Source organism: Postechiella marina (genome assembly GCF_039538365.1).
In the GTDB taxonomy this organism is placed as follows: domain Bacteria; phylum Bacteroidota; class Bacteroidia; order Flavobacteriales; family Flavobacteriaceae; genus Postechiella; species Postechiella marina.
Genome location: NZ_BAABCA010000004.1, coordinates 519,042 through 560,830, shown reverse-complemented (window position 1 = coordinate 560,830; position 41,789 = coordinate 519,042). Strand labels below are relative to the sequence as shown.

General features: G+C 32.0%; 33 protein-coding genes and 1 tRNA gene (1 of these 34 only partly in view). 26 read left to right on the top strand and 8 right to left on the bottom strand.

Features of this window, described 5'->3' with window-relative positions; genetic code table 11:
- The first annotated feature begins 167 nt into the window (after window positions 1-167).
- Window positions 168-2,606, top strand: coding sequence for a helix-turn-helix domain-containing protein (locus tag ABD715_RS11710; RefSeq protein ID WP_344788419.1), 2,439 nt, complete (start codon window positions 168-170; stop codon window positions 2,604-2,606).
- A gap of 48 nt (window positions 2,607-2,654) precedes the next feature.
- Here the strand turns inward: ABD715_RS11710 and ABD715_RS11705 are convergent, their stop codons facing one another.
- Window positions 2,655-3,797 (bottom strand): acyl-CoA dehydrogenase, encoded by a 1,143-nt coding sequence (locus ABD715_RS11705; protein WP_344788418.1) that lies wholly within the window; start codon window positions 3,795-3,797, stop codon window positions 2,655-2,657.
- Window positions 3,798-3,882: 85 nt separating this feature from the next.
- Between ABD715_RS11705 and ABD715_RS11700 the strand changes: the two genes are divergently transcribed.
- The 9 genes from ABD715_RS11700 to ABD715_RS11660 all read left to right on the top strand — a co-directional run bounded on the left by ABD715_RS11700 (window position 3,883) and on the right by ABD715_RS11660 (window position 12,487).
- Window positions 3,883-4,941, top strand: a complete 1,059-nt coding sequence (locus ABD715_RS11700; protein ID WP_344788417.1) for an anhydro-N-acetylmuramic acid kinase — start codon at window positions 3,883-3,885, stop codon at window positions 4,939-4,941.
- A 189-nt stretch (window positions 4,942-5,130) separates the two neighbouring features.
- Window positions 5,131-6,357 carry a Glu/Leu/Phe/Val dehydrogenase dimerization domain-containing protein gene (locus ABD715_RS11695; RefSeq protein ID WP_344788416.1) on the top strand — a complete coding sequence of 409 codons (1,227 nt, stop codon included), beginning with the start codon at window positions 5,131-5,133 and terminating at the stop codon, window positions 6,355-6,357.
- Between the two features lie 11 nt (window positions 6,358-6,368).
- Complete coding sequence (nhaB, locus tag ABD715_RS11690) at window positions 6,369-7,841, top strand: sodium/proton antiporter NhaB (protein ID WP_344788415.1); 1,473 nt, start codon at window positions 6,369-6,371, stop codon at window positions 7,839-7,841.
- Window positions 7,842-7,886: 45 nt separating this feature from the next.
- Window positions 7,887-8,579, top strand: a complete 693-nt coding sequence (locus ABD715_RS11685; RefSeq protein WP_344788414.1) for a MotA/TolQ/ExbB proton channel family protein — start codon at window positions 7,887-7,889, stop codon at window positions 8,577-8,579.
- A gap of 1 nt (window position 8,580) precedes the next feature.
- On the top strand, window positions 8,581-8,973 hold the full coding sequence (locus tag ABD715_RS11680) for an ExbD/TolR family protein (RefSeq protein WP_344788413.1): 393 nt from the start codon (window positions 8,581-8,583) through the stop codon (window positions 8,971-8,973).
- Between the two features lie 51 nt (window positions 8,974-9,024).
- Window positions 9,025-9,918 (top strand): energy transducer TonB, encoded by an 894-nt coding sequence (locus tag ABD715_RS11675; RefSeq protein ID WP_344788412.1) that lies wholly within the window; start codon window positions 9,025-9,027, stop codon window positions 9,916-9,918.
- A gap of 4 nt (window positions 9,919-9,922) precedes the next feature.
- Complete coding sequence (locus ABD715_RS11670) at window positions 9,923-11,140, top strand: bifunctional folylpolyglutamate synthase/dihydrofolate synthase (RefSeq protein ID WP_344788411.1); 1,218 nt, start codon at window positions 9,923-9,925, stop codon at window positions 11,138-11,140.
- Window positions 11,141-11,205: 65 nt separating this feature from the next.
- A tRNA-Val gene (locus tag ABD715_RS11665) sits at window positions 11,206-11,280 on the top strand.
- A 436-nt stretch (window positions 11,281-11,716) separates the two neighbouring features.
- Window positions 11,717-12,487 carry a LuxR C-terminal-related transcriptional regulator gene (locus ABD715_RS11660; RefSeq protein WP_344788410.1) on the top strand — a complete coding sequence of 257 codons (771 nt, stop codon included), beginning with the start codon at window positions 11,717-11,719 and terminating at the stop codon, window positions 12,485-12,487.
- A 206-nt stretch (window positions 12,488-12,693) separates the two neighbouring features.
- Here ABD715_RS11660 and ABD715_RS11655 read toward each other — a convergent pair whose 3' ends face one another.
- Together ABD715_RS11655 and gldJ are read right to left on the bottom strand one after the other, a co-directional pair.
- On the bottom strand, window positions 12,694-13,971 hold the full coding sequence (locus tag ABD715_RS11655; RefSeq protein ID WP_344788409.1) for a UDP-N-acetylmuramoyl-tripeptide--D-alanyl-D-alanine ligase: 1,278 nt from the start codon (window positions 13,969-13,971) through the stop codon (window positions 12,694-12,696).
- 80 nt (window positions 13,972-14,051) lie between these two features.
- Window positions 14,052-15,737 (bottom strand): gliding motility lipoprotein GldJ, encoded by a 1,686-nt coding sequence (gene gldJ / locus ABD715_RS11650; RefSeq protein ID WP_344788408.1) that lies wholly within the window; start codon window positions 15,735-15,737, stop codon window positions 14,052-14,054.
- A gap of 265 nt (window positions 15,738-16,002) precedes the next feature.
- Here gldJ and porU point away from each other — a divergent pair, with 265 nt between their 5' ends.
- From porU to ABD715_RS11575, 16 genes are all read left to right on the top strand, one after another.
- The gene (porU, locus tag ABD715_RS11645; RefSeq protein WP_344788407.1) at window positions 16,003-19,878 is read left to right on the top strand and encodes a type IX secretion system sortase PorU; all 3,876 of its coding nucleotides are present in this window, start codon (window positions 16,003-16,005) and stop codon (window positions 19,876-19,878) included.
- A 32-nt stretch (window positions 19,879-19,910) separates the two neighbouring features.
- Window positions 19,911-21,152, top strand: a complete 1,242-nt coding sequence (porV, locus tag ABD715_RS11640; protein WP_344788406.1) for a type IX secretion system outer membrane channel protein PorV — start codon at window positions 19,911-19,913, stop codon at window positions 21,150-21,152.
- Between the two features lie 100 nt (window positions 21,153-21,252).
- Window positions 21,253-21,735 (top strand): cytidine deaminase, encoded by a 483-nt coding sequence (gene cdd, locus ABD715_RS11635; protein WP_344788405.1) that lies wholly within the window; start codon window positions 21,253-21,255, stop codon window positions 21,733-21,735.
- Window positions 21,736-21,899: 164 nt separating this feature from the next.
- Window positions 21,900-22,898, top strand: a complete 999-nt coding sequence (pdhA, locus tag ABD715_RS11630) for a pyruvate dehydrogenase (acetyl-transferring) E1 component subunit alpha (protein ID WP_344788404.1) — start codon at window positions 21,900-21,902, stop codon at window positions 22,896-22,898.
- 3 nt (window positions 22,899-22,901) lie between these two features.
- The gene (locus tag ABD715_RS11625; protein WP_344788403.1) at window positions 22,902-24,530 is read left to right on the top strand and encodes a pyruvate dehydrogenase complex dihydrolipoamide acetyltransferase; all 1,629 of its coding nucleotides are present in this window, start codon (window positions 22,902-22,904) and stop codon (window positions 24,528-24,530) included.
- Between the two features lie 96 nt (window positions 24,531-24,626).
- Window positions 24,627-25,652, top strand: coding sequence for a M28 family metallopeptidase (locus ABD715_RS11620; RefSeq protein WP_344788402.1), 1,026 nt, complete (start codon window positions 24,627-24,629; stop codon window positions 25,650-25,652).
- Between the two features lie 2 nt (window positions 25,653-25,654).
- A complete protein-coding gene (locus tag ABD715_RS11615; RefSeq protein WP_344788401.1) occupies window positions 25,655-26,338 on the top strand; it encodes an SDR family NAD(P)-dependent oxidoreductase in 684 nt (227 codons plus the stop codon).
- 151 nt (window positions 26,339-26,489) lie between these two features.
- Window positions 26,490-29,189 (top strand): T9SS type B sorting domain-containing protein, encoded by a 2,700-nt coding sequence (locus tag ABD715_RS11610; protein ID WP_344788400.1) that lies wholly within the window; start codon window positions 26,490-26,492, stop codon window positions 29,187-29,189.
- Window positions 29,190-29,197: 8 nt separating this feature from the next.
- Window positions 29,198-30,109: a PorP/SprF family type IX secretion system membrane protein gene (locus tag ABD715_RS11605; RefSeq protein ID WP_344788399.1), complete on the top strand. Its 912-nt coding sequence runs from the start codon at window positions 29,198-29,200 to the stop codon at window positions 30,107-30,109.
- Window position 30,110: 1 nt separating this feature from the next.
- Entirely contained in the window at window positions 30,111-32,135 is a 2,025-nt protein-coding gene (locus tag ABD715_RS11600; protein WP_344788398.1) for an OmpA family protein, read from the top strand.
- A gap of 45 nt (window positions 32,136-32,180) precedes the next feature.
- Window positions 32,181-32,324 (top strand): glycosyltransferase, encoded by a 144-nt coding sequence (locus tag ABD715_RS17840; protein WP_425567969.1) that lies wholly within the window; start codon window positions 32,181-32,183, stop codon window positions 32,322-32,324.
- On the top strand, window positions 32,305-32,664 hold the full coding sequence (locus tag ABD715_RS11595) for a glycosyltransferase (RefSeq protein WP_344788397.1): 360 nt from the start codon (window positions 32,305-32,307) through the stop codon (window positions 32,662-32,664). The genes ABD715_RS17840 and ABD715_RS11595 overlap by 20 nt, the downstream gene beginning before the upstream one ends.
- Window positions 32,665-32,702: 38 nt before the next feature.
- Window positions 32,703-33,338, top strand: coding sequence for an HAD family hydrolase (locus tag ABD715_RS11590; protein WP_344788396.1), 636 nt, complete (start codon window positions 32,703-32,705; stop codon window positions 33,336-33,338).
- 30 nt (window positions 33,339-33,368) lie between these two features.
- The gene (locus ABD715_RS11585; protein WP_344788395.1) at window positions 33,369-33,986 is read left to right on the top strand and encodes a SprT-like domain-containing protein; all 618 of its coding nucleotides are present in this window, start codon (window positions 33,369-33,371) and stop codon (window positions 33,984-33,986) included.
- A gap of 19 nt (window positions 33,987-34,005) precedes the next feature.
- On the top strand, window positions 34,006-35,082 hold the full coding sequence (locus ABD715_RS11580) for a mannose-1-phosphate guanylyltransferase (RefSeq protein ID WP_344788394.1): 1,077 nt from the start codon (window positions 34,006-34,008) through the stop codon (window positions 35,080-35,082).
- An 86-nt stretch (window positions 35,083-35,168) separates the two neighbouring features.
- On the top strand, window positions 35,169-36,641 hold the full coding sequence (locus tag ABD715_RS11575; RefSeq protein WP_344788393.1) for a DUF389 domain-containing protein: 1,473 nt from the start codon (window positions 35,169-35,171) through the stop codon (window positions 36,639-36,641).
- A gap of 13 nt (window positions 36,642-36,654) precedes the next feature.
- Here ABD715_RS11575 and ABD715_RS11570 read toward each other — a convergent pair whose 3' ends face one another.
- The 5 genes in view from ABD715_RS11570 to ABD715_RS11550 are tightly spaced (at most 45 nt apart) and all read right to left on the bottom strand, a layout consistent with a single transcriptional unit that may run on beyond the window.
- Window positions 36,655-37,680, bottom strand: coding sequence for a LacI family DNA-binding transcriptional regulator (locus ABD715_RS11570; protein ID WP_344788392.1), 1,026 nt, complete (start codon window positions 37,678-37,680; stop codon window positions 36,655-36,657).
- 45 nt (window positions 37,681-37,725) lie between these two features.
- Window positions 37,726-39,000: a TRAP transporter large permease gene (locus ABD715_RS11565; RefSeq protein WP_344788391.1), complete on the bottom strand. Its 1,275-nt coding sequence runs from the start codon at window positions 38,998-39,000 to the stop codon at window positions 37,726-37,728.
- Between the two features lie 2 nt (window positions 39,001-39,002).
- On the bottom strand, window positions 39,003-39,461 hold the full coding sequence (locus ABD715_RS11560) for a TRAP transporter small permease (protein ID WP_344788390.1): 459 nt from the start codon (window positions 39,459-39,461) through the stop codon (window positions 39,003-39,005).
- 4 nt (window positions 39,462-39,465) lie between these two features.
- A complete protein-coding gene (locus ABD715_RS11555) occupies window positions 39,466-40,458 on the bottom strand; it encodes a TRAP transporter substrate-binding protein (protein WP_344788389.1) in 993 nt (330 codons plus the stop codon).
- Between the two features lie 38 nt (window positions 40,459-40,496).
- On the bottom strand, window positions 40,497-41,789 hold the 3' portion of the coding sequence (locus tag ABD715_RS11550) for a HEAT repeat domain-containing protein (RefSeq protein ID WP_344788388.1). It continues 2,109 nt past the right edge of the window; the window shows 1,293 of its 3,402 coding nt (coding positions 2,110-3,402); the start codon falls outside the window, past its right edge; its stop codon occupies window positions 40,497-40,499.

Here is a 41,789-nt window from a genome sequence, read left to right as displayed (position 1 = left end):
TAAAGTAAAACTTTATACTATTTATAATACGAAGGAAATGTTAATACAAACTTATCTATGGGGGCTACTGACTAATAATATATAAGCAAGCTTGTTTTTTTATTAAAAATGCGCATTTAGTTTTATGCTATTTACTATCTTGAAACTCGATTAATCTACATCTTTTAATGGCCGAAAATATTGAACTTGATTTAGCATGGAAATTTGTGAATAACACAGATAGAAATGTTTTTTTAACAGGTAAAGCAGGAACTGGTAAAACTACTTTTTTGCACAAGCTTAAAGTGGAGAGTTTGAAGCGTATGGTTGTAGTTGCACCTACTGGTGTTGCTGCTATAAATGCCAAGGGTGTTACTATACATTCGTTTTTTCAGATGCCTTTTGGGCCCATTCTACCTGATGCTGATTTAAATGTGGCTAAGGGGTTTAATAGAAAATTTAATAAAACGAAAATTGATATTATTAAGTCAATGGACTTATTGGTTATAGATGAGATTAGTATGGTACGTGCTGATTTATTAGATGGTATTGATAAAACATTACGTCGTTTTAGAGCTAGAGATAAAGTTTTTGGAGGGGTACAGTTATTAATGATTGGAGATTTACAGCAATTATCACCTGTTATTAGAGAAGAGGAGTGGCAATTGTTAAAGCCATATTATAAAAATGTTTTTTTTTTTAGTAGTCATGCTTATGTTGAAAGTAATGCTATTACGGTAGAGTTAAAACATATATACAGGCAAGATAATCCAACGTTTATAAATATTTTAAACGAAATTAGAAATAACGCTTTAACTTCCGCATCTGCCAATGAATTAAATAAACGTTATTTACCTGATTTTGTGCCTAAAGAAGGAGATGGATACATTGCTTTAACTACACATAATAATAGGGCAGAGCAAACCAATATTAATGAACTTAATAAGTTAAAAACAAAAATTGTTACATATAAGGCGCTTGTTGAAGGTAAATTTCCAGAGTTTGCTTTTCCAAATAACGAAGTGTTGACATTAAAGGTTGGGGCTCAGGTTATGTTTATTAAGAATGATAGCTCTGCTGATAAACGTTATTTTAACGGAAAAATAGGCAAGGTTATTTTGTTAGACAAAGACGAAGTAATTGTAAAATGTCCAGATGATGATTTTAATATTGTGACGACACCCGAAATTTGGGAGAATATAAATTATACCGTTGATAAAGAAACCAAAGCGATTACAGAAAATAAAATTGGTTCTTATACTCAAATGCCCTTACGTTTGGCGTGGTCTATTACAATTCATAAAAGTCAAGGTTTAACCTTTGATAAAGCTATTATTGATGCTCAGGGGGCTTTTGCACATGGACAGACCTATGTTGCGTTGAGTAGATGTAAGTCTTTAGAAGGCTTAGTGCTTAAGAGTAAAATTGGATCTAATCAAATTATTAGCGATACTAATGTTATTTCTTTTAATAAGGCTGCGGAAGAAAACCAACCCGATGAGGATGTTTTATTAGAGTCTAAAACAGAATTTCAGCTTAATTTAATTTCAGAATTATTTAATTTTTATAAATTTTTATATCCCGTTGGACGAGTTTTAGATTTGTATTATAAAAACAGAACGATTATACAGGGTAATATAGAGATGCCTTTAAATACGATAAAAGATAGTGTTGCTAGTTTATTAAAAATAAGTAATGGTTTTAAAGCACAGTTAAAAACACTTGTTGTTAAAGGAGAAAATCCTGAGCAGAGTAAAGAAATACAAGAACGGTTTGTAAAGGCTATTAATTATTTTAGTTCACAAACAGAGGCGACAATAATAGAACCTTATAAAACATTTGGTTTTACTACAGATAACAAAACAATTAATTCAGATCTTAATAAACAATTAGATACTATTGAAGAGTTACTAGCAACCAAATTATTATATTTTAATGGTTTAAAAGAAGGCTTCAATGTAGAAGAATTTTTGAAATTGCGTGCTAAATCTGTTTTTCTTGCTAAAAACAAACCAAAGAAAACCAGAAAATCTGTAGTAGATGGCACAACAAATATAGAATTATTTGAATTATTGCGTGTACTTAGAAATGAGATTGCACAAGAGAATGACTTGATTCATTACCAGGTTTTTACTCAAAAAGCACTGTATGAAATATGTGAAACGTTACCAACGAATAAGCAAGAGTTATTGCAAGTTAATGGTATGGGGAAAACGCGTGTAGATAAATATGGTAGTGCTATACTAGAAGTTATTAAGGATTATTGTGAGGAAAACGATATTGAAGTAAGTGAAGAGACTACTATTTTTGAAGCAGAAAAATTAAAGAAGAAAAAGGGAGATACTAAAAAAGAATCATTGTCGCTATTTAAATCTGGTAAAACGGTTAAAGAAATTGCAGATACTAGGGAGTTGAATGAAAATACAATTATTGGTCATTTAGCTTCTTTTATCACCACAGGCGAAGTGAAAATTATCGATTTAATCTCTGAAGTACATTATGAAGAATTAAAGATATTGATTCCTAAAAAGAAGTTTGATAATCTATCTGATTTAAAGCATCAATTAGATGATAAATACACCTATGGAGAACTACGTCTAGTACTAGATGAAATTAGGAGTAAATAAAAAAAAGCCATCATTTAAGATGGCTTTTTTTATAAGAGCTTAAAAGGTTTAATCTCTAAGTATGCTTCTCGAAATGACAATTTTTTGAATTTCGCTAGTACCTTCGTAAATCTGTGTAATTTTAGCATCGCGCATTAAACGCTCTACATGATATTCTTTAACAAATCCATTACCACCATGAATTTGCACAGCTTCAACCGTATGTTTCATAGCTGCGTCTGATGCAAATAGTTTTGCCATCGCGCTCGATTTGTCATAATTATTACCTTGGTCTTTATCCCAAGCAGCTTTCATTACCAACATACGTGCAGCTTCAATATCTGTATACATATCAGCTAATTTAAAAGCAATAGCTTGGTGGTTGCTAATTTCTGTACCAAAGGCTTTACGTTGTTTAGAGTATTTTAAAGCTAACTCATAAGCTCCAGAAGCAATACCTAAGGCTTGTGCTGCAATACCAATACGACCACCAGATAATGTTTTCATGGCAAATCTAAAACCAGAACCGTTAGCTCCAATTCTATTTGCCTTAGGCACTTTTACATCGTTAAACTGTAGTGTATGTGTATCGCTTCCTCGGATGCCTAATTTATCTTCTTTTGGACCAACATGAAAACCATCCATGCCTTTTTCTATAATAAAAGCATTAATACCATGAGAACCTTTGTCTTTATCGGTTTGTGCAATAACAAGATATACTTCTGCGCGACCGCCATTGGTAATCCAGTTTTTAGTTCCGTTTAAAAGGTAATGGTCTCCCTTATCTATAGCTGTAGTACGTTGAGAAGTTGCATCACTACCAGCCTCTGGTTCGCTTAAGCAGAAAGCACCAATAGCTTCGCCAGATGCTAGTTTAGTTAAATATTTTTGTTTTTGCTCTTCACTACCATAAGTTTCTAATCCGTAGCAAACTAAAGAGTTGTTTACAGAAACCATAACAGAGGCCGAAGCATCTATTTTAGATAACTCTTCCATTATTAACACATAAGAGATAGCATCCATACCACTCCCACCATATTTTGGGTTTACCATAATTCCCATAAAACCTAATTCGCCCATTTTTCTAACTAGGGTTTCAGGAAATTCTTGCTTATTATCTCGTTCAATAACACCCGGTAGTAATTCTGTTTGTGCAAATTCGCGAGCAGCATCGCGTATCATTACGTGTTCTTCTGAAAGGTTAAAATCCATAGTTTAATTTAAATTATAATGTATTATGAACAAATATAGCTTTTTAGTGTCAAATTTTCATTAAATATCTATATTTTTGTTTAATATGATAAAGAGTAGTTATAACGTTGTTGGTGTTATGTCTGGAACATCTTTGGATGGAATCGATTTAGTACATGTTAATTTTGAGTATAATAAAGATTGGACTTTTAATATTATACATGCAGAAACCATTGAATATTCTCAAAAATGGTTTGATACATTAAAGGAACTAGTATCTTCTTCTTTTGAAGAATTAAAACAAATAGATAAAGATTATACGATTTATTTAGCCGATATAATTAATAATTTCATTGTTAAAAATAAAATTGAAAATCTGGATGCTGTTTGCTCGCATGGACATACAGCCCTGCATCAACCCGAAAAAAAGTTAACCTATCAAATAGGCAATTTATCCATTATTGCAGAAATATTGAAGCAAACTGTTGTCTGCGATTTTCGACCTGAAGATGTTAATTTGGGAGGACAAGGCGCTCCATTAGTACCAATAGGCGACGCTCTTTTGTTTTCAAATTACCATTACTGTTTAAATTTAGGCGGTTTTGCTAACATATCTTATAACGAAGAAGGAAAACGAATAGCTTACGATATTTGTCCTGTAAATATTGTATTAAATAAATACGCAGAGCAATTAGGATATAAATATGATGCAGGTGGTAAAATAGCAGCTACTGGTACATATATATCCTCATTAGCAAATAAGTTGGAAGCTTTACCTTTTTACAAGCAAAAAGCACCAAAATCTTTAGGATTAGAATGGGTTAACAAAAATATATTCCCGTTAATCGAAGCATCAAACTTGCCAGTAAAAGATGTGCTTAATACATTCTCTAACCATATAGCGCAAGAAATAGCTCGTGTTATTAAAAAAGACTCTAGAGTTTTAATAACGGGTGGTGGTGCCTATAACGATTATTTAATATCTAGAATTAAAAAGAGTAAATCGATGGAAATTGTTATTCCTAATAAATATTTGTTAGAATTTAAAGAGGCTCTAATTTTTGCCTTTTTAGGTATATTAAAACTAAGAAACGAAGTGAATTGTTTGCAAAGCGTTACAGGCGCGTCAAGAGATCATAGTTCTGGTAAAATTTACAAGGTTTAAGTTAAAAAAAAACATCAATTTCTTTACAATAATTTCAAACAAAAACTAATATTAGTTTTTTATATTTGTTACTTAATAATTAAAATTTTTATAAAAATGAATCAACTTTAGCTACGCTTATTCGAAAATCAATCAAAAAAAAGTTAATCGACCAAGACAAGCAAAAATTGAATTTATTAAAATATAGAAATGAAAGAATTATTAAAAAAGTACGAAGAAAAAAATCCTGAAATTATTTTTAACTGGAAAGACTCTGAAACAGAAGCCGAAGGGTGGGTTGTTATAAACTCGTTAAGAGGTGGAGCAGCAGGAGGCGGAACAAGAATGCGTAAAGGTCTTGATATGAACGAAGTTTTGTCTTTGGCAAAAACAATGGAAATTAAATTTACTGTATCTGGACCTGCTATTGGAGGTGCCAAATCTGGAATTAATTTCGATCCTAAAGACCCGCGTAAAAAAGGTGTTTTAGAGCGTTGGTATAAAGTTGTATCTCCGTTACTTAAAAGTTATTACGGTACAGGTGGCGATTTAAATGTAGATGAAATTCATGAAGTTATTCCTATAACTGAAGAAAGTGGTGTTTGGCATCCGCAAGAAGGTGTTTTTAATGGGCATTTTAAACCAACAGAAGCCGATAAAATTAATAGAATAGGGCAGTTACGACAAGGTGTTATAAAAGTTATTGAAAATGCTGACTATTCGCCAAGCATAGAAAAGAAGTATACCGTAGCCGATATGATAACTGGCTTTGGAGTAGCCGAAGCAGTAAAGCAGTATTATAAAATATATGGAGGAAATATTGAAGGAAAAAGAGCTGTAATTCAGGGGTTTGGAAATGTAGGAGCTGCAGCAGCATTTTATTTGTCTCAAATGGGTGCAAAAGTGGTAGGAATTATAGATATTGCAGGTGGATTAATAAAAGAAGACGGATTTTCTTTTGAAGAAATTAAGGAATTATTTCTTGCTAAGACAGGAAACACACTAATTGCAGAGAATTTAATTCCGTTTGAAGAGATTAATGAAAAGATATGGTCTTTAAAAACTGAAATTTTTGCTCCTTGTGCAGCCTCAAGATTAATAACTATTGAACAAATAGATCAAATGATTGAAAGTGGTTTAGAGGTTATTTCTTGTGGTGCCAATGTACCTTTTGCAGACAAGGAAATTTTCTTTGGTCCTATTATGGAGCACACAGACTATAAAGTAAGTTTAATACCAGATTTTATATCAAACTGTGGTATGGCGCGTGTTTTTGCATATTTTATGGAACGCAAAGTGCAAATGACAGATGAAGCCATTTTTAATGATACATCAAATAAAATTAAAGAAGCTTTAGAAAAAGTTTACAAGAATAATAAATCAAAAACGGAAATTAGTGCTACCGCTTTCGAAATAGCACTTAAACAACTAATTTAAAATAAATAGCTATGTTGAAATATTTTTTAGGCGATAGTCCTAAATGGTTTAAGTTAACCATGATCGGTTTTTTAATTTTTAATGTTTTTTCTTATTATACATTAGGGCCAACCATTACATCTTGGTTGTTTATTGCTGAATTTATTTTCACTTTAGCGATGGCGTTAAAATGTTACCCTTTACAATCTGGTGGTTTATTAGCTATTCAAGTTGTAGTTTTAGGTTTAACATCTGCAAAAAATGCTTATCATGAAGTTGATCAAAATCTAGAGGTTGTTTTACTTTTAGTATTTATGGTTGCTGGTATTTATTTTATGAAGCCCTTATTAATGTTTATTTTTAGTAAAGTTTTTACTAAAATAAAATCTAAGGTTGTATTATCATTATTATTTGTGTTTTTAGCAGCAGTTTTATCTGCGTTTTTAGATGCTTTAACCGTTACAGCTGTATTAATTAGTGTAGCTGTTGGTTTTTATGGTGTTTATCATAAAATTCACTCAGGAGAATCTGATTATGATGAGAGTGGAGTTAAGGATAAAAAGGAATTAAGCGGAGAAACTCTAGAGCAATTTCGTAGTTTTTTAAGAAGTTTAATTATGCACGGTGTTGTAGGTACAGCGCTTGGTGGTGTTTGTACACTTGTAGGAGAACCACAAAACTTATTAATTGGAGAACGTTTAGGATGGGATTTTATAGAATTCTTTTTACAAATGGCACCTATAACTATTCCGGTTTTAATAGCGGGTATGGTAACTACAATTATTTTAGAATTAACAGGATCTTTTGGTTTTGGAGCAAAACTTCCAGATTCTGTGGCAGAAATTATTGCTAATTACACAGAAGAGCAAGACAAAAATAGAACAGATAAAGATAAATATGCACTTATAGTACAAGGTGTTGCTGCAATATTATTAATTATTAGTTTAGCATTACACTTAGCGCCAGTTGGTTTTATTGGTTTAGCTTTAATTATTGTGCAAACTGCATTTATTGGTATTATTGACGAACATCAACTAGGTCATGCTTTCGAGGAGGCTTTACCTTTTACAGGTTTATTAGTTGTATTTTTTGTAATTGTAGCCATGATTCACGATCAACATTTATTCAGCCCAATAATTCACTGGGCATTAGAGCAAGATCCAGCATCTCAACCAGGGTTATTTTATATAGCAAATGGTGCCTTATCTGCAATTAGTGATAATGTATTTGTGGCAACTGTTTATATTGGAGAAATTCAAGCTGCTTTTCAAAGTGGAGCGATAGATAGAGAGCATTTTGAAAAATTGGCAATCGCAGTTAATACAGGAACTAACTTGCCAAGTGTGGCAACTCCAAATGGTCAAGCAGCATTTTTATTTTTATTAACATCTGCTTTAGCTCCGTTAATTAATTTATCTTATGGTAAAATGGTAAAAATGGCTTTACCATATACTATTGTTTTAGGCGGATTAGGATATATTATGGTAAAAATTGTTTTATCATAATTTAATTCAAAATTTACCGTTACTTAATTAAGTAAAAATAAACTTATGTTGTATCAAGACATTAAAAATGGTGCTGAAGCACTAGCAGAAGGTGAATCTGTAGAAAAAACACTTTCTATAATCGAGTTAATTAGTAGTGGTGGTTTTGCAGGTCAAATCATTATAGCTATTCTATTTCTTTTACTTGTAGGCGCTATTTATATTTATTTTGAACGTTTGTTTGCTATAAAAGCAGCATCAAAAGTAGATGCTAATTTTATGAATCAAATAAAAGATCATGTAAGTAATGGTAAAATTGATGCAGCTCAAATGCTTTGTGTACAACAAAATACACCAGTTTCTAGGTTAATAGGAAAAGGAATTACAAGAATAGGTAAACCTTTAGCAGATATAAATACAGCTTTGGAAAATGCTGGACGATTAGAAGTTTATGGTTTAGAAAAAAATGTAAGTATTTTAGCAACCATTTCTGGAGCAGCACCAATGATTGGTTTTCTTGGTACAGTTGTTGGTATGATATTAGCCATATTCGAATTAGCTAACGCAGGAGGATCTATACAAATGGATGTTTTGGCTAGCGGATTATATACTGCAATGACAACAACTGTTGCAGGTTTAATTGTAGGTATTGTAGCTTATATAACATACAATCATTTAGTTGTAAAAACTGATAAAGTAGTATATCAAATGGAAGCTAATTCATTGGAGTTTTTAGATCACCTAAACGAGCCAACTTAGTATGAATTTAAGAGGAAGAAATAAGGTAACACCAGAATTTAATATGTCGTCCATGACAGATATTGTATTTCTGTTACTTATCTTTTTTATGATTGCTTCAACATTGGTTACTACAAATGCTATAGATATTTTATTGCCAAAAGCTAGCGGTAAAACCGAGAATAAAAAATCGGTAGCAGTTAGTATTAAAAAAGATTTAACGTATTACATAGATCAAAAACGAGTTGGTGTGAGTGTACTGGAAAACGAGCTTATGTCAGCATTATCATCTCAAGAAAAGCCAACAATTGTTTTAAGAGCAGAAAAATCGGTTCCAGTAGAGCATGTAGTAAAAGTAATGGATATTGCTAATAGAAATAAATTTAAAGTGATATTGGCAGTTAAACCCAAATGATGACTCTTAAAACTCTTTTTTTATTAGAGCAGTATTTAGAAATTGTAAACAATGAAATACTTCGAAACCAAACATGAAAAAGATTCGGCAAAAATAACAACTTTAATTGCTATTATTATTTTATTGTTGCTGTTTGTTGTTGGTCCGCCCTATATGGATCCTCCAGAAGAATATGGTGTTGCAGTAAATTTTGGTACTACTAATTTTGGAAAAGGTACAATACAACCCAAAACACCAATAAAATCTGAACCTAGAGAGGTAGAGGAAGTTTCGCAACCGCAACCAGAACAACCTGTAGCAGCAGAACCAGAAGCAGCTAAACCTACAGAAACAAAAGAAGAGGTCTTAACAGCAGATAACGCTGAGGAGATTGCTATAAAGAAGCAAAAAGCAGCAGAAGAAGCCAAAGCAAAGGCAGACATTAAGGCCAAAGCAGAGGCAAAAGCAAAAGCTGATGCTAAAGCTAAGGCAGAAGCAGAAAAAGCAGCTAAAGAAAAGCGCGAACAAGACGAGAAGAAAAGAAAACTTGATGCTTTAATAGGAGGTGTTAGCAAATCTGAAGGAAAAGAAACAGGAGGAGAAGGTAACGATAATAAAGCTGGAGATAAAGGCCAATTGGATGGAGACCCTTATGCCCCAAGTTATTTTGGAGACAAAGGATCTGGAACTGGAGGTGTTGGTTATGGATTAGGAGGAAGAGGAAGGGCTATATTTGAAAAAAGTATTCCAGACTGTCAAGAAGAAGGTCGTGTTGTTGTCGAAATACATGTTAATCGATCAGGGAATGTGTTTAAAGCTATTCCTGGTAAAAAGGGGACTACTGGTGACTCTTGCCTGTTTGAAGCAGCAAAAAAGACAGCGCTTTCTCATAAATGGCCTGCAGATTCAAAAGCTCCAGAAAAGCAAATAGGGTTTGTGGAAGTAAATTTCAAACTAGGGCAATAAAACTATGACATATCAAGATACTGTTAATTGGATGTTTTCTCAACTGCCAATGTATCAACGACAGGGCCAAGTAGCTTATAAAGCCGATTTATCAAATACTTTAAAACTTACAGCACACTTAAATAATCCAGAATTAAATTTTAAATCAGTACATGTTGCAGGTACTAATGGTAAGGGGTCCTCTAGCCATATGTTAGCATCTATATTACAAGAAGCAGGTTATAAGGTTGGACTTTATACTTCTCCGCATTTAAAAGACTTTAGAGAGCGCATTAAAATAAATGGAAGAGAAATTTCTAAACAATTTGTTGTAGATTTTATAAGTAGCAATAAAATGTTTTTTGAATCTAATTATTTGTCGTTTTTTGAAATGACTGTAGGTATGGCCTTTAAATATTTTTCAGATAAACAAGTAGATATAGCCATTATAGAAGTGGGTTTAGGTGGGCGTTTAGATTCTACAAATGTTATAACCCCAGAAGTTTCTGTAATAACTAATATAGGTATGGACCATACCAAATTTTTAGGTAATACTCTAGAAGCAATAGCGTTTGAAAAAGGCGGAATTATTAAACCAAATATTCCTGTTGTTATTGGCGAAACTCAAAAAGAAACAGCTTTGGTTTTTAATACGCTAGCCAAAAAGTATGATTCTGAAATAATATTTGCAGATAAAAATATTACTGAGATTTATCAATCTGATTTAAAAGGAAGTTATCAATCAAAAAATATTAAAACAGTTATTCAAACCATTAAAACTCTTAAAAATAAAGGTTATAAAATATCTAATAAACATTTAAAAGATGGTTTACTAAGTGTTGTAAAAAATACGGGATTATTAGGGCGTTGGCAAGTTTTAAACTATAAACCAAAAACAGTTTGTGATACAGGACATAATAAAGAAGGTTTAATTTATGTGATGGAACAATTAAAAAGCGAAGTTTTTAATAGGTTGCATCTTGTATTTGGAGTAGTAAATGATAAAGATTTAAGTTCTATTGCAGACTTATTGCCAAAAAATGCCACTTATTATTTTTGTAAACCAGAAATTTCTAGAGGATTGGATGAAAATGTTTTGAAATCGGAATTAGCGCCTTACGGATTAATAGGAAATGTGTATAAATCTGTAAATGAAGCTTATAAAGCAGCTGAGAATGAAGCGGACTTAAACGATTTTATTTTTATTGGGGGCAGTACATTTGTTGTTGCAGAAATAATTTAAAAATTTTTTTAAAAAAGTTTTTGCAAATTGAAAAACAAGTGTATATTTGCACCTCCTAATAACAAGGGCGCGTAGCTCAGTTGGTTCAGAGCACTTGGTTTACACCCAAGGGGTCAGGGGTTCGAATCCCTTCGCGCCCACAAAAAAAACAAAAACCTGATGATTTTTCATCAGGTTTTTTTAGTTTAATTCTGTTTGTTTTCAAATTAAATTCAATCAATCTAAAAAGTTCTCTTTAAGTCGATAATTGTATCAATTTAAAAAAAATTGGTTTTATATTTTTATTTACATATAAAGAAGCATCCTGAGTTGTCATATTATTTATGAGTTAAAAAGAAAATTAATTCTGTTTTTTCTAAAACCATTCTTTACGAAAGAATATTCTTCATTAAATAAAGTTTTAAGTATAAAAATACCCAGAGCTAGGTATTGTTTAATAAAGCTTTACTGTGTATTTTTGTCTAGCTATTAATTAATTCTTAGGGAGAATTTTTGATAAAACAAGTGTTTATTTATAACTTATGTTATTTAAATAGGCACTTGTCTGTTTTGTAAAATGTTGTAAATTTGTTACTTATGGTAATAAATGATATAAAAAAGACATATAAATACATTTTTGAGTCTTACGGTAAGCCTTCATTAGAAGAGCATATCCAAAAGATAATAGAGCTTGACACCTATTTACCATATAGCTCCACATTTTTTTGTGTGACTAACACTCAAGACCTTACTTTCGAATATATTAGTAAAAACATGACAGCTTGTTTAGGTTTGGATAAAGATTTACTGTTTAATGAAGGCATGCGATACTTTTGGAGTAGAATGCACCCAGAAGATCTTGAGCAATGGCTTCAGGCTTTAAACGAACTCATGATTTTTACACTTAAGGAGGTTAAGCTTGAAGATAGAACAAAGATGAGTTATACTTGGAACTATCGTATTAAAAACTCTAAAGATGAATATGTAAATATTGTTCAAAACACTACGCCTTTAGAGTTAGATGAAAATGATAAACCTATTATAGGTATGGCGCATTATACTGTTTTGCATCCCGATATAAAAATGCAGGTTTGTGCATCTGCAAAGCTTTTAAATGGCAATAATGAATACGAAACGTTATATTTTAATAATTTTTCTCAAAAGCTATTATCTGATAGTATTAGCAATAGAGAGCGTGATGTTATTCGTTTATTGGTGTTAAATCACTCAAGTAAAGCCATAGCAGAGAAGTTAAGCATTAGCCCTAATACCGTAGATACACATCGCAGAAACATTCTTAAAAAGCTTAATATTTCGTCTACAGGTGAGCTTGTCGCTATTCTTAAAATGAATAGAACTTTTATTTAAACTTTTGTATTTCCCTGATTTGGTTTTTAGTCAGATTAAACCCTCTTTTTAACGAATAAAAGCGTTCAGTTTTTAAAAATACTCAAATTGAGTATTGTGCAAAATTTATAAAATCCTGAAATTTGCTTTGCTATTAATTAGTTCTTAGGGAGAGAATTATATTATGAAGTGTCTATTTAAAGTTATGCTTTGATAGGCACTTTTTTTTAAAGTAATTCTAATATACGTTCTAGAGCCATACCTCGAGATCCTTTTATTAAAAGTGTGGTTTCTTTTAAATTTAAAGTTTTAAAATGTGTTTTAAAGCTATCGAAAGTGAGGTGTTTTTGTGATTTTAAAGGATCTATATCAGATTTATAAAAATTCTCGCCAATAAACAAAGTTTTATTAATATCTAAAGAGTTTGCTAAGTCTACAATGTTTTGATGTTCTTCCATAGCTTTTTTGCCAACCTCAAACATGTCTCCTAATACAGCTATTTTTAAACCTTTTTGTTTTTCAAAATTTAATAAGGCTGCACGCATACTTGTAGGGTTAGCATTGTAGGCATCTAATATAATTTTGTTGTTTCCTTTTGTTATAATTTGCGATCTATTGTTATCTGGTAAATAGCTTTCTATAGCATTTTTTATAGCCTTATCTTCAACTTTAAAATAATGTCCTATACATATTGCAGCAGCTATGTTGTTAAAGTTGTAATCGCCTATTAGTTGGCTTTTAATTTCTGTATTATTATATAAGGAGGTAACAAAAGGCTGTGCCTGTTTAAAACTCACATAAGTGTTGACGTTTAAGGTGTTACCAAAGCTAATAGGCTTGTTGTTTTTAGTTTTTTCTACTTGAATAGAGTCGTTTGCATTAATAAAAATTTTCTTTTTGTTGGTAATTAAGTAATCGTACATTTCAGATTTACCTTTTACAACACCTTCAATACTTCCAAAGCCTTCTAAATGTGCTTTACCAAAGTTTGTTATATATCCATAATCTGGCTTAGCTATATCGCATAAAAATGCTATTTCTTTTAAATGATTTGCTCCCATTTCTACAATACCTATTTCTGTGGTATTATGCATAGATAATAAAGTTAAAGGCACGCCTATATGGTTGTTTAAATTGCCTAAAGTTGCGGTGGTATTATATTTTTTAGATAACACAGCTTTTATTAACTCTTTAGTTGTTGTTTTTCCATTACTACCTGTAAGAGCTATTATAGGAATATTTAAATGCAAGCGGTGATATGTAGCTAGCTCTTGAAGCGTTTTTAATACATCGCTTACGAGTATGGTTTGCGATGATGTGTTATAGGCTTCGTCGTCAATTACAACGTATTTTGCTCCTAATTTTAGGGCTTTTTCAGCATAGGTGTTACCATTAAAATTCTCGCCTTTAAGGGCGAAGAAAATATCATTTTTTTCTAATTTTCTGGTATCTGTGCAAACGGTTTTGCATTTTAAGTAAAGGTTGTGTAATTGTTCTATCTTCAAGGTTATATATTTTAAAATAAAAGTATAAAAAAAGTCCTAACTATTAGTTAGAACTTTTTTTAAAAACAAAAAATTAAGTTTTAATTTTTTGTTTTGTTTTTTGCTTGACTTTTAGATCCTACTCTAGACATTGCACATCTAAAGCCAATATAATCTGTAGCCATATCTTGTGGGAAGTAGCGTCTTTGTGCTGGGTCTAGCCAGTACTCTCTGTCTTTCCAAGATCCACCTTTGTAAACCCTAACTTTATCGTTAATTAAAGATGTTCTGTTATCTGCTTTATCATATTCTCTAATAATTTTTCCGTTTTCGTCTCTCGAAATATTATGTTTAGGAGAATTATACATTTTTCTAGTTTGACTTACATTTTGATCTTCCTCTTCGTCTCCAAAGCTTTCAAAATGTCTAGAAGAGCGTTTATCTCCATCTCTAAAGTTTATTTGGTCACTTTTGTCAAAGTTGGTTCTTAAATAGGTTTCGTTTTCATCAACTGGTACTTGTAAAATTTCACCAGGCAAATTCCTAGCAATTACTTTTCCGTTAGATAATGTATCGTAAACGATGTTGTCGCTTGTTACAACTTTTACACTTCCATCTTCGTTTATAGCATTTTTTGTATAAACATTTCCACGGTAGTAGTTAAAATCATTAAACTCATCATCAATAATAGGTCTGTATACATCTGCTACCCATTCAGCAACATTACCAGCCATATCATACAAGCCAAAATCGTTAGGGCTATAAGATTTAACAGCATTTGTTATATCTGCTCCATCATCACTCCATCCTGCAATTCCACCGTAATCACCTTTGCCCTGCTTAAAGTTAGCTAATTGATCTCCGCGTACTTTTCGTTTTCCAGAACGGGTGTATTGTCCATCCCATGGGTATTTTTTACGTCCACGGTATAAATTGTAACTTCTTAATTCGCTTAATCCTAATGCAGCATATTCCCATTCTGTTTCTGTTGGTAGTCTGTATTTTGGAGTAATTATACCAGTTTCTCTAGTAGCATAAATATTTGTTTCGTTACCATCAGCATCAGTTTGAACGTTTCTTCTTCTTCCATCACCATTTATAACTTCTTCGTTACCACCGTAAGTTAATGTAGGAGCGTTAATGTAGGTGTCTGTGTTAAAATTAGAATCAGACGATACATCGGTTATTTTTGCTCCACGTTTTAAATAACCTGCTTGCTCTAAATTGTATTCGTTTACACGATCAGATCTCCAATTTGCAAATTCAACAGCTTGAATCCAGCTAACACCAACAACAGGGTATTCTGCGTATCCTGGGTGACGTAAATAGTTTTCTGTCATAATTTCGTTAAAACCTAAACGGTTTCTCCAAACTAGTGTATCTGGTAAAGCCCCGTGATAGATTGCTCTAAAATTTTCGTCAGATGGTGGGTAAACGCGTTTTATCCAATCTAAGTATTCTAAATACATCATATTGGTAACTTCGGTTTCGTCCATGTAAAAAGACTGAACATGTTGCTGTGTTGGTGTATTATTCCAATCGTGCATAACATCGTCTTGCACTTTACCTTTTGTAAATGTGCCGCCTTCTACAAATACTAAGCCAGGAGAAGTTTCTTGTTCTTTAAAGTCAGTATTGTATTGAAAACCACCATCTCTATCGTTGATGTTCCAACCTGTAGCTCTCGAACTGTTTTTAGAACTTGAAGATTTTTTACAACTAACTGTAAAAACAGAAAGTGCTAAAACTATTATAACCTTTAATGCTACTACTTTTTTCATATTCATACTTTTAAGTAAGCTAATAATATTTTGGTGCTGCAATATAAGAATTAAACCTTACACTCCAAGCAGTTTTTTGCATTTTAACCAAAAAAATACGCACTTTATCTTGTTTTTAATGCATTACAACGATGATTTCGCTGATTTTGGCTGATATATTGAGTTATGATAACGCAAGAATTACTAAAATATTATTGTATTTTTGAAACTGTGTAAATAATTGTTAATATTAATTTGTAATAACAATTCTATAAACACGTTATTTTATTGCATGAAACAGAAAATTATATTTTTACTATTATTTATTAATGGTCTAGTATTCTCCCAACAGAAAAAGTTTGATATAACTTGGGCTATGCCTCAAACAATGTCTACAGGGAGTTATTCGATTAAGATACCATCTTTTAATAAAGAAAATTTTGTCTATAATGATGACGAGGGATTGTTATATGTTGCCCAATGGCAAAGCTTAAAAAGTATAAGTGAGTCTTCTGTAACATTGACTAATGTTAAATATTCTAGTATAAGTAGTGCCGAGTTATTTGACTTAAAACTAAGTACAATACCAAATAAATTAACTTACAGTCTTAAAAATTCTATTGCAAGAGATGTACAGTTTGCAGTATTACAACTCTCTCCTATTATTAAAGACGAAAATGGAGTATATAAAAAGATATTATCTTTTCAATTAAATTATAATGAAACTGTAAGTTCTACTTTGTTAAGGAAATCTCAGAATTCTAAAATTATATCTAATTCGGTTTTAAACTCTGGCGATTGGTATAAGTTTTATGTAGATACTACAGGTGTTTTTAAGTTAACTAAAAATTTTATAGAAAGGTTAGGTATTAACACTAGCTCTATAGACCCTAGATCTATAAAAATTTATGGAAATGGCGGAGATATGATACCTTATGGAAATGCAGAAAATCAGTTATTTGATGTTTTAGAAAATGCTATTAAAATTGTAGGAGAAGAAGATGGTGTTTTTAATAACGAAGACTATATTTTGTTTTATGCCAAAGGACCTAAGGGGTATAATTCAGAAAGCAATACAAATATAAATTGCTATACAGATAAAACTTATTATTACATAAATATAAGTTCTGGAAATGGTAAACGTATTCAAAACATGTCTCAACCTACTGGAACCGTAGATTTGGTAATAGATACCTTTGACGATTATGCTTTTCACGAAAAAGATATTCATAATTTAGGTACTTTGGGAAGAAGGTGGTTTGGAGAACATTTTGATATAGAAACCGAAGATACTTTTAGTTTTAATTTTCCAGATCTTGTAAAAACAGAACCAATAAACATTAAAGTTTATGTTGCTGCAATATCTACAACACCAAGCTCTATGGAAATACAGGTTAATGGTGTTACAGAGTCTACTGTTGCAATTGGCGTAAGTAATGATTCTAATGTTGCTGCAGATTCAAACTTTTTAGGCAATGTAAATGTAACAACTAATAATGTCGATGTTAAGTTGCTTTACGACAAGGCAGGCAACCCAAGTGCTGTTGGGTATTTAGATTATATCTCTATTACAGCAAAAAGACAATTAAATTTTAATGGAGAACAATTTCAATTTGAAAATTCAGAAACTGCATTAACTTCAGGTATAGGTCAATATAATATAACTAACGCATCGGGCGTGTCAGAGATTTGGGATGTTACAGATATATTTAATGTTACAGGTTTTGAGAATACAGAGTCTAATTCTAATTTAAGTTTTACATCAGCCTTAGGTTCATTAAAAAAGTACGTTGCTTTAACTCCTTCAGATTTTTTTGAGCCTAAAATGGATTCAAATAAAACAATTAGAAATCAAAATATAAAAGGAACTGTTTTTCTAAATAGCGAAAATAACTTTCAAGATGTAGACTATCTTATTATTGCTCCTAATAATATGTTAGATCAAGCAGAGCGATTGGCAGAGATTAATAGAAAGCAATATAATTTAAATGTAAAGGTTTTTGGTTTAGCCGAAATATATAATGAGTTTAGTACAGGTAACCAAGATATAGGGGCAATAAGAAACCTTGTAAAGTATGTTTACGATAATGCCAGTTCGCCAGATAAAAGAATAAAATATTTATGCTTATTTGGAGACGCCTCTTACGATTATAAAGACAGGGTGCCAAATAACACTAATATTGTGCCTTCTTGGTATTCTTATAATAGTTTTAGTTATACAAGTTCCTATGTGTCAGACGATTTTTATGGTATGATGGATGACAATGAAGGTGAAATGGCTACAAGCGATAAATTAGATATTGCTGTGGGTAGAGTTCTAGCCGATACACCTTTGCGAGCTAAAGAACTGGTAGATAAAGTCGCACTTTATTATGCAAAAGAAGCTTTAGGTAGGTGGCAAAATAATTTTTTAGTAGTCTCTGACGATGTCGATAAAGATTGGGAAGGTATATTACAAGAAACAACCGATAATGTTGGTAACCTAGTTACAGAAAACAAACCGTTTATTAATGTTGTAAAAATACATACAGATGCGTATCAACAAGAGTCGTCTGCAGGAGGAGAAAAATATCCTAAAGTAACAGAGGCTTTGGTTAATGCTATGAATAATGGTGCGCTTGTGGTTAATTATTTTGGACACGGTGGCGAGGATGGGTTATCTGAAGAGCGTATACTTTTAAAAACAGATATTAATGCGCTTAGAAATTTTTACAAATTATTTTGTTTTGTAACTGTAACCTGCGAGTTTTCAAAATTCGACAATCCGTTTAGAGAAACAGCAGGAGAACTTACATATTGGAATAAGCAAGCAGGAGCAGTTAGTTTAATATCTACAACACGGCAAGTTTTTGTAACTTTTGGTATAAATTTTAATAATGCTTTAGGGCAATATTTATTTTCTTATAACGATTCTGATGCTTACGAAGATTACGAATATCCATCTATAGCAGAAGCTTTAAGGTTAACAAAAAACGACCCGTCAATAAGTGGTTCGTCTCAAAGACGATTGGTGTTTTACATAGGCGATCCTGCAATGAAATTGGCATTTTCTAAACCAAATATAAAACTAACACAACTTAACGATGTGCCCATAGCACAAGCAACAGATACCTTAAAAGCTTTAAGTAAAATAAAAATGGCAGGAGAGGTAACAGATGTGTCTGGCAATTTATTAACAAACTATAAAGGAACACTATCTACTACCATTTATGATAAATTTATAGATAAAACAACATTAGCCAACGATGGTACAAGGTTAAACGGAACAATAGTTAAATTAGATTTTTCTACATTAGGAGAAGCTATCTTTAGAGGTCAAGCATCTGTTACAAATGGTAAGTTCGAGTTTGATTTTATTGTGCCAAAAGATATTAGTATTCCTGTTGGTTTTGGTAAAGTAAGTTTTTATTCAAAAAATGAAGAGTTGTTTCTTAATAATGGAGGTGCCGAGGTCGATCTTATTAAAATAGGAGGTATAAATGAAGAGGCAGAAGAGGATAATGTTGGACCTGTAATTGCATTATACATGAATGATGAAAATTTTGTTTCAGGCGGTATTACTAACGAGTCTCCTACACTTTTAGTAAAACTAGAAGATAGTAATGGTATAAACACAGCAAGCGGTATTGGCCACGATATTGTGGCTATTATAGATGGAGACGAAACAAATCCATATGTTTTAAACGATTACTATCAAACAGAAGTAGACGATTATCAAAAAGGAGAGGTAAGTTTTCCTTTTAGAGACTTAGAGCCTGGTTTACATACTTTAACATTAAAAGCGTGGGATGTTTATAATAATTCATCAGTGTCAGAAATACAGTTTGTTGTACATGATAAAGATCAAGAATTGGTTATAAATAATGTGTTAAATTATCCAAATCCGTTTATAAATTACACAGAATTTTGGTTTAATCACAATAGTTCAGACCCTTTAGACGTTTCTATACAGATATTCACTGTCTCAGGTAAGTTAGTAAGAACATTAAATGGGCAAACCACAGGAGGTGTTTTAGCTACCAGCTCTTTGTCTAAAGATATTGTTTGGGATGGTAGAGATGATTTTGGAGATAAAATAGGAAAAGGTGTTTATATTTACAAACTAACAGTAAAATCAAATCTTTTAAATAAAAAGGTTGAAAAAATTGAAAAACTTGTCATATTATAAAAAAAATTATATTTGCTTAATAAATTTGATACATGAAGACTAGACTACCAATACTAATTGCACTAATTTTTGCCTTTAATTTAAATGCTCAAACAACAATACAACCACAAGCAGTAGACTCTAGAGTGATAACAACAGGAATACCTTTTGTTTTAATAGCTCCAGATGCAAGAGCAGCGTCTATGGGAGATATGGGAGTTGCCACTTCTGTTGATGCTTTTTCTCAGCAATGGAACCCTTCTAAGTATGCGTTTTCAGAAACTAAGTCTGGTATAGGTGTTAGTTATACACCATATTTAAGCAAGTTGGTAAACGATATATTTTTAGGAAACTTAACTTATTTTAATCGTTTAGACGATCGTAGTGCTTTTGCAGTTAGTTTAAAATATTTTTCTTTAGGAGATATAGAGTTTCGTGCCGATGCTATATCTGAAGCTTTAATACAAAGACCAAACGAGTTTACACTAGATGCTTCATATGCCTTAAGATTATCAGATCAATTCGCTATGTCTGTAGCCATGCGTTATTTAGTGTCAGATTTAAAATTAGATGATGGAAGTGGAGATACAGCAGCAGCAAAAACTTTTGGGGTAGATATTTCTGGGTATTACCAAGGAGAAGAAGAAGCATATAACGATTTTAATGGACGATGGAGAGCTGGTTTTGCTATTCAAAATTTAGGTCCAAAATTTAAATATGATGAAGGTGGTCAAGAGAATTTTCAACCAACAAACTTGCGTTTAGGTGCAGGTTTCGATTTTATTTTTGATGATTATAATAAAGTATCTGTTACCGCAGAGGTAGCCAAGCTTTTAGTACCTACCCCTCCAATTTATGGCGATGAATATAATTTTACAGATAATAACGGAAACGGAACATACGAAGAGGATGTAGATGAACTAGGAGAAAAAACAGGGAATAATGGTCTAATATACAGAGGCCAATCTCAAGATGTGAACTTTTTATCTGGTATTTTTCAGTCGTTTGGAGATGCGCCAGGAGGATTTAGCGAAGAGTTAAAAGAATTTACATGGTCTTTAGGAGCCGAATATTTATATCAAGATTCATTTGCTTTTAGAGCAGGGTATTTTAATGAAGCAGAAGAAAAAGGTGCAAGAAAATTTTTAGCAATGGGAGCAGGATTTAAATACAATGTAATAAATATCGATTTATCGTATTTATTTTCAGCATCAAAAGTTCAAAGTCCGTTAGAAAATACTTTGCGTTTTTCTTTAACCTTTAACATAGGAGCAGGAGAATATAACGAATACTAAACAGTATTAAATTTATTATATGAAAAACTATTGTTCATAGATCAATAGTTTTTTTCGTTTAAAATAGTAATTGTATTACTGAATATTTTACATTTAAAACATGAAAGAACTTAAAATAGAATCGACATTATACGTTTACGATAATTTAAATGAATTAGATAAAGATGTTATTTCTTTAATGCATAAGGCTAGCGAGGCTAGAGATAATGCTTATGCACCATATTCAAAATTTAATGTAGGAGCAGCATTACTTTTAGATAACGGAGAAGTAATAACAGGAAGTAATCAAGAAAACGCATCGTATCCATCAGGTTTATGTGCAGAACGTACAGCAATATATTATTCAGGAGCAAAATATCCTAAAGCTAAAATTTTAAAAATGGCCATTATAGCAGGATCTACAAAGTCGCAAACAACAGAGCCTATTCCGCCATGTGGGGCATGCAGGCAATCTATAGCAGAATACGAAGTAAAACAAGACTTGCCCATAGAGATCTTTTTTATGGGAGAAGTAGGTAAAGTTGTAAAATCGAACTCCTTAGCCAATTTATTACCTTTAGTTTTTGATAAATCGGCTCTTTAAATTTTGAAAAAAGCAATATTTTTTCAAAAAAATGAATATTATTTAAAAGTCTCGCAAAATCACGTTTTTTTCATTTTTTTTATACTTTAATCCAATAGGGTTTTTGCAATAACTCACAATGTGTTACTTTTGTATTCCGCATAATAAAAACATAATTGGAATCGATGCAAAAAATCACAAAAGAGGTTTACCTCAAATGGTACGAAGACATGTTATTCTGGAGAAAGTTTGAAGACAAACTAGCTGCCGTATACATTCAACAAAAAGTTAGAGGATTTCTTCATTTATACAATGGTCAAGAGGCTGTATTAGCAGGAGCTTTGCATGCTATGGATTTGACTAAAGATAAAATGATTACCGCATACAGAAACCACGTGCAACCTATTGGTATGGGAGTAGATCCTAAGCGTGTTATGGCAGAGTTATTTGGTAAAGCAACAGGTACTTCCAAAGGTATGGGAGGATCTATGCACATTTTCTCAAAAGAACACCGTTTTTATGGAGGTCATGGTATTGTAGGAGGTCAAATTCCTTTAGGTGCAGGTATCGCTTTTGGCGATAAATATCACGATGTAGATGGTGTTACTTTATGTTGTTTTGGTGATGGAGCTGCACGTCAGGGATCGTTACACGAAACATTTAACTTAGCAATGCTATGGAATTTACCAGTTGTTTTTGTTTGTGAAAACAATGGGTATGCCATGGGAACATCTGTAGAAAGAACAGCTAACCATACAGAAATCTGGAAATTAGGTTTAGGTTACGATATGCCTTGTGGCCCTGTAGATGGAATGAACCCTATAAAAGTTGCAGAAGCTTTTGATGAAGCTATTCAAAGAGCAAGAAAAGGTGGAGGTCCAACATTTTTAGAGTTAAAAACGTACCGTTATAGAGGGCACTCTATGAGTGATGCTCAGCACTATAGAACTAAAGCTGAAGTAGAAGAATACAAGAAAATAGATCCTATTACACAAGTAAAAGATGTTATTCTTGAGAAGAAATATGCTACAGAAGATGATATAAAAGTTATTGATAAACGTGTAAAAGAAAGAGTTGCAGAGTGCGAAAAGTTTGCAGACGAATCGCCATACCCAGAAAAGCAACAACTTTACGATATGGTTTACGAACAAGAAGATTTCCCATTCATACAACATAAAATATAAGCTATGGCTATAGTAGTAAATATGCCGCGTTTAAGCGACACAATGGAAGAAGGAACTGTTGCAGCTTGGTTAAAACAAGTAGGCGACAAAATTGAAGAAGGCGATATTTTAGCAGAAATAGAAACTGATAAAGCCACTATGGAATTTGAGTCTTTTAACGAAGGGACTTTACTTCATATTGGAGTGCAAGAAGGTGAAACTACAAAAGTGGACGAACTTTTAGCAATTATTGGAGACGAAGGAGAAGATATATCTGCTTTATTAAATGGAGGAGGAGAAGCTAATAATGCTTCAGAAGAAACAAAAGAAGAAGCTTCAGCACCAGCAGGAGAAGAAACAAAAGAGGAAGCACCAGATGCTGCTCAAGAATTACCAGAGGGTGTTATAGTTGTAACTATGCCACGTTTAAGTGATACTATGGAAGAAGGAACAGTAGCTACTTGGTTAAAACAAGTTGGCGACACTGTTGAAGAAGGTGATATTTTAGCAGAAATAGAAACAGATAAGGCTACAATGGAATTTGAATCATTCCAATCTGGAACTTTATTATATGTAGGATTAAACGAAGGAGACTCTGCAAAAGTAGATGCTCTTTTAGCAATAATTGGCCCTGCGGGAACAGATGTATCTGCGGTAGCTAGTAATTTTAAAGTTGCAGGATCTGTAGAAAAAACAGAAACGCCAAAAGTAGAAGTTAAAAAGGAAGCGCCAAAAGCAGCACCAACAAAAGTAACAGCAACAAAGGCTAGTGCACCTAAGCCAACACCTGTTACAGAGAATGGTAGAGTTTTTGTGTCGCCTTTAGCTAAGAAATTAGCAGAAGACAAAGGTATTAATCTTGTTAAAATACAAGGTTCTGGCGAAAATGGTCGTATTATAAAACGAGATATCGAAAATTACGAACCTGCAACAGCAGGATCTGCAGTTGGTAAATATGTGCCAACAGGTCAAGAAGATTTTGAAGAAGTGCCAAACTCACAAATGCGTAAAGCTATTGCTAAGGCATTAACTAATTCTAAATTTTCTGCACCACATTATTACTTAAATGTGGAGTTTGATATGGAAAACGCAATATCTTTCCGTAAACAATTTAACTCTATTCCAGATACAAAAATATCTTATAACGATATGGTTGTAAAGGCTTGTGCTTTAGCATTAAAAGCTCATCCTCAAGTAAACTCACAATGGTTTGCAGATAAAATGCGATTAAATAACCACGTGCATATTGGTGTTGCTGTAGCTGTACCAGATGGTTTGGTTGTGCCAGTTGTTAAGTTTGCAAACGAGCAATCTTTACCACAAATTGGTGCAGAGGTTAAAGAACTTGCAGGAAAAGCTAGAAATAAAAAATTAACACCTTCAGACATGGAAGGAAGTACTTTTACGGTTTCTAACTTAGGTATGTTTGGTATAGATACTTTTACATCTATTATTAATCAGCCAAATTCTGCAATTCTTTCTGTAGGTAATATTGTTGAAAAACCAGTTGTTAAAGATGGAAAAATTGTAGTTGGAAACACTATGAAATTATCTTTAGCTTGCGATCATAGAACAATAGATGGAGCAACGGGAGCTCAATTCCTTCAAACATTAAAAGGATATATTGAAAACCCAGTTACCATGATAGCTTAAATAAAAACCTGCTAAAGCAGAAAAATCATAATATAAAACCTGTTTCATTAGTTTGAAGCAGGTTTTTTTTATCTTTAAAACTTAAAGAATTAATTCATGAAAAAAGTATTTAGTTTATGTCTTACGGTGTTAATTTTTAGTTGTGGAGGAGCTAATATTATAGAAACTAATCCGCAATCAATAAGAAAGATAGAGCGAAAAGCAGAAAACAAAGAGAGCGAGTCTATTTTTAATAATACAGCAACAGCTAAGAATTATATAGAAATAACGGAGGTGAAATCTAGTTTAGAATATTTAGCTTCAGACGAGTTAGAAGGTCGAAATACGGGTAGTAAAGGTATCGAAAAAGCAGCTGTTTTTATAGAAGGTGTTTTTAAAAACCATGGTATTAAACCATATTTTAAAACTTACAGAGACTCCTTTAAAATAAAAAAAATAGATGGTTATAATGTTGTAGGATATATAGAAGGTAACGATGCTAAATTAAAAAATGAATTTGTAATTCTTGGTGCCCACTACGACCATATAGGCTATACAAAGGCTGTTAACGGAGATGCTATAGCAAATGGAGCAAACGACGATGCCTCTGGAACAGTAGCAGTTTTAGAATGGGCAAAACATTTTTCGAAATTTAAAAACAATAAAAGGAGTATTTTATTTACACTATATGCAGCAGAAGAAATGGGCTTAAAGGGATCTGAACATTTAGCCAAAAGGTTAAAAATAGAAGGGTTAAATTTGTATACCATGATTAATTTTGAAATGATAGGTGTACCTAGGGCAAAAAAAGAAATTGCAGCATATATTACAGGTTACCAAAAGTCGAATATGGCAAGTAAGTTAAACGACTATGTAAATGAAGACTTTATTGGTTTTTTAGCTCAAGCTAAAGCATATAACTTGTTTGAAAGGTCAGATAATTATCCGTTTTACAAAGAATTTAAAGTTCCTGCACAAGCCATCTCTACTTTCGATTTTACAAATTTTGATTATTACCATCATGTTGATGACGAGGCAGATAAAATGGACTTTACACACATGACTAACTTTATAAATAAAATGATTCCAGCTATAGAAGGCATGGTTAATTCGCCTACTAGGGAGATAAAAATGAATAAATAAAGATGAGTAAAAATATAATTATAACAGGAACAAGTAGAGGTATTGGGTTCGAAATGGTAAAGCTGTTTGCAGCAGCAGGACATCAGGTTTTGGCACTCTCACGTAACGAAAAACCAGTTAAAGCCCTTAATTTACAAAATGTAACAACCTTTTCTTTTGATTTAAATGATGCCAATGCTTATCAAAAAGTTGTTGATTTTATAGATAGTGATTGGGAACATGTAGATGTTTTAATTAATAATGCAGGTGCGCTTTTAAATAAGCCTTTTGCAGATATATCTATGAGCGATTTTGAAGCGATATATAAAACCAATGTTTTTGGAGTAGCAGAATTAACAAGAAAAATAATTCCGTTTACAAAAAAAAGAAGTCATGTCGTTACAGTAAGCTCTATGGGAGGCGTACAAGGTAGCATGAAGTTTCCAGGTTTAGCAGCTTATAGTTCTAGCAAAGGAGCTGTAATTACCTTAACAGAATTACTAGCAGAAGAGTATAAAGAATCTGGGCCCAGTTTTAATGTACTAGCATTAGGAGCTGTGCAAACAGAAATGTTAGAAGAAGCTTTTCCTGGTTATGTAGCGCCTACAACAGCTTTGGAGATGGCACAATATATTTTTGATTTTTCTTTAAATGGTAATGCATATTATAATGGTAAAATGCTTCAGGTTTCAAATTCGACACCATAATTTGTAGCGTGGCATAAATTAAATTGTAGATACAACATTTTTAATAAAGTTAAAGGTGTATATCCTTATATTATTGAAAAAGTAGTAGGTTTTTTTATATAAATAAATAAGTAAAACGTATATTTATTTTAAAATTAAACCAACCTGCCTTTTGAAAAATTTTTACCTGCTACTTTTAGTTTTTATATGCTCTTTTGTTAAAATAAAAGCCCAATGTAATGTTAGCGAAACCATTTCTATTTGTGATATGACAACTATAGATGGAGATCTTGACGGAACTCCTGATGGAATAATTAATCTATACGACCAATATAATGCCATACCAGGAGTAGTACCAATTTCTCCGTCTGATGGTGCTTGGTTCGACCCAAAATATAGGTTTGCTATAGATGACGCCACTGGTAATTTGTTTTTGTGGGATTTAAAAGACGCATCAGAAAGTATAGATACTTATCGTTTTCAATTAATAGACCCCAGCAGTTCTTGTGCCAATAATGTTAGAATTGAATTAGATGTTGTTTTAGGTCCGTTTGAAGGTAATCCGCTTCCTCCCGCAGGTGCCAACGATGCAAATATAACGGTATGTCAAGCTATTTTAAAGGATTTTGATTTGTTTCAGGTTTTCGAATCTCAACCTTCGCCTCATAAAAATGGTGTTTGGCAGTATATTGGTAATTTAGGCGACGATTCTAATTTTAAAGGTTTAACTCCAGACGGAAAGTTTGATGCCGAAATTCCATATGTACCTTTTGGCGATTTAATAGAGTTTGATGTTTTCGAATTTACATACACCGTATCTGGTATTACACCTTGTAGTGGTTCTAAAGTATCAAGGTTTAAGGTAGAGGTTATACGAGATGTCCTATCGGGAGAGGCATCTACATTCGATATTTGCGAAAGCGATGTTTTATCAGGTTTATGGGATGTAGATATTAACTTAAGAGACGATAGGTTTTTAGTAAATGAAGATGAAGAGGGCACATGGTCTACTTCTGGAGATGCTACAGGTCAAATATCAAACCCATTAGATTCAACCATTAATTTAAAAGAAGTTTTTGATTATCTTAAGGCCAACAACCCTAAATATGGCTGTGCGGAGTTTAAGTATAAGTATACAGTTGAAGCTAGATCGACATTAACAGACTGTCCAGATAAGGAATCAGAAATTATATTTAGATTTTACGAAACTATTAAACCTTTTGAGCAAGAAACACCTTTGGATATCTGTTTGGATGGAAACCAACCCAACACAATAAATCTTTATGATGAAATAACTTTTACTACAGAGAATGGAATTGTATATAATTATCCTGAAAATGATACTTGCGTAAGTTGGAGTTTTGTTTCTGGTCCATCAGATTTAAGATCGATAACAAGTCCGCACCTAATGGATATTACAAATGTTACTAGAGCAGATGCTGGAGAATATGTGTTTAGATACAATGTGTCTGCTTCTTGTAATAGTTGCCCAGACGGAGGGACATCTACTTGTTTATCGCGTTCTACACTTGTAACGGTAAATTTAAACGCGACGTTATATGCAGGAGAAGATACTTTAGGCTTAGAGTTTTGCGAAACAGATACAGCTATTACTGGCCCATTAGATTTGTTTACCTTGTTAACTGCCAACGGTATAGATAACCCGATATATAAAGGAACACGTGGTAGTTGGGTTGACGGTACAACAGGAAAAGTGATAACTAACCCAATAACACTACCAGAAATAAACAACCAGCAAACATTCGATTTTTTGTATTCTACAACATCACCAAACGGGTGTTTCGATAGGGCAAGTTTGTCGTTTACAGTTTATGAGGCTTATCAATCTGGAGTAGGATCTAATATTGATGTATGTACAAACAATACTTCTTTTAATTTATTTGATGTGCTAACCGGTAACCCAAATACAACAGGAACTTGGTCTGGGCCAAATGGTTATGCAACAACAGATTATAATGTTATTTTCGATCCTTCTACTTTTGATGAAGGGCAATACACATACACTGTACCCGATAATAGTTTATGTGTTGGCAATCAAGCTTCAATAATAGTTACTTTATTTCAAAGTCCTAATCCTGGTAGCGATATGCTTGCTTCGGTTTGTAAGTCTGATTTACAAATAGATTTAACCAATTATCTCGACTCAAATGCAGATTCAGGAGGTGTTTTTATAGATTCAGACAATACAAATCTATTATCAGGTAATAATCTAGATGTTTCTCAGTTATCCGCAGGAACTTATAATTTTCAGTACGAAATTCAAGGCAATGCCTCTTGTAATTTGGCAACTTCTCAAATTTCAATAACTGTAGAAGAGGTTAATCCGCCATTGGCTTCAAATCAAATATTCTGTGCAAGCGATGGTGCTACAGTATCAAATTTAACAGCAAGTAATGGTGTAAGTTTTAATTGGTATGAAGATGAAAGCACTACAACAGTATTGCCATTTAGCACGGTATTAATTGATGACAAAGATTACTTTGTGTCTGCTGTAGATGCTAACGGTTGCGAATCTTCTCGTGTAGCCATAACGGTTAGTTTACTTACTGTAAATCATCCAGACTGCGACACCTGTTTAAAAGATGGAGTTTCGGTTAATAACGATGGCGAAAACGATGTGTTCGATTTATGTAATTTACCAGTAACCTTTCCTAATTTCGAAATTAATATATATAACCGTTATGGCACATTAGTTTTTAAAGGAAATAAAAATACAAGCTTGTTTAAAGGCGAGTCTAATGTGTCTTTAACTTTGGGTAAAGTCTTGCCATCGGGTGTTTATTTTTATGTTTTCGATCCTAAAGACCGAAAAACAGAACCTATTCAAGGAAACTTTTATTTAAGTAGATAAGTAGCAGAATGAAACAAAAATTACTAATAATATTTATAAGTTGTAGTCTGTTTGCATTCTCGCAACAAGAACCCCAATATACACAGTACATGTATAACATGAGTATGGTAAATCCTGGTTATGTAATTAACGAGCCCGGAATAGTACAAGTTGGTAGCTTGTACAGAACGCAATGGGTAAGCATAGCTGGAGCACCAAAAACAGCCAATGTTTTTGCGCATATACCAGTAAATAACCAAATAGAATTAACGGTTAATTATTTAAATGATAATATTGGAGGTAATGTTAATTTAAGCGAAAATATTTTTAATATTGATGTTGCTTATAAAATAAACATTAAAAATAATTTAAATCTATCTTTTGGTTTAAAAGCAGGGTTCGATCATTTAAATTTTAGTGCTATTGGCAGTAATGTAAGTAGCGATCCTATTTTTGGTAATGCAAATAAAACCGTACTTAATATTGGAGCTGGTGTTTTTCTGTTTGACGATAATTATTATGCAGGTATATCGGTTCCTAATTTAATTCCGAGTAATTTAAATTTTAACAACGATGTTTTTTATAAAGATAAATGTCATGTGTTTTTAATAGGAGGTTATGTTTTTGATTTTAATAACGATTTTAAACTAAAACCATCTACTGTGTTAAAATTTGTTGGAGGCTCACCCTTATCTTTCGATGTTTCTGCAAATATTATGTATCTAAATACATTTGAGTTAGGAGTATCTTACAGGTATCAAGACGCTGTTTCGGGGCTTATGGGAATTCAAATTACACCAAATTTAAAACTAGGTTATGCTTACGATTTTAATACAAGCAAATTAAAGAATTATAATAATGGCAGTCATGAGTTTATACTACTTTATAAATTCGATGTGCTAGGTTTAAGTAAAAAATATTCATCTCCAAGATTCTATTAATATGACAAAGAAAATTACGTTTATAATTATGGCTTTGTTTTTTATACAAGTCTCGTATGGACAAAAAAAATCGAGAGCCGATCGTTTTTTCGAAAAAGGAGATTATATTAATGCTGCTAAGTATTATGAAGCTAGTATAGACAAAGAACGACATAAAAAAGATATCGAAAATATAGCTGTTTGCTATTATAACATCTTCGAGTATAAAAAAGCATCTTTGTTTTTAAAGCAATTGGTTAAAGGGCAATTTGTAGAAAAAGGCAAAACGTATAATAATACGTATAATTTTAAACTGTACCAGGTTTTGTCTGCTTTAGGCGATTATGAAACGGGCTTAGATTATTTTAAACTGTATAAAGACAATTTATATCAAGGATTAGATAAGTCTGAATCTATAGCAATAATTGAAGAGTTTAAACTTAAAAACCCTGATTATAAAATAGAAAAAGCGCAATTTAATTCTAACGCATCAGATTTTGGAGCTGTAAAATTTAATGATAGTGTTTACTTTACTTCAGATAGAGATAATAAACAACTATTATCAAAAACATATAAGTGGACACATCAACCTTTTTTAGATATCTATAAAGTTAAAGTAGATAACAAAATAGATACTATTGGTGCGCCTCTAGCTTTAAGTAAAACCATAAATTCTAAATTACACGAGGGTAATTTTTGCTTTAGTAACGATGGTAACACTATGTACGTATCTAGAAGTAATTTTACAAATGGTAAAAAGGAGTTTAACGATCAAGCGACAAATAATATCCATTTGTATAAATCTATACGAGTTAATGGTAAATGGAGCGAATTAGAGAAATTACCATTTAATAAAAACGGATTTTCTTATCAGCATCCAGCTTTAAGTTTAGACGGGAAAAAGCTTTATTTTTCTTCGGATATAGAAGGAGGTTATGGTAGTTTTGATTTGTATTATGTTACCATAGATATTGATGGTTTTATGGGAGAACCTGTAAATTTAGGCTCAACAATTAATACTGTTAACCGCGAACATTTTCCATTTATATCTAACAAAGGACATTTGTTTTTTGCATCTAACGGGCATTTAGGGTTAGGCATGTTAGATAATTTTGTCTCTGAGTTGGTAAACGGAAATTTTACTAAGCCAATAAATTTAGGCGTGCCAATTAATTCGCAATACGACGATTTTAATTTAAATTATTATAATGAAGAAGAAGGTTTTTTTTCATCCAATAGAAATAACAGAAGCGACGATATTTTTAAATTTAATCAAACAGGAGAAATTTTTATTAGAGAATATATAAATACATTTAAAATAAAAGATTTTGAAACTAAAGCTTATATTCCTGAAGCTAGAGTTGTCTTGTTAAACAAAGGAGAGCATGTTATTTATAATAACACGTTGTCAACATTTAATTTAAATTTATTGGCAAGTAAGTATACTTTACAAGCAGAAAGCGAAGGCTATTATTCTGGTGTATTGCAGGTAAAGGTTTTAGAAAGAGAAAACCAAGAACACGTTTTATACTTAAAAAAGATTCCGCCACCGCCACCAGTAGTTATAGATCCTGTAGAAACTGTAATAGCAGAGAAGAAAATAGATAAAAATTTAAAAGAAAAAGACCCAGAACGATTTGCTTTGTTAACAGACATTGAAGGGCCTCCGGTTATAGAGAAAGATGGTAAATTATATTTTCAATTAGAGCCTATTTATTTCGATTTTAATATGTGGAATATACGTGCCGATTCTAAAAAAATATTAGATGCTTTAGCAGCAAAATTAGAGCGTTATCCTAAGGTGCATTTAAAAATTAGTGCGCATACAGATAGCCGAGGTACAACCCGTTATAACCAAGTACTATCAGAAAGGCGAGCAGAGTCTACAAGAAATTATTTAGCATTAGAGGCTTTTATTAATGCAAGACGTATGCAGTTTCAAGGTTTTGGCGAGTTATCTCCAATAGTACCCTGTCCCATGTTAAATTGTACAGACGAAGAACATCAATTAAATAGAAGGAGTGAATTTGAAATTTTAGAGTATTAAAAAGGTTAATTATTTACAAAATATATAAAATAATTATTATAAATAATGTCAGTAAAATTAAGTCTTGTTATTCCAGTATATAATGCTGAGTTATTTATTTTTGATACGCTTACAAGAATACAAAAGTGGAAGCAAACTATTAATTATAAGGTTGAAGTGATTTTTGTTAATGATGGTAGTATTAGATAATACAAATTCTGTTATAAATAGCTTTATTAAATGCGACCCCGACTTAAAATTGTTATTTTATAAATTAAATCAAGGCAAAGGCTTTGCTGTAAAAGCAGGCATGTTGCAAGCTAAAGGAGATTTTAAAATATTTACAGATGCAGATATTCCTTATGGTTTTTCTAAGATTGATGAAGTTATTTATTATTTAGATTTTAAAGAGTTTGATGTTTGTATTGGAAATCGAAATTCTAAAAAGTCAGACTACTTTGTAAAAATGAGTGTGCCACGAAAATTATCAAGTAAAATATTTACTTTTTTATATAAAGAAGAGTATTTGGTTAAACAATTTAAAATTTAGACTAAGAGATCATTTTTCATTAAAAAGATAAAATTATTATGAGTAAATATAAATGTATAATATTCGATTGCGACGGTGTTTTAATAGACAGCGAAACCATTGCAATTGGCGTTATGGTAGATATGGCAAACGAGTTGGGAGCAAATATTCCAAAAAAAGGAGCAGTTACTAAGTTTAAAGGTAAATCTTTTAATTTATGTATGGATGCTATTTCTAAGGCAATCAATAAGCCATTGCCAGAGACTTTCGAAGCAGACTATAGAGTTAGAACATTTAAAGCTTTTAGAGAAAACATACAGCCTATAGATGGTATAAAAGATGTTTTAGAAAATATAAAGCTTCCTTTTTGTGTAGCCTCTAGCGGACCAGAAAATAAAATAGAATTAAATTTAGAGGTTACAGGGTTGTTGCCTTTTTTCGAAAATAAAATTTTTAGTTGTTATACTATTCAAAAATGGAAACCAGAACCAGATGTTTTTCTATGGGCAGCAAAAACAATGGGCTTTAAGCCAGAAGAATGTTTGGTAATAGAAGATAGCATGTCTGGAGTACGAGCAGCTAAAGCTGGAGGTTTCGATGTTTTTGGTTTTACAGCACACGACTATAATAATGAGTTAAAAATAGAGGCCACCAATACATTTAGTAATATGAATTTACTATTAGGTATGATTTAATCTTAAAATAAAAATCTTATTTTTGTGTAAATGCGTAACCTACTAGACAACTATATTCCTAAATCATCTAGAAACTATGTTCAAAGACTTTTAGAAAACGATAATTTAATTGTAAAGATTAAAAAAGAGCGTAAAACGCGTCATGGCGATTATAGAAAAATGCCGAATGGAAAGCATCAAATTACAATAAATTCAAATTTAAATCCTTACAAGTTTTTAATTACGTTAATTCATGAAATTGCCCATTTAGAGTCTTTTAAGTTGTATGGAGATTTTATAAAACCCCATGGCACAGAGTGGAAGCATACATTTCAACATTTAATGTTACCTCTTTTAAATCCGGAAGTGTTTCCAAAAGACTTGTTGCCATTGTTAGCAAAGCACTTTATAAATCCTAAAGCATCGAGCGATACAGATGTTACACTCGCCTACGCTTTAAAGCAGTTCGACGAACCAAATAATAAGCTCTATGTTTTTCAATTACCTTTAGGCAGTGTTTTTAAGCTTTATAACAATAAAGTATTTACAAAAGGTAAAAAACGCGTTAAGCGTATTGAATGTAAAGAATTAAAAACAGGAAAATTGTATCTTTTCAATCCAAATGTTGAGGTTGAGTTGGTATCGATGGTAAAAGAAAATATAAAATAATTTTTAAGGGAAAATAAATATGAAAAATTCAAATTATTATGCCATTTTAATGGCAGGAGGTGTAGGGTCTAGATTTTGGCCAGTAAGTACAGCAGAGTTTCCTAAGCAGTTTCACGATATGTTGGGTGCTGGCAACACTTTAATTCAAAAAACATTTCAGCGTTTATCACATTTAATTCCAAAAGAGAATATTTATATTTTAACAAACGAGCGTTATAACGATTTGGTGCTAGAGCAGTTACCAGAAGTTACGCAAAAACAGGTGGTTTTAGAGCCTGCAATGCGTAATACAGCACCATGTATTTTGTACGCTTCGTTAAAAATTCAAAAAGAAAACCCCGATGCAATAATGATTGTTGCTCCAAGCGATCATTGGATTGAAGACGAAAAAGCGTTTTCTAAAAATGTGCAAGAAGCTTTCGATTATTGTTCGCAGAATGATGCTTTAATGACGTTGGGCATAAAACCTTCGTTTCCAAATACAGGATATGGATATATTGAGTTTGATAAAACAGCAGAAAAAGTTATAAAACCAGTAAATCAATTTAGAGAAAAACCAGATTACGAAACAGCTAAGGCTTTTATAGATCAAGGTAATTTTTTATGGAATGCAGGTATTTTTATGTGGAGTGCTAAAAGTGTTATTAAGGCATTTCAAAATAATCAGCCAGATTTATATAGCTTGTTCAAAAGTGGAATTGGCGTATATAATACCGAAGACGAAACAGGTTTTATAAAAGATAATTATCCCAAAGCAGAAAACATTTCTGTAGATTATGCTATTATGGAAAAATCTGACAATGTTAAGGTTATTGCTGCAGAGTTTGATTGGAATGATTTAGGAACATGGGGGAGTCTTTACGATAAATTGGATAAGGATGAGAATAACAACGCAGTTTCTAATGCTAGAAATTTAGCTGAAAATGCGACGGGTAATTTAATAAGAACTAAAACAGATAAAATTGTAGTTGTAGATGGCTTAAACGATTATATAATTGTGGATAACGAAGACACATTATTAATCTATCCAAAAGCAAAAGAACAAGATATTAAGCAGGTTTTACAACGTGTTAAGAGTAACTTTGGAGATAAATAAGGTTTTATCTCTCTTTTTTTATTGTAGTTATTATATCGCAATAATATATTATATATCTTAGTGTATTAAAGATAAAAATAGTGTCTATGGAAGAAAATAAGTTTAATTTTTCTGAAGAAGAAAAAGAAGCTTTAAAAAAGGATGAAGCTGTAAATCAAAGTAAAAAGGCAGTAACAAAAGATGCCAAAGGTCTTTTTCAGAGTGTAAAAACTTTTTTTAGCGAACTTTTAGATTTTAGGCACGATACAGATAGAGATGCAACTATAGAGGCTATAAAAGGCGATATACCCTTTAAAGGTGCAACAGCGTGGATTTTAATTTGTTCTATTTTTGTGGCATCCATTGGGTTAAATGCCAATTCTACAGCTGTAGTTATTGGTGCCATGTTAATATCTCCTCTTATGGGGCCAATTTTAGGTGCAGGTTTATCTATTGCTATTAACGATATAGATACATTAAAAAAGTCTTTAATAAACTTAGGCACTATGATTGTGTTGAGTTTAATAACAGCCTTTTTATTTTTTAAATTTTTTCCTTTAAGCGAAGAAACATCAGAGCTTTTTGCTCGTACTAAACCCGATATTCGAGATGTACTTATAGCCTTTTTTGGTGGTTTAGCTTTAATTATAGCTAGAACAAAAAAAGGAACTATTGCATCGGTAATTTTTGGCGTAGCTATTGCTACAGCATTAATGCCACCGTTGTGTACAGCAGGTTATGGCTTAGCAAAAGGCAATATAGATTATTTTTTAGGGGCGATGTATTTGTTTACTATAAATACTATTTTTATTGCTTTAGCAACCTTTTTGGTGTTAAAAATATTGCGTTTTCCTATGCTTAAATATGCTAATTCAGCTAAGAGAAGACGTACAGCTCAATTTGCATCTCTTTTAGCAATTGTAGTTATGATTCCAGCGGTTTTAACATTTTTAAGTGTTTTAAAAGAAAGTAATTTTAAAAATGATGCTAAAACGTTTCTTAAAAAAGAGTTGGTTGCTTTGCCTAATTATAGTTATATAGAAAAAAACGCAACGTTTACCTATAATAAAGATGGAGAGTCTATTATTGAGTTAATACCTTTTGGAACAGATGAAATCTCTCAATCTACCAAAGAGGTTTTAGAGCAACGTTTTTCTAATTATAGTGCTTTGTCAAATACTAAACTTTATATAAATCAAGTTAAAAATAGAAGTATTAATAATTTGGAATATATGGAAGAGTTAAGAACCCGAGACTCTTTAGATTTAATGTCGCAACAACAAAAAATATCTTATTTAGAAGATAGGGTTAGAAAATTATCTCGATTAGAACGTAATCAAATTCCATTTGAAGAACTTATTCAGGAGGTTAAAATTAATTATGAAACTATAGAGCAGTTTGCTTACTCTAGTGTTATTAATTCTGATTTTAAAAAGATAGATACAGTTTCTGTTTTTACTGTTAAATGGGTAGACTCTTTATCTCAGGAAGATTCAAGAAATTCAGATAAAATAAAGTTAGAAAAATGGTTGAAACTAAAACTTAAGTTAGATACCTTAGTGGTTAAGCGCTTAAATTAATATTTGTTTTTCTTTAGTTTAGTTTTCTTGTGCTTTCCCGCTCAATTAAACTTGTTTTAATTACTTTTTTTACAAAGGGCTTATTTTCGCTTTCTCCTGTTAAGCGATCTATAAGAATATTGGCTGCGGTTTGGCCTATATGGTTTCCGTGTTGGCTAACAGTTGTTATTGTAGGTGTAACGTATTTAGGTAATTCTCCATTTGTAAAACTAACTATAGACATTTCTGTAGGTATACTATAATTCATTTGTTTTACAATTTGTAACGATTTAACAGCCGAAGTTTCTTCTAAACATAATAAACCGTCAATAGATTTATCTGCTAAAATAATTTTTAAAGCAATATCAAAATCCTCTTTATGTCCAATTTTTACAATAAGTTTTTCTTCAATATTAATATTATGAACTGTTAGGGCCTTTTTATAACCTTCAACTCTTAATTTACCAACACTTAAGTTGTCTATTACAGAAATTAAAGCAACGCGCTTACACCCCGATTTTATTAAATGATTTGTGGCGTGGTAAGCACCTTCAACGTCATTTACCACGACTTTATCACAAGAAATATCATCTGCAACACGATCAAACATAACAACGGGTATGCCTTCGTTTATGGCGTTTTTTATATGGTTGTAATTTTTTTTCACTTGTGTTTCCTCGGCTAAAGAGATAATAACGCCATCTAGAGTCCCGTTTTTTAAAAGCTCCATGGTGGTTACTTCTTTTTCATGCGATTCGTTAGATATGCAAGATATAAGATGGTACCCTTTCTCTGTGGCCATTTTTTCTATACCAACAAAAGCTTTAGCAAAGAAATTATTCATAATATTAGGAATAATAACGCCTATAGTTTTTGTTTTTTTTGTGTTTAAATTTAATGGAATGCTTTTAGATTGGTAATTGTTGGCTTTAGCGTAATTCTGAATTTTTTCTTTTGTTGCAGAGCTAATCTCGTAACTGTCGTTTAAAGATTTAGATACTGTAGCAATAGAAACACCAAACTCGTTGGCTATTTGTTTAAGAGTGATACGCTTTCCCATTAGTAATTACAATATATATATTAGGGGTTTAATAAAATGGTTGTTTTAATCCATAATCCAACTAGGCAATGTTAACGAAATGCTAGGGAATAAAGTTACTAAAGCAAGTACTACAAAGCTAATAATTAAAAATGGAAAACTGGCTTTGCTAACTTTAGCAATAGAAACTTTACCTATGCTTGATGCTACAAATAAACAAACACCAACCGGTGGTGTTGTTAAACCTATTATAAGATTTAAAACAGCAATTACTGCAAAATGAATGGGGTCTATATCTACAGAAATGGCTAGTTTTAAAAGAATTGGAAATAATATAAGAAGCGCAGCAATGGTTTCCATAAATGTGCCAACAAATATAAGTAGTATATTTATCATAAGTAGCACCATGTATTTGTTGGTAGAAATACCTAAAATTTCAGAAGAAATAAGTTGTGGTACTTGTTCTGTAATTAAAATCCACCCAAATAAATTAGCAAAACCAATTAATAACATTAAAGAAGCCGAGGTTTTCATGGAGTCTAAAACAATAATTTGAACTTTTCTGAAATTTAATTTTTTGTACACAAAAGCACCAATTAATAACGCGTAAATTACTGCAATTATAGAGGCTTCGGTTGGGGTAAAAACACCTCCAATTATTCCGAAAAGGATTATAAATGTCATTAATAACGACCAAAAAGTGTCTTTAAAACTAAGCAAAACCTGTTTTAAACTGCTTTTGGGATGTTTAGGGTATTTTTTTCTTTTAGAAATAAAATAAGCTGTAGCCATTAAACCGCCTCCTAATAATAAACCAGGAATTGCGCCAGCAAGAAACAAACGACCTACAGATAGGCCGCTTAGTGTAGCTGCAATTATCATAGGGATGCTAGGAGGAATAATTGGTCCCATGGTTGACGATGATGCGGTAACAGCACACGAAAAATCGGCATCGTAGCCTTCTTTTTTCATAGCAGGAATCATAATGGAACCCATGCTAGCGGTATCGGAAATTGCGGTGCCAGAAATACCAGCAAATAACATAGATGCACCAATGTTTACTAGTGATAATCCACCAGTAATATGTCCCATTAAATGATTGCAGAAATTTATAATTTTCTCAGTAAGTCCGCCATAATTCATAAGGTTACCTGCCATAATAAACCCAGGTATACTTAATAACACAAATACATCTATACCAGAATAGAGTTTCATGGGTATTACAATTAAAGGAATATTATTTAAAACAATATAAGCTAGGCAAGATAAGCCCAAAGAAAAGGCAATAGGAAACCTTAAAATTAAGCAAACTATAAAAACAATAAATAGCACCAATATCATAATTACTCTTTTTTAAGTTGTTTTAAAAGTTTTAAACCCGTAAAATAACACATGGTAATGCCAAGAATAAGCATACTAGAAAAAGCAACGCCCATTTTTATGCCCATACTCGGGGAGTTTTCTGTAAAGCCCATAACAATAAATTTTATAGATGATAGCGTTAACACAAGAAAAAGAATAAAAATAACTATAGATATTAAAAGGTTTAGCTTTTGCTGCCATGTGTTTTTAAGCATGTTGTAAAAAACATCTAATTGGATGTAGTAGTTAGATTTTAGAGCTAGAGGCGAGGCAAAGGCTACAGCAAAAATAAAACATAATCTAGAAAGTTCTTCGGTCCATGATGGTGCTTGGGCTAAAAAGAAACGAGCAAAAATTTGTAATAAAACAGAGCCAATTAATAAGAAAACGCTCCAGATAGTGCCTAGTTTTAAAATTTTTTCAATATTTTTTTTTAGCATAAAATTATGGATTCTTTAGTTTTTTATATACTTTTTTCATGTCATTTGATAAACTACTATAAATAGCATCTTCGCATTTTTTAATATAAGCATCTTTATTTACTTCAATAAAAGTCATGCCTTTAGCAGCTAGTTCGTCTTTAATATGTTTTTCGTTTTCTGTAAAAAGATGACGTTCGTAGGCTTGCATGTCTTTTGCAGCTTTTAAAAATATAGTTTTTAAATCTTCAGGAAGTTTTTGAAATTGTTTTTCGCCAATAACGGGGTAGCCCCAACTAATTACATGTTCTGTTAGGTTTATATAGTCTTGTACTTCGTAAAAACCTGCATTTTTAATTAAATCGAAAGGATTTTCTTGAGCTTCAATGGTGCCTTGTTGTAAAGAGGTAAAAACTTCAGAAAATGCCATTGGTGTAGGTTTTGCACCTAATGCGCTCCAGGCAGTAACAAACGAAGGAACGTTGGGTACACGTACAATTAACCCTTGCAGATCGTCAGGGTGTTTTATTGGTCTGTTAGAGGTTAAGTGTCTAGGCCCTCTTTGAAAATAGCCTACAGGACGTAAACCTGTAACATTAATCATTTGGTGTTCCATTTCTTTTCCAATAGGTCCGTGAATAAAATTTCTAGCCTCAATAGTATCTTTAAAAAAGAAGGGTAATTCGCAAAATGCAGCCAACTCAAACCAATTGTTTAGCATGGATCCTGTTACGGTCATGTCTATAACTTCAGCTTGAATAAGTCTAATGGCTTCAATTTCTTTGGCTAGTTGTTCAGATGGGTAAACTTGAAGTTTCATACGCCCATTAGAGCGTTCTTCTAGTGTTTGTCCAAAATACTCGAAGGCCTGAAACCAAGTGTGATTTTCGTTTACAATTAAGCTCGCTCTAAATAAAAATTCTGGTTTTTCTTTTTGCTTACACCCAAAAAACAGGCTACCACATAAAAAACAAGCCAATAGCATGGTAAATGTAGTGAAACTCTTTTTTTGGATCATTTATAACAGTGTTTAATTAAATAGCCATGAAATTACAATTATTTCTTTAAAGTGGAAAGGTATTGAATGACATCTCTTAATTCTCTCTTTTTAATAAGTTTACCCATTGGTGGCATAGACGAAGGCATGTTTTCTCTCTTTTTTATTCTAGATATTGGGATGTCTAATGGTTCTGCTTCAGATGTTGTTATAATTAATTCATGTGCTTTCTCTTCGGCTAAAACGCCTGTTACCACTTGTCCGTCGTCTAAAGTTAACACAACGTTTCCAAATCCAGGAGCAAGTCGTTTACTTGGCTCTATAAGGGCTTCAAGTAGTTGTTCTCTAGTTAGAGTATTGCCTATGTTGTCTAAATTAGGTCCAACTTTTCCGCCTCCTCCAGCAACAACATGACAACGAACGCATTGAGCAGTAGAGTTTTTATGAAATATTTGGCGTCCTTTTCTAGCATTTCCTCCGTATAATACATCTTTATACGATTCTGTAAAATCACTGCTTTCTCTTATGCTACTTAGTTTAGTAATAAGTGTTTTAGATTTTGTTTTTTCTACAGCTTCAATTAAATCTAGCGTAATGCTTTTAGATATTTTTTTGTTTTTAGCTTTATTAATTAAACTTTTAAAAATATGTTCGGTATTTTCTACTGGTAATTCGCCTAAAGTATTTAACATGGTTTGTTGGTCGTTAATAGTTCCGTATTTAAAAATTGGCTCTATAACTTCTGGAAGTCTTTCTTTAGATATATTTAATTTTTTAATTAATGCAATAGCTGTAGATCTAACATTTTGCCCCTTGTTTTTCATCCCTAATTGTACCGCACTTTCAATGGATTTAAAGTTGAGGTTGCCAAGCGCTTTTAATGCAGCAGATTTAGCTATAGTAGATGGGTTTGTTTTTAAAATATGAAACAATTTATCGTTATAAGAATCTATTTGAAGTGTTATAAGAACTTCTGCAATTCCTGCTAATACATTAGGATCTTTATCGTTTAAGAAATGCGGTATTTCTTTTTCAATTTTACTTTTAACAGTATTTGCATCTCTCTTTATTTCTCCTCTATATCGACCATCTACACGGTCTAAAACCGATGGTGATGTCCAAGAGCTTATAGTGGCTAATGCTTCACTTCTTAAAATTCCAGAAACATCTGTTCTTTTAGCAAAGGCAAGTAAATTATTTAAATCTTTTTCGCTACCAACCCTTAAAGCAGCATTTATAGCTCGCCTTAAAAGAGGTTCAGATGTTTTAAATCTTTTGTTAGTTAAAATTTGAGCTAAAGCAGGAAGCGCTCCTTTAATAGACCAATCGTCGTTAATTGCTCTTGCTGTTTC

Bases quoted from the DNA above. Each gene is read 5' to 3' on its own strand.
- ABD715_RS11600 (WP_344788398.1), top strand. From the start codon at position 30,111: ATGACAAAGAAAATTACGTTTATAATTATGGCTTTGTTTTTTATACAA.
- ABD715_RS11695 (WP_344788416.1), top strand. From the start codon at position 5,131: ATGAAAGAATTATTAAAAAAGTACGAAGAAAAAAATCCTGAAATTATT.
- pdhA (WP_344788404.1), top strand. From the start codon at position 21,900: ATGCAAAAAATCACAAAAGAGGTTTACCTCAAATGGTACGAAGACATG.
- porV (WP_344788406.1), top strand. From the start codon at position 19,911: ATGAAGACTAGACTACCAATACTAATTGCACTAATTTTTGCCTTTAAT.
- ABD715_RS11575 (WP_344788393.1), top strand. From the start codon at position 35,169: ATGGAAGAAAATAAGTTTAATTTTTCTGAAGAAGAAAAAGAAGCTTTA.
- ABD715_RS11700 (WP_344788417.1), top strand. From the start codon at position 3,883: ATGATAAAGAGTAGTTATAACGTTGTTGGTGTTATGTCTGGAACATCT.
- porU (WP_344788407.1), top strand. From the start codon at position 16,003: ATGAAACAGAAAATTATATTTTTACTATTATTTATTAATGGTCTAGTA.
- ABD715_RS11565 (WP_344788391.1), bottom strand. From the start codon at position 39,000: ATGATATTGGTGCTATTTATTGTTTTTATAGTTTGCTTAATTTTAAGG.
- ABD715_RS11680 (WP_344788413.1), top strand. From the start codon at position 8,581: ATGAATTTAAGAGGAAGAAATAAGGTAACACCAGAATTTAATATGTCG.
- ABD715_RS11705 (WP_344788418.1), bottom strand. From the start codon at position 3,797: ATGGATTTTAACCTTTCAGAAGAACACGTAATGATACGCGATGCTGCT.
- ABD715_RS11670 (WP_344788411.1), top strand. From the start codon at position 9,923: ATGACATATCAAGATACTGTTAATTGGATGTTTTCTCAACTGCCAATG.
- ABD715_RS11710 (WP_344788419.1), top strand. From the start codon at position 168: ATGGCCGAAAATATTGAACTTGATTTAGCATGGAAATTTGTGAATAAC.
- ABD715_RS11580 (WP_344788394.1), top strand. From the start codon at position 34,006: ATGAAAAATTCAAATTATTATGCCATTTTAATGGCAGGAGGTGTAGGG.
- ABD715_RS11615 (WP_344788401.1), top strand. From the start codon at position 25,655: ATGAGTAAAAATATAATTATAACAGGAACAAGTAGAGGTATTGGGTTC.
- ABD715_RS11685 (WP_344788414.1), top strand. From the start codon at position 7,887: ATGTTGTATCAAGACATTAAAAATGGTGCTGAAGCACTAGCAGAAGGT.
- nhaB (WP_344788415.1), top strand. From the start codon at position 6,369: ATGTTGAAATATTTTTTAGGCGATAGTCCTAAATGGTTTAAGTTAACC.
- ABD715_RS11605 (WP_344788399.1), top strand. From the start codon at position 29,198: ATGAAACAAAAATTACTAATAATATTTATAAGTTGTAGTCTGTTTGCA.
- ABD715_RS11660 (WP_344788410.1), top strand. From the start codon at position 11,717: ATGGTAATAAATGATATAAAAAAGACATATAAATACATTTTTGAGTCT.
- ABD715_RS11590 (WP_344788396.1), top strand. From the start codon at position 32,703: ATGAGTAAATATAAATGTATAATATTCGATTGCGACGGTGTTTTAATA.
- ABD715_RS11585 (WP_344788395.1), top strand. From the start codon at position 33,369: ATGCGTAACCTACTAGACAACTATATTCCTAAATCATCTAGAAACTAT.
- ABD715_RS11620 (WP_344788402.1), top strand. From the start codon at position 24,627: ATGAAAAAAGTATTTAGTTTATGTCTTACGGTGTTAATTTTTAGTTGT.
- ABD715_RS11560 (WP_344788390.1), bottom strand. From the start codon at position 39,461: ATGCTAAAAAAAAATATTGAAAAAATTTTAAAACTAGGCACTATCTGG.
- ABD715_RS11570 (WP_344788392.1), bottom strand. From the start codon at position 37,680: ATGGGAAAGCGTATCACTCTTAAACAAATAGCCAACGAGTTTGGTGTT.
- ABD715_RS17840 (WP_425567969.1), top strand. From the start codon at position 32,181: ATGTCAGTAAAATTAAGTCTTGTTATTCCAGTATATAATGCTGAGTTA.
- ABD715_RS11555 (WP_344788389.1), bottom strand. From the start codon at position 40,458: ATGATCCAAAAAAAGAGTTTCACTACATTTACCATGCTATTGGCTTGT.
- gldJ (WP_344788408.1), bottom strand. From the start codon at position 15,737: ATGAATATGAAAAAAGTAGTAGCATTAAAGGTTATAATAGTTTTAGCA.
- cdd (WP_344788405.1), top strand. From the start codon at position 21,253: ATGAAAGAACTTAAAATAGAATCGACATTATACGTTTACGATAATTTA.
- ABD715_RS11625 (WP_344788403.1), top strand. From the start codon at position 22,902: ATGGCTATAGTAGTAAATATGCCGCGTTTAAGCGACACAATGGAAGAA.
- ABD715_RS11675 (WP_344788412.1), top strand. From the start codon at position 9,025: ATGAAATACTTCGAAACCAAACATGAAAAAGATTCGGCAAAAATAACA.
- ABD715_RS11595 (WP_344788397.1), top strand. From the start codon at position 32,305: ATGATGGTAGTATTAGATAATACAAATTCTGTTATAAATAGCTTTATT.